This is a genomic window from Burkholderia sp. AcTa6-5 (assembly GCF_017815075.1).
Classification (GTDB): domain Bacteria; phylum Pseudomonadota; class Gammaproteobacteria; order Burkholderiales; family Burkholderiaceae; genus Burkholderia; species Burkholderia sola.
This window is the reverse complement of record NZ_JAGIQE010000016.1, coordinates 1-56,528: the sequence shown is the minus strand read 5'-3', so window position 1 is coordinate 56,528 and position 56,528 is coordinate 1. Positions and strand designations below refer to the sequence as shown.

Here is a 56,528-nt window from a genome sequence, read left to right as displayed (position 1 = left end):
TAGCGCTTGACCGGGTCGTACCAGTGGCGTGCGTTCGATGCGTTGATCGCGTATTCGCGCGTGTCGGCCGGGATCTGCATGTTGCTCTGCGTGAGCACCCACGAGCCGACTTCGCGGTCGAGCGTGAAGCAGTTCACGCCGTTGCCGGTCGTCAGCACGAACACCGTCTGCGGGCCGTACACCGCATAGCCGGCCGCGACCTGCTCGGTGCCGGGCTGCAGGAACGATTCCTCGGTCGCCTGCTTGCCGTCCGGGCAGCGCAGCACCGAGAAGATCGTGCCGATCGACACGTTCACGTCGATGTTCGACGAGCCGTCGAGCGGATCGAATACGAGCAGGTATTCGCCGCGCGGGTAGTTCGCCGGGATCGGGAAGAACGTCTCCATTTCTTCCGACGCCATCGCGGCGAGGTTGCCGCCCCATTCGTTCGCGTCGAGCAGGATTTCGTTCGACAGGATGTCGAGCTTCTTCTGCACTTCGCCCTGGACGTTCTCGCTGCCGGCGGTGCCGAGCGCTTCGCCGAGCGCGCCCTTCGACACGTTGTAGCTGATCGCCTTGCACGCGCGAGCGACGACTTCGATCAACAGGCGCAGGTCGGCGGGGAGGTTGTTGGTCTCACGTTGCTGTTCGATCAGGAACTTCGACAGCGTGGTGCGGCGGGCAATGGACATGACAGACTCCGAAAGGCCAAAGAATCCTTGAATGGCCGCAATTTTACCCGTCGCGCCTCCGCTGCCGCCGGCTTTTTTCGTCCGGTTACATGGGCGGGGCGCCGAATCGGCCCGGTATCGGGCGGCGATGACGGGGCGGGGCATGCATCACCGCGGAGACAGGCCGAGCGGTCCGACCCCGTGCGCGCGGTTTCGGCCGCGCGCGTGCAATAAAAAAGCCGGCGCCGCGTGAGGCGGCGCCGGCTCGATCGCGCGGACGCGACGGGACGATCGCGCGACTTACGCGAGCGCCTTCTCGACGATCTCGCGCACGTCGCGCGATTTCGCGCCGGCGGCGACCTGTTCGAGCGCTTCGCGCATCCGGTCGCGCAGCGCCGGCGTGAAGCGGCGCCACAGTTCGAGCGAGCGCGCGAGGCGCGCCGCGACCTGCGGGTTGATCGCGTCGAGCGCGAGCACCTGTTCGGCCCAGAACGCGTAGCCCGAACCGTCTGCCGCGTGGAATTGCGCGGGGTTCGCCGCGCAGAAGCTGAAGATCAGCGAGCGCGCGCGGTTCGGGTTCTTCAGGTTGAACGCGGGGTGCGCGAGCAGCTTGCGCACCTTCGCGAGCGTCGGCTGCGCGGGCGTACCGCGTTGCGCAGCCTGCATCGCGAACCACTTGTCGATCACGAGCGCTTCCTTCTCGAAGCGACGGTAGAAGTCGTCGAGCGCATGCTCGGCCGGCCCGTTCGCGCCTGCGGCCGCCGCGGACAGCAGCGCGCCGAGCGCCGCCGCGCGATCGGTCATGTTGTTCGCCGCGTCGTACTGGGCCGTGGCGATGCGTACGGCATCGGCCGGATCGTCGAGTTCGGCGAGATACGCGAGCGCGAGGTTCTTCAGCGCGCGGCGGCCCGACGCTTCCGGCGTCGGCTCGTAGGCGCCGGGCGTCTGGTGCTGCTCGTACGCGGCGAGCCACTCGGCGCGCAGCGCGGTCGCGAGCTGGCGGCGCACGAACTGGCGCGCGCGATGCACGGCGGCCGGGTCGGCCTCGGCCATCTGATCGGCGAGGTAGGTTTCCGACGGCAGCGTCAGCGCGAGTTCGCGGAACGCCGGCGACAGGCTTTCGTCGGTCAGCACGCGGCGGAACGCGGCGACGAAGTTCTCGCCGAGCGCGAGCGGCGCGTCGGCGGCGGCACGGGCGGCGAGCGTCAGCAGCGCGCGCGTCGCGAGGCGCTGGCCGGCTTCCCAGCGGTTGAACGGATCGCTGTCGTGCGCGAGCAGGAACGCGAGATCGTCGTCGCTGTAGTCGTACTCGACGATCACCGGCGACGAGAAGTTGCGCAGCAGCGACGGCAGCGGCGCTTCCGGCACGTCGACGAACGTGAAGGTCTGCTCGGTGTCGGTGAACACGAGCACGCGCGTCGTGCCCGATGCGGCGGCTTCGCCGTCCAGACGCAGCGGCAGGTCGCGGCCGTCGCGGCCGATCAGGCCGATCGCGAACGGGATCAGCAGCGGCCCTTGCTGCGTTTCGCGCGCGGCCGGCGACGCGTCGCCGTAGCCTTGCGCGAGGGTGACCGTATAGCGGCGCGCGGCTGCGTCGTACGCGGTGCGCACCGACACGCGCGGCGTACCGGCCTGGCTGTACCAGCGCTCGAACTGCGCGAGGTCGCGCCCGTTAGCGTCGGCCATCGCGTGACGGAAGTCGTCGCAGGTCACCGCGTGGCCGTCGTGGCGCTTGAAGTAGAGATCCATCCCCTTGCGGAAGCCGTCGCGGCCGAACAGCGTCTGGTACATCCGCACGACTTCCGAGCCTTTCTCGTAGACGGTCATCGTGTAGAAGTTGTTGATCTCGACGTAGCTTTCCGGGCGTACCGGGTGCGCCATCGGGCCGGCGTCCTCGGCGAACTGCAACTGGCGCAGCACGCGCACGTCCTCGATGCGCTTGACCGCGCGGGCCGCCGATTCGACGTCGTCGCCTGCGGCCATGTCGGCCGAGAATTCCTGGTCGCGGAATACCGTCAGCCCTTCCTTCAGGCTCAGCTGGAACCAGTCGCGGCAGGTCACGCGGTTGCCGGTCCAGTTGTGGAAGTACTCGTGGCCGACCACCGACTCGATGTTCGCGAAATCGGTGTCGGTCGCGGTCTCGGGGTTCGCCAGCACGTACTTCGTGTTGAAGATGTTGAGTCCCTTGTTCTCCATCGCGCCCATATTGAAGTCGCCGACCGCGACGATCATGAAGCGGTCGAGATCGAGCTCGAGGCCGAAGCGTTTTTCGTCCCAGCGGATCGAATGGATCAGCGAATCCATCGCGTGACGCGTCTTGTCGAGATCGGCCGGTTCGACCCATACCTGCAGCAGCTTTTCCTTGCCGGAGCCGGTCGTGATCGTTTCCTCGATCGCGACGAGCTTGCCCGCGACCAGCGCGAACAGGTAGCTCGGCTTGCGGAACGGGTCTTCCCACTTCGCGAAGTGGCGGCCGTCGGGCAGGTCGCCCGAATCGACGAGGTTGCCGTTCGACAGCAGCACCGGGTACGCGGCCTTGTCGGCGCGCAGCGTGACCGTGTACGACGCCATTACGTCGGGGCGGTCGAGGAAGTAGGTGATGCGGCGAAAGCCCTCGGCCTCGCACTGCGTGAAGAAGTTGCCGCTCGACACGTAGAGGCCCGACAGCGTCGTATTCTGGTCGGGCGCGCACGCGCTTTCGAGCGTCAGCTCGAACGCGTCGGGCACGTTCTCGACCGTCAGGCCGTGTTCGTGCGCGCGCACCGCGCCGTGCGGCGCGCCATCCAGCCGCGCGCCGAGGAAGTCGAGCGCCTCGCCCATCAGCTCCAGGTGCGGGGTGGGCGCGGCATCCGGATTGCGGCGCACGCGCATCGTGTTCCTGACGATCGTGCGGGCCGGCGCGAGATCGAATTCGAGTGCGACGGAGTCGATGAGGAAGGCCGGCGGCGTGTAGTCGGCGCGGCGGATCACGGTGGAGGAGGCGTTGTCGGACATGGTCGTCGAGATCGGGTGGAGTGGGGGACGGGCCCGTCGCGCGGGCCAGGCGAACCGGGCCATTGTACAAAGGCTTGCGGCGGTGTGCCGGGCGAACTTTTTACCGCTTCCGGGAGTCCGCGTATTATCGGCATCCCGTTGTGCTTCGCGCGGTGCGACGAACGGGTGACGGATCGACGAGGATCAACATGAAACGCGAATGGATTTTTCGCGGTGCGGGCTGGGCGGCGGCGCTGTGCGTCGCGCTGCTGACGGGCTGCACCAGCTACGTGACCACCCGGGTCACGGCCTTCTCCGACTGGAGCGGCAGCGACGCGACCCGCACCTATGCGTTCACGCGCACGGACGCGCAGAAGAACAGCATCGAGCAGTCGACCTACGAGCCGATCGTCGCGAACGAGCTGTCCGCGTATGCGTTCCGGCAGGTGCCGCAGTCGCAGGCCCGCTATCTGGTCGGGCTGACCTATTCGGTCGGCAGCGATCTCGTGACGGTGCCGCAACCGGTCTACTATGATCCGTGGTTCATGGGGCCGGGGCCGTACTGGCGAGGCGGGCCGTGGAGTCCCTGGGGCCCGTGGGGTCCCTGGGGGCCGATGCCGGCCGGCTATGTCGCGCAGACGTACCAGGTGTTCGACTACATGCTCGGCATCCGCATCACCGAGCGCGCGACGGGCAAGGAGGTCTACAACGTGTCCGCGCGCACGACCGGCGACAACGGTACGCTGCTGTACGCGATGCCGTTCCTCGCGCGCAGCGCGCTCGCCGATTTCCCGTTGTCGAACGGGGCGGTCCGCACGGTCCGGCTGCCGGTCGACAAGCGCGGCGGGCCGGCGGCGCCGGCCGCCAACGAGCGCGCGGTGCCGGCGGCGCCCGCGTCGGGCGCCGCCGTCGCGAAGTAACGCGGCATTCCACCCTGGCGCGGCCGCCCGGCCGTGCCGTCAGTTTCCTTTCCGTCAGACTCCGACACCCAGCAGCGCCAGCGCGCCGAGCACGACGAACAGCACGGCCGCGATCCCGTGCACGAGCTTCGTCGGCAGACGGTGTGCGAAGCGGTCGCCGAGCAAGATCGCCGGCACGTTCGCGAGCATCATCCCGAACGTCGTGCCGGCCACGACGCCGATGTAATCCTGGAAGCGGGCGGCCAGCGCGACGGTCGCGATTTGCGTCTTGTCGCCCATCTCCGCGAGGAAGAACGCGACGAGCGTCGTGCCGAACACGCCGAGCCGCGAGCGCGTCGTATTGGCTTCGTTCTCGTCGAGCTTGTCCGGCACGAGAATCCACAGCCCCATCGCGATGAACGAGAACGCGAGCGCCCAGCGCATGATCGACGGCGTGACGAGCACGCCCAGCCATTCGCCGAGCGCGCCGGCAAAACCGTGGTTGACGAGCGTCGCGACGAGCACGCCGAGAATGATCGGCACCGGCTTGCGATAGCGCGCGGCCAGAACGAGGGAAAGCAGTTGGGTCTTGTCGCCGATTTCAGCGAGGGCGACGGCGCCGGTGGAGATCAGGAAGGCTTGAGACACGAATGGGGTTCCACGGGCCGTTGTTGTGCGTGCGAGCGACGATCCACCGCGCGCCGGGCCCTGATGCGGCGCGCAATGAACCATCGGTCTCGCCAGGCCAACGTGGCTGCGTCCGCCATGGCCGAACGGCCAAGTCTGTTGACGGACGCCTCCGTCACGATGCGCGCCGGGAGCGCGGGACATCGAGCGGAGCGGCTACTCCCCAATGAGCGGCGAATTCTAGCACGGTGCATCGCGCGCGGGAAAGCGGCCGGGGCCGCCGTGCGGCGCGCTGGAGCGGCTTCGATGTCCGGCGCATGCACGACGGCGAAGCTGCCGCGCATGCCGGAACGGGGCCTCGCGGGGCGTTACGCGGCGGCCGGGGGGCGCGCGGTGCCGCGTTGGTGCACGAGTGCGCCGGCCGCATAGGTACGGTACACCGCGCGGTCGTCGCCGAGCAGCGCGAACGCGAACAGCAGTTCCTCGAGCGAATCCGCGCGCTGCGTGCGGCGCGCGAGCAGCGGCGTCGCCCGCGGATCGAGCACGACGAAGTCGGCCTCGGTGCGCGGCTTGAGCGTGCCGACCGTGTCGGCGAGGTCGAGCGCCTGCGCGGCGCCGGCCGTCGCGAGCCAGAACATCCGCGTGGCGGTCAGGTGATGGCCCGACAGCCGCGCGACCTTGTGCGCCTCATTCATCGTCTGCAGCATCGAGAACGACGTGCCGCCGCCGACGTCGGTCGCGAGCGTGACCGGCACGTCGTATTCGCCGGCCTTGTCGAAATCGAACAGCCCGCTGCCGAGGAAGAAGTTCGACGTCGGACAGTGCGCGACGACGGTGCGCGTCTCGGCCATCCGGCGGCGATCCTCGTCGTCGAGATGAATGCAGTGGCCGTACACCGCGCGCGGCCGCAGCAGCCCGTAGCGGTCGTAGATGTCGAGATAGCTGCGGTGGCCCGGGAACAGCTCCGCCACCCATTTCACCTCGTCGACGTTTTCCGCGACGTGGCTTTGCACGAACACGTCCGGATGGCGGCGCGCGAGTTCGCCGCATGCCTCGAGCTGCGCCTCGGTCGACGTCGGCGCGAAGCGCGGCGTGAGCGCGTACATCTGGCGGCCGTTGCCGTGCCAGCGGCCGATCAGCTCGGCGCTGTCGTCATAGCCCGACTGCGCGGTGTCGCGCAGGAATTCGGGGCAGTTGCGGTCCATCAGCACCTTGCCCGCGATCATCCGCAGGTCGCGCGCGTCGCTCGCCGCGAACAGCGCGTCGGCCGACTGCTTGTGCACCGTGCAGTAGACGAGCGCGCTCGTCGTGCCGCACGCGAGCAGTTCGTCGACGAAGAAGTCGGCGACTTCGCGCGCATGCTCGGGGTCGCCGAACTGGCGCTCGGTCGGGAACGTGTACTTGTCCAGCCACGGCAGCAGGCCGGGCGCCGGCGACGCGATCATGTCCGTCTGCGGATAGTGGATGTGCGTGTCGATGAAGCCGGGCACGATCAGCTTGTCGCGCAGATCGTGGACCACTGCATCGCGCGCGAGCGTCGCGGCGAGCGACGCATACGGGCCGGCCGTGACGACCTTGCCGTCGTCGACGATCAGGAGCCCGTCGGTCTCGTAGTTCGCGGCCTGGCTCGATTGCGCCGGGTCGCCGTTGAAGGTCAGCAGTTGGGAACGGAAAGCGGTTTGCGTCATGACGAAGGGTCCTGCATCAAGGTAAGGCGAACAGAAGAAAACGATCGGCGCCGCACGGGGCGGCACGGTGCTTCGCGAGCGGCGGCCGCACGTGATGTGCGGCACGGCCGCACGCGATGGCGCGGGCGAACGTGGCGGCCGAAGCCGCCCGCGAGTGGTTGCGGGCGCACCTCGCGGCCGTTGAGCGCTCAACCGATACGTCCGCAATCCATACGACGGCGAACGGCACGGCAAGCCGCGACGGCCGGTGCGTGCGAGCGACGTCGTACCGCGCGATCGCGCCGCATGCACGCACGCCACCAGCCCGGCGCAAGGCCGAACAGGGAATCGCGAAGCGGATGCCGTTGCCGTGTTTCATCTGTCTAGCGTGCCTCGATGCGGGCCGTCACGCGGCCTGCCAGTACGCGTCGAGGCGCGCGTACAGTGCGTCGCGCTGCGCCGGTTCGATGAACGACGCCTCGAAGCCGTTGCGGATCACCGCATGGACTTCGGCCTCCGTGAGTTGCAGCCCTTCGACCGTCGCGAAGTAGTTTTCGTTGACGTAGCCGCCGAAATAGGCCGGATCGTCGGAGTTGATCGTCACCGCCACGCCGCGGTCGAGCAGCGCCTTCAGCGTGTGCTTCGCCATGTCGTCGAACACGCACAGCTTCAGGTTCGACAGCGGGCACACGGTGAGCGCCGTGCGCGTTTTCGCGAGCCGCTCGACGAGCGCCGCATCCTCGATGCTGCGCACGCCGTGGTCGATCCGGTCGACCTTCAGCACGTCGAGCGCTTCGTAGATGTAGGCGGGCGGGCCTTCCTCGCCCGCGTGCGCGACGAGCTTCAGCCCGAGCGCGCGTGCCTTCTCGAACACGCGGGCGAACTTCGTCGGCGGATGGCCGAGCTCGGACGAATCGAGGCCCACGCCGATCAGCCGATGGCGATAGCGCTCGAACAGCGGCAACGCGGATTCGAACGTCGCGAGCGCGTCCTCTTCGGACAGATGGCGCAGGAAGCACAGGATCAATTTGCTCGACAGCCCGCGGGGCTCGGCATCGGCGAGCGCGCGCTCGATGCCCGCGACGACCGTCTCGATCGGCACGCCGCGCTCGGTGTGCGTCTGCGGGTCGAAGAACAGTTCGGAGTGGACGACGTTGTCGGCGAGCGCGCGCTCGCAGTACGCGGCCGTCATGTCGTAGAAATCCTGCTCGGTGAGCAGCACGCTCGCGCCGGCGTAGTAGATGTCGAGGAACGACTGCAGGTCGGTGAACGCGTACGCGGCGCGCAGCGCGTCGATCGAGTCGTACGCGAGCTTCACGCCGTTGCGCTGCGCGAGCGCGAAAATCAGTTCGGGCTCGAGCGAGCCTTCGATATGAATGTGCAGCTCCGCTTTCGGCGCGCGGGCGATCTTGTTCTTGAATGTCGGGGTCATGGCGTCGTTTTTGGTCGGTCAGTAGGTAGGGGAAGCCTGTGCGGATGCATTCGCCTCGACGGCCTGCAGCAACTGCGCGGCCACCGAGATCGCGATCACTTCGGGCGCCTTGTCGATGATGCCTTCGACGCCGATCGGGCAGCGCATCCGCGCGACCTGGGCCGGGTCGATGCCGATCGCGGCGAGGCGGTGATCGAACTGTGCGCGTTTCGTATGCGAGCCGGTCATCCCGAAGTACGCATAGTCGCCGCGTCGCAGGATGCGCTCGGCCAGCACGAAATCGAGTGCGTGGTCATGCGTCATCACGACGAAGTAGGACTGCGGCGGCGCCGCGTCGACCGCGTCCGCCGGGGAAGCGGCCGCGTCGATCGCGAGATTGCCGATGCCGGCGAGCGCGTCGGCCGGCGGGAACGCCGCATCGGGCCGGTCGATCCAGCGCACGTGGCACGGCAGCGTCGCCAGCACCTTCACGAGCGCGGTGCCGATGTGCCCCGCGCCGAACAGCATGACGGGGAACGCATACGGCGCGATCGTTTCGGTCATCAGCGATACGCCGCCGGTTTCCCACAGCAGGCAGTCGGCGCGCGCGGCTTCCGATTCGGGCTCGCTCAACAGCGGCGCGCCCGGCGAGGGGCCGAATGATACGCTACGCACGGTCGCGGCGCCGGCCGCGACGCGCTTCGCGAGCGACATGATCCAGCCGAGGTCGCCGACGTCGAGCCGCTCGAACGCGAGCACCACGGCGCCGCCGCAGCACTGGCCGAGGCTCGGGCCGAGCGCGAGCCGCTCGAGCCGGCGCGCGTGCGGCACGTGCGCGCCGTCCTTCAGCAGGTGCCGCGCGATCTCGATCGCCTTCCATTCCAGATGACCGCCGCCGATCGTATGGCGGGCCGTGTCGCGCGTGACGAGCATCTTGGTGCCGGCCTCGCGCGGCGCGGAGCCGTCGGTATGCGCGACCGTCACGAGCACGGCCGCTTCGCCGTGCGCGAGCAGTTGCTGCAGATCGCCGAGCCAGGCTTCCATCAGCACGCTCCGTTCGGGACGACGCGGCACGACGCGCGGCGCGCTCTGGCGGGCGCGGCGGCAACGAGGGCGGACAGGAGCGGGGCTGGCCGGCTGCACGGCCGATGCCGTGCGGCGGCCGCGGACCGACGGCGTGCGCGACCGGCGCCGCCGGACGCGTGGACGCCATGAGGGTGACGGATGCGGATGGTTTGCGTTGTCATGATGAATCCAGTCGACATTGCGGATCGGGCGCGCGTTACGCAGGCAGCGGTGAGACCGCCTGGCCTCGCGCACGTAGATCGCCATCCAGCCCCGAAGATAGCACCGCCACGCGGCGGGAACATGGCCGGGCGGTGATCCGGGCTATCAGGCGGCGATCATGTCGATCATAGGCCCGCCGCGCGGAATCGGGGGACCGATGCATGTACATCGGGCCGAAACGCATGTGGGGCGGGGCGGGGGCGCGGCGATCGCGCGACGCGCGCCAGCCCGGAACGCCGGGCGGCGGCGGGATAGGTGTTTATACGCGGCGACCGGGCAAGGCCGGCGCAGGCCGCAGCCGGGTGACGACTCGCCGGCGGCGCGCGGCCCATTCGGTCGGGCCGCGCATGCGATGGGCCGGCACCGCGGCCGGTGGGTCAACCCGCGAGCTTGCGGCGATGGCGCCAGAGGCTCGCGACGACTGCAATCAGGATCGCGGCGAAGCCGATCAGCGCCCAGCCGGGCAGCAGGATGCCCAGGATCGGCGGGTAGACGGTCTCGCACAGCCCGGCGACCTTGAACATGCCGGGGAACCACTGCGCGGGCGGCAGGCTGTCGACGATCGGCTGCAGCGTGTCGAAGCCGCAGCTGAAGCCCGGATTCATCTGGATCGACAGGTGCCGCGCGGCCGTGCCGACACCGCCGGCCGCGGCGATCGCGATCAGCAGTTCGAGCACCCAGACGCCGCGCCAGTTGCGGATCCCGGCAGCCAGGAACGCGAAGATCCCGATCGCGCAGAAGAAGTAGCGCTGGATGATGCACAGCGGGCACGGGTCTTCGTTCTTCACGTACTGCAGGTACAGCGCGCCGGCCAGCAGGGCGATGCACACCCATCCGAGCAGCATCAGCAGGCGGCGTTCGCGGCGGAGGGCAAGCGTGTAGTCGTTCATGTCGGCGGGATTCCTCGTCGGTCGGTCCGGAAAACAATCGCGCGATTTTAGCGCGAATGATCTGGCACGAAACTGACAGCGCGCGTGCGGCAACCTGCCGCACCGCGCGCGGGCCGCCGGCGATCGGCTCGCCATCGGCTTGCGATCGGCCGGCGCGGTCAGCGGATCGTGTTCAGTACGGCCTCGACCGACTGACCGATCGCAAGCAGCGCGTCGTCGCGATGCGGCGCCGCCGCGAGCATCAGGCCGACCGGCGCCGCGTCGCGCGGATGGCACGGCAGCGACAGCCCGCACGCGTCGAGGAAGTTGAACGCGCTCGGGTTGCGCAGGATCAGCGCGTTGGTGCGCGTGAACGCGTCGTCGTCCGTTTCGAGTTCGGCGATACGCGGCGGCACGACCGGCACCGTCGGCGCGACGAGCGCATCGAAGCGCGACCAGACCGTGTGCGCGGCTTCGTCGAGCATCGCGGCGCGCGCGGCCAGCAGGTCGAGATAGTCGGCCGCGCTCGCGGGTTCGCCCTTCAGGATCCGCGTCAGCACGCGCGGGTCGTACTGGTCGCGATGCTTCGCGAGCAGCGGACGGTGCCACGCGTACGCCTCGATCGGCGAGAAGCCGAAACGGTTGATCTCCGGCAGCCGGTCGAGCGCGGGGAAGCGCACGTCGGTGACGATCGCTCCGGCCGCTTCGAGATGCTTGAGCGCGGTGTCGAGCGCGGCCGCGACGTCGGCATCGACGCCGTCCGTCACGTAGTTCGTCAGCACGCCGAGCCGCACGCCTTCGAGCGGCCGCGCGGCCGGTACGTGCGGCTCGAGCCCCGCGAGCATCCGGTCGACCAGCGCGCAGCACGCGACCGTCAGGCCGATCGGGCCGAACGAGTCGAGCGTCGTCGACAGCGGCACGCCGCCTTGCGTCGGGATCCGGCTCGCGGTCGGCTTGAAGCCCGTCAGCCCGCATAGTGCGGCCGGAATGCGGATCGAGCCGCCGGTGTCGGTGCCGAGCGCGACGGCGGCCATCCCGTCGGCGACCGACGCGGCCGCCCCCGACGACGAGCCGCCCGAAATCCGCGCATCGCCCGGCACGTCGCGGTGGTACGGCGAGCGCGGGTGGCCGAAGTGCGGATTCAGCCCGAGCCCGGAAAACGCGAACTCGCTCATGTTGGTGCGGCCGACCAGCACCGCGCCCGCGCGCTTGAGCCGCGCGACGGCGACCGCATCGGTGTGCGCGGCCGGCGCGCCGTCGAGCACCCGCGAACCCGCGCGCGTGACCTGGCCCGCGACGTCGAACAGGTCCTTGACCGACACCGGAATGCCCGCGAGCGGCGACAGCACCGTGCCCGCGGCGCGCAGCCGGTCGTGCGCGTCGGCGGCCGCGCGGGCGTTGTCGGCATCGACTTCGGTGAAGACGACGGCGCCCTGGCCCGACGGATCGGCGATCCGGTCGAGCGCGGTGTCGACGAGCACGCGGCTCGTGGTCCGGCCGGCGGCGAGGTCGGCGGCGAGCTGGGCGAGCGGGGGGAAGGGCGTGAAAGTGGTCATGGCGGCTCAGGGGCGAAGATGTTGAAGAAGCGTGGAGCGGAACGAATCGATATGGCTTTCGACGGCCGCGCGCGCACCGGCGGCGTCGCGCGCGGACAGCCGGTCGAACAGCGCGCGGTGCTCGTGCTGGACGTCGGCGAGATGGTGCGGTTCGGACAGCGTGACGAACCAGAAGCGCAGCGAGCGCTCGTGCAGCGCGCGCAGGATGTCGGCGAGGACCGCATTGCGCGCGGCCGCGGCGATCGTCTGATGAAACGCGCGGTCGAGCTCCATCATGCCCTCGACGTCGTGCATGTCGACGCAGGCCTGCCCGTCGTCGAGCAGCGTGGCCAGGCGCGCGAGATCGTCGGGGGTCGCATGGCGCGCGGCGAGTTCGGCGCAGTGCGCTTCGTTGACGCGCCGCACGTCGATCACCGCGACGATGTCGTCGAGCGACAGCGGCTGCACCATCAGGCCCTTGCGCGGCATCACGGACAGCAGCCCTTCGAGCACGAGCCGATGCACGGCCTGATGCACCGGCGTGCGGCCGATGCCCGTGCGTGCGACGAGGTCGGCTTCGTTCAGCGCGGCGCCCGGCTTCAGGCGCATCGTGATGATGTCGCGCTGGATCAGCGCGTACGCGCGGTCGGCGAGGCTGGCTGGCGACGCGGCGGCCCGGTCGAGGGTGAGGTCGGTCACGGTACTCATGCCGGTGGCGGCGCGGCGGCCGGGAGGGGCGCGATCATGGCGCGGAGGCTCCGGAAGCGTGGACGATCGCTGGATATTATTGTGATATATCAGTAGTGTCCAGTGCCGGCGAGGCCGGGCAATCGGTGCCGACGCGCGAACGGCGTCGTTCTGCGGCGTGCGTGGCCGCCGACTTGCAACAATATCGACAGGATGTTGCAGGTTTGCCGCGCGATCGTGCACTGAAGCATAATGAATCCTCGTCTATCCCTACGCGCGAGCGACGCATCAGACTATCGTCATGAGCGAAAACACGCCTTCCCCGGCCGGTCTGCCCGGCACCTCTTCCGCTTCTTCCGATTCCCCCCGTCCCGATCCGGCGAAAACGCCCGATGCGCCGGCCACGCAGGCCGCCGCGGAGCATGTCGCCGATGACGGCGCGTCGCCCGTCACGGCTGCATCCGAACCCGGTGCGCCCGGTGCGGCAGGCGCCGTCGGCGACGGCGCGGCCGCGCCCGCGCCGCTGAAGCCAGGCGCACCGCCGCCCGGATTCGGCGCGCCGCCCGATTTCGACACGCCGCGGCCGCCGCCCGCGAGCGCGCAGAATGCGCCGCCCGCCTATCTGAAGCAGAGCGACACGCCGTGGTCGGTGTTCGGCCGGATCGTCGCGGCGCGCGCGCGGCGGCTGTTCGACCGCGCCGGCCAGCGCATCACGCAGCGCACGCTGCGCATCGGCGTGTCGGCGCGGATCTTCCATCCGGAGCCGGGCGCGAAGGGGCTGCGCGGCAAGACGCTGCAGTATCTCGAGGAATCGATCGCCCACTGGGTGATGTCGCGCGACGTGCTCGTGTTCATGATTCCGACCGTCGGTCATCAAGGCATGATCCATCCGAGCAACATCCGCCTGCGCGATTACGCGAAGCATCTCGACGGCCTGCTGCTGCAAGGCGGCGCCGACGTGTCGCCGCAAACCTATGCGGCGTCGGATGCGCGTCCCGAATGGCCGGGCGATCGCGTGCGCGACATGTACGAGCTCGAACTGCTGCACGAATTCGTCGAGTCCGGCAAACCCGTGCTCGGCGTATGTCGCGGCTGCCAGCTGATCAACGTCGCGTTCGGCGGCTCGCTGTACCAGGACATCGCGACCGACGTGCCGACCGCGCACGCGCACGTGAGCGAGCATTACGACCAGCATCGTCACGCGATCCGCTTTCCCGATTCGTCGACGCTCGCGAGCATGTTCCCGGGGCGCAGCGAAGCGATCGTCAACTCGATTCACCACCAGGCGATCCGCGATCTCGGCCGCGATCTGAACATCGAGGCCGTGTCGGCCGGCGACGGGATCATCGAAGGCATTCGCCATCGCCGTTCGCCGTTCGTCGTCGGCGTGCAGTGGCATCCGGAGTTCCATCGCGCGGGCGGTTCCGAACTGCTCGACTGCACGCCGCTGCTCGACGCGTTTCTGCGCGCGGCGCGCGAAACGCGTCTGTAGCACGCCGTATTTTCCGTGCTGAACGAAGGCCGGCCGCATCCCGATTAATTCGAGATGCGGCCGTTTCGTTTTGCACGATAATCGCCAGTTCCGATTCGTTCGCCGGAGTCTGACGTTGGCTTTCCGAAATTTCTCCCCTGCACGATGCGCAACGTGGATCGTTGCGCTGGCTGCCTGCGCGCAAGCGGGCACGGCCTGGTCTACCGACGCGACCGCACCCGTCGCCGGTACGCGTCCGGCGGTCACGAGCCTGAGCGGCAGCGCGGCGCCGGCGCCGGCGGCGTCGGCGTCGGCCGCGACGGAGGCCGCCGTGCAAGGCAACGTCGCCGAGCTGACGCAGATGCTGCACGACGGCCGGATCGTCGAGATGCGCACGACGTACAACGGCAGCTACGGTGCGAGCCTGATGTTCGATCCGCGCGAGATGACGTATTACGTCGCGCTGTTCCAGGACAAGAACCTGTGGCGCGTGATTCGTTCGCAGGAAAAGACGCGCGCGGAGATGGTGTACGCGAATTTCGTCCAGCAGACGGCGCAGCTCGCCGAGATCGAGATCCGCCGGACCGAGCTGCAGGCGCAGAAGGCATTTCTCGAACGCGTGATCGCGCTGCAGGCGAATCGTGCGCAGCAGTTGCAGGCCGATCTGAGCGTCGCGCGCAGCCAGCAGGCCGAAGTCGCGCAGCGGCAGAAATCGGCGCAGGAGCAGGCGCAGGCGCTGCAGGTCGAGAAGCGGGCGGCGCAGTTGCAGTTGCGCGATCTGCAGGAGCAGGTGCGGCAACTCGAGAAGCAGACCGAGACGGGGCTGCCCGTGCACAAGTAACGTGTCGTCGAGCGGACGAAACGAGACGAGCGAAAACCCGGCGAAGCGATCTTCGCCGGGTTTTTTATTGCGCGGGCGTCAATGCGCGAACGCGTCCGGCACGTCGGTCACGCGGCGGTGCGACAGGTGCGACGTCCAGTCGACGCCGGCCGGCGGGTGCGCCGGCCGGGCCGGCTGCGCGGCGCGCAGCGCGTTCGCCATGGCGATTAGCGCGGCCGGAGCGTCGAGCGAATCGCGCGTATCGCGCGTGCCTGCGATTTGCGGCGGCGGAGCGAGCCGGTCGCGTGTGCCGGTGTGGGTCGCTGCGCGCAGGAGCGGCGCACGCTGGAGCGGCTGATGTGCGGCGAGCCGCGGCACGACCGGCGTGCGGGTCGGGGCGTTTGCCGTGCGCTGGCCGGTTGCCCGACGTGGCGAAGCAGGGGCGGCATGCCGCACGTCGGCCGTCGCTTGCGGGCGAAGCGTTGCGGGTCGAAGCGCGACGCGATGCTTGGCTGGCGGCGATTCGACCGTGTTCGCGACAGGCGTCGCCACCTTGTGCTGCGGCATCGCATGCGTCGACGTATCCGGTTGCGCCGCCGCGATACGTATCGTGCCGGTCGATGTCGCGGCGTGATCGGGCGTACTGCCGGCCGCCTGGATCGCGTACGCGGGACCGGAACCCGCGGGCCGGTCGTACGTCCCGATCAGCCAGCCGATGATGCCGAGCGCGCCGATGCTCCAGCAGACGACGTACATCGCGCGCCGGTCGCGAGCGTGGCGCGCGGAATGGCGCAAGCGCCGGCCCGGGACAACTGCCGACGGGACAGGCAGCCCGGCCGAAGCCGGCAGCGACGCCGCCACGGATAGCGGCTGCCATCGGCACTCGCGGTGCGGTCGGTCGACATCGATGCAGGACGTCGTCAGCGTCGCGAGGCAGTTCCTGCCGGGCCCTGCGCCGGGTGCGCCGCGAAATCGCCATTCGCGGCCGAACGGCGGGACGTGGTCGAGCGGGGTGGCGCGAGGGCGGGCGAGCGCGCCTTCGACCGGGACGAGGGGCGATGGGATCATGGCAGGGGCGTCGTGCGACACGGGCATCCGTGCCGGCGCGGCGTGAAAATGTCGTCGCAAATCGTGACATTGTGGTCAGCCGGCGAAGGTCGGTCGATCAGATCGATCTGATTCTTGTGTCCGCTTCGGGGCGACTTGTACGAGGCGGACATCGCGACGTCGGTGACAGGGGCGCTACAAGGCAAATGTCGGGTTGCCGTGGCATGATTCGCGGATCATGCCGGCGGCGCGCCGTTACGCGCCGTGCCGCCGGCGGGCAGCGATGCCCGTGCGCGTCGGCCCGACCCGGCGCGGCGCGCGTCGCCGGATCCATGCGGCGCGGTATTCGCGCCATCCGAGCTGAGCGAGAAACCATGTCCACAGCGTCGCCTGCCATCGCGCAGGAATCGAAAGTCCGCACCGTCTTCCGGGTCGTCAGCGGCAACTTCCTGGAAATGTACGACTTCATGGTCTACGGGTATTACGCGTCGGCCATCGCGAAAACGTACTTTCCGAGCGGCAACGCGTTCGCGTCGCTGATGCTGTCGCTGTCGGTATTCGGCGCGGGCTTCCTGATGCGACCGGTCGGCGCGATCGTGCTCGGCGCGTATATCGACCATCACGGCCGCCGCAAGGGGCTGATCCTGACGCTCGGGCTGATGGCGATCGGCACGCTCGCGGTGGCCGCGATACCGGGCTATGCGACGATCGGCGTGCTCGCGCCGGTGCTCGTGCTGCTCGGCCGGTTGTTGCAGGGCTTCTCGGCGGGCGTCGAACTCGGCGGCGTGTCGGTCTACCTGTCGGAGATCGCGACGAAGGGCCACAAGGGGTTTTATACGTCGTGGCAGTCGGGCAGCCAGCAGGTGGCCGTCGTGTTCGCCGCGTTCGTCGGCGTCGTGCTGAACCGCGCGCTGCCGGTCGAGGAAATGACCACCTGGGGCTGGCGCATTCCGTTCCTGATCGGCTGCCTGATCGTGCCGTTCCTGTTCCTGATCCGCCGTTCGCTGAAGGAGACCGACGAATTCCTCGCGAAGCGCCACCGCCCGACGATGGGCGAGATCATGCGCTCGATGCTCGACAACTGGGGTGTCGTGGTGGCAGGCATGGGGATGGTGATCATGACGACGGTGTCGTTCTACATGATTACCGCGTACACGCCGACGTTCGGCAAGGAAGTGCTGCATCTGTCGTCGCTCGATGCACTCGTCGTGACCGTCTGCGTCGGGATCTCGAATCTCGTGTGGCTGCCGCTGTCCGGTGCGCTGTCCGACCGTATCGGCCGCCGCCCGGTGCTGATCGCGTTCACCGTGCTGACGCTGCTGTCGGCTTACCCGGCCGTGCGCTGGCTCGTCGGCGATCCGTCGTTCCTGCGGCTGCTCGCGGTCGAGCTGTGGCTGTCGTTCCTGTACGCGTCGTACAACGGGGCGATGGTCGTCGCGCTCACCGAAGTGATGCCGGCCGACGTGCGGACGGCCGGTTTCTCGCTCGCGTACAGCCTGGCCACGACGATCGGCGGCTTCACGCCGGCGATCTCGACGCTGCTGATCCACCAGACCGGCAACAAGGCGGCGCCGGGGCTGTGGCTGAGTGTGGCCGCGATCTGCGGCTTGATCGCGACGCTCGTGCTGTACCGCACGTCCGACGCGCGCAACCAGTACAAGTCGGCCTGACGGCGGCCGGCATAGCGCGCGACGTCGGCCGCGGATCACCTTGAACAAGGGAGCGCAATGCGCTCCCTTGTTCGTTTGCGGTCATGCTTCGCGCAGCATGTCGGCCACCGTGGCCGCCACGTGGGGCCACGCGCCCGGCGCAGGCTGGCGCGCGATGCTGGCGCGCGCATACCACGGACAGTCGTCGCCGGTGAACCAGCGCCAGTCGGGAGCGAACGGCAGCATGACCCACAGCGGCTTGCCGAGCGCGCCCGCGAGGTGTGCGACCGCCGTGTCGATCGTGACGACGCCGTCGAGGCGCTCGACCAGCGCGGCCGTATCGGCAAAGTCGTTCAGCCGGCCGTCGAGACGATGCACGCGCGGATGCGCGTCGACGCGCGCGCGTTCGTCGTCGTCGAGCGCGGGCTGCAGCACGATCCAGTCGATGTCCGGCAGCGCGAGCAGCGGCGCGAGCGCATCGAACGGCATCGAGCGGTTTTCCTGCGCCTGTCGGCGCCCCGACCACGCGAGGCCGAACTTGCGCTTCGACTGCCCGCCGAGCGAGCCGCGAAAGCGCCGCCGGGCGCCGTCGGGTGCATCGAGGTAGCGCGAGCCGACGATGTCTTCCGGCTGAAGCCCGAGCAGGAACGGCAGGCTCATCAGCGTGCAGGCGACGTCCGCGGCCGGCGGCTTCGCGGCGCCTTGCGGGACGAGCGTCACGCGCCAGCGCGCGGCGGCCGGCGTCAGCAGCGCGACGAGTTCCGGCTGGACTTCGAGCACGACGCGCGCGCAGCGTGCGCGCACCTGCGGCACGAAGCGGACGAACTGCAGCGTGTCGCCGAACCCCTGTTCCGCGCGGATCAGCAGCGTGCGCGACGTAATCGGCTCGCCTTGCCAGCGCGGCAGCGCGCCGAGCGGCGTCGCGCCGGGCGTCTCGTGACGCGCTTCGTACGCGGGCAGGCCGCGCGTGAAGTCGCGCAGCGTCAGCAGCGTGACCGCGCGATGCAGCCGCGCGAGCGTGAGATCGGGCGCGACGCGCAGCGCCTGGTCGAATGCGCGCAGCGCCATCTCGTGCGCGCCGAGCGCGTGATGTGCGTTGCCGAGATTCAGCCACGCGAGCCCGAACGACGGATCGAGCCCGACGGCGCGCTCGTAGTAGGGCAGCGCGTCGCGGTGGCGCGCCTGCGCGCAGAGTGCGTTCGCGAGCCCGAACAGCGCGAGCGGAAACGGCGGGTGCAGTGCGAGCGCGGCTTCGAACGCCGCGGCCGCCTCGGCATGCCGGCCGACCGCATCGAACGTGTTGCCGAGATTGAAATGCGCGGCGACGAACCGCGGCTGCGCGGCGATCGCAGCCTGGAAGTGCGCGATCGCATCGTCGGCGCGACCCATCGCGCTCAGCGCCATCGCGAGGTTGTTGTGCGCGCCCGCATGGCCGGGCCGTAGCTCGAGCGCGCGACCGAACGCGGCGAGCGCGTCGTCGTGGCGGCCGAGCGCGTTCAGCGCGTTGCCGAGATTGTTGTGGATCGATGCGTCGTCGGGCGTGAGCCGCAGCGCACGGCCGAACGCGTCGATCGCATCGTCGTGACGCTGCAGCGCCGCATACGCGTTGCCGAGGTTGTAGTGCGCGAGCGGGAATTCGGGCGCGAGCGTCAGCGCGTTGCGGAAGCGGTCGATCGCTTCGTCGAGCCGGCCCAGCGCTTTCAGCGCGTTGCCGAGATTGAGCTGCAGCGCGGCATCGTCCGGACGCAGCGCGACGGCGCGGCCGACGAGGTCGGCTGCCTCGGCATGCTGGCCCTGCTGGTGCCGCAGCACGCCGAACAGGTGCAGCGCGTCGGCGTTGGCGGGGTTGGAGGCGAGTGCGTGGCGATAGCCGTGCTCGGCCTCGGCGAGGCGGCCCGCGCGATGTGCGGCGTACGCCCGGTCGAATGCGGAATCCATGACGCGAAAAGGGGCGGAAAGCGCGTATTTTCCCACACCGCGCGGCGAGGCCGCGCATCGGCCGGTCGGCATATGGCCCCGTCACGCGGAGCGGCGTAGACTGGCAGGGTCGCGTGTCATCGAGGTCTCCATGGCTGACACACTATCCGATATCCCGCCCGTGCTGATCGTCGGCGCGGGGCCGACCGGCCTTGCCGCGGCGATGAGCCTCGCGCGGACTCGCGTGCCGGTGCGCATCATCGATCGTCTCGCCGCACCGGCGCCATTTTCGCGTGCGATCGGCATCCAGGCGCGCACGCTCGAACTGCTGGAGCAGCATCGCGCGGTCGAACCGTTTCTCGCGCTCGGCCATCGCGCGCATGCGGCCGAGCTGCATGCCGACGGCCGCGTGATCGCGCGACTCGATTTCGATCCGCTGCAAACGCGCTATCCGTATCTGATGTTTCTCGACCAGAGCGTCACCGAGCGGCTGCTCGCCGAGCACCTGGCCGGAATGGGCGTGACCGTCGAACGCGGTACGGCGCTGACCGCGTGCGACACGGGCGCTACGTCGCTCGACGTGATGCTGCGCCGCGCCGACGGCCGCGACGAGTCGTTCGCGCCGTCATACCTGATCGCCGCCGACGGCGCGCACAGCACGGTCAGGCACCTGCTCGGCCTGGGCTTTACCGGACATGCATTCGAACAGACTTTCCTGCTGGCCGATTTCGCGGCGATACCCGACTGGTCCGACGAGGAGATCCACCTGTTCACGACGCCCGCGGGCATCGCGGGCCTGTTTCCGATGGGCGGCGGCCGTTACCGGCTCGTCGCGGACCGGCCGCCTGGCAGCGGCGCGTCGCCCGACTCGACGCCGTCGCTCGACGAATGCGACGCGATCATCCGCGCGCGCGTCGGCGCATCGATCTCGCCAAGCGATCTCGCGTGGTCGTCGTATTTCCATCTCCACAGCCGGATGGTCGACCGGCTGCGTCACGGCCGCGTGTTTTTCGCGGGCGACGCCGCGCACGTTCACAGCCCGGCCGGCGCGCAGGGCATGAACACAGGCATCCAGGAGGCGTTCAACCTCGGCTGGAAGCTCGCGCGCGTGCTGCGCGCCGGTGCGCCCGAGCGGTTGCTCGACACGTATCACGCGGAGCGCCATCCGATCGAGCGCGACGTGTTGCGGCAGACCGGTTTCGTCACGCAGGTGGTCGAAGCCGAGCGCGGCGCGATGAAGCTGCTGCGCGATCACGTCGTGCCGCTGCTGGCATCGTTCGGGCCGATGCGCGACGCGCTCAGGCGCACGGTCAGCGAGCTCGGCGTGCAGTACCGGAAGAGTCCGCTCACGCTCGAGCGTGTGCTCGACGGCGGTCCGCGCGCGGGCGAGCGCGCACCCGACGCGCTCGTGCACGTGCTCGACGGGCCGCTCGGTCGCGCGCCCGGCACGGCGCGGCTATACGATCTTCACGATCCGGCGAGTTTCACGCTGTTGCTGCTGGAAGAGCCGGCGAATACCGACGCCGGCGAGGTGCCGCCGATCCCGGCCGATGCGCAGGCGCTCGTGCAGGGGCTCGAACGGATCATGCCGGAAGCGGTGCGCGTGTGGCGCGTCGCCGATGCCGAAGGCGACGGCGCCGCGGGGCTCGCGCAGGAATACGGCCGCTCGCGGCCGTCGTTCTATCTGCTGCGGCCGGACGGCTATGTCGCCGCGCGCGGGCGCACGGCGACCGACGCGAACGCGCTGCTGCGCCACTGCGAAAGCTGGTTCGCGGGCATGCCGGTATCCGCGTAGCCGCGCGCTCAGGCGGGCGCCGCGGCAGGGACGAGCGACGCGCGATGCGCGGCGATCGCATCGCGCACGATCGGCGCCGCGCGCTGTCCGGCTTCACTCGACGGATCGTCGAGCGCGGCGAGCAATGCGCGACGCATCCGCGGCTCCCAGAAGCGCCGGATATGCTCGGCGATGCCGGCCAGCGCTTCGTCGCGATCGGGCATCGATTCGAAGAACGCGCCGATCTGGTTGGCCATGTCGATCAGGTGGTCGTGGTCCATGGTTGCCTCACTTGCCCGTCGTCGCGGCGGCCGGCTCGGCGGCGCGGCGCTCGAGCAAATCGAGCTGCTCCGAGTTGAAGCGCGCATACGCTTGTTGCCAGTCGGACGGTTGCGCCACCGGCAGCACCTGCACGGCCGTCACCTTGTATTCCGGGCAGTTCGTCGCCCAGTCGGAGCTGTCCGTCGTGATCACGTTCGCCCCCGATTCGGGGAAGTGGAACGTCGTGTACACGACGCCCGGCTGCATGCGCTCGGACACCAGCGCGCGCAGCACCGTCTGCCCCGCGCGCGATTCGATGCCGACCCAGTCGTCGGTGCGGATCCCGCGATCCTCCGCGTCGTGCGGATGGATCTCGAGGCGATCCTCTTCGTGCCACCGGACGTTTTCGGTCCGGCGCGTCTGCGCGCCGACGTTGTATTGCGACAGGATGCGGCCCGTCGTCAGGATCAGCGGATAGCGCTGTGTGACCTTCTCCGGCGTCGGAATGAACTTGGTGATCACGAACCGCCCCTTGCCGCGCACGAACGTGTCGATGTGCATGGTCGGCGTGCCTTCCGGCGCGTGTTCGTTGCACGGCCATTGGATGCTGCCGAGCGCGTCGAGCTTCTCGTACGACACGCCCGAGAAGGTCGGCGTGAGTCGCGCGATCTCGTCCATGATTTCCGACGGATGCGTGTAGTGCATGTCGTAGCCGAGCGCCTGCGACAGCAGCAGCGTGACTTCCCAGTCCGCGTAGCCCGCGAGCGGCGGCATCACCTTGCGCACGCGCGAGATCCGGCGCTCCGCGTTCGTGAACGTGCCGTCCTTTTCGAGGAACGTCGAGCCCGGCAGCAGCACGTGCGCGTATTTCGCGGTTTCGTTCAGGAAGATGTCCTGCACGACGATGCATTCCATCGCCGACAGCGCGGCCGCGACGTGCTGCGTGTTCGGGTCCGACTGGACGATGTCCTCGCCCTGGCAGTAAAGCCCCTTGAAGCTGCCGTCGAGCGCCGCGTCGAACATGTTCGGGATGCGCAGCCCCGGCTCCGGCTGCAGCGTGGCCGACCACGCCTGTTCGAACTGCGTGCGCACGACCTCGTCGCTGATGTGCCGGTAGCCGGGCAGTTCGTGCGGGAACGAGCCCATGTCGCACGAACCTTGCACGTTGTTCTGGCCGCGCAGCGGATTGACGCCGACGCCTTCGCGGCCGACGTTGCCGGTCGCCATCGCGAGGTTCGCGATGCCCATCACCGTCGTCGAGCCCTGCGCGTGTTCGGTCACGCCCAGGCCGTAATAGATCGCGGCGTTGCCGCCCGTCGCGTACAGGCGTGCGGCCTCGCGCACCAGCTCGGCCGGCACGCCCGTCACGTCCGCGGTCGCCTCGGGCGAATTGTCCGCCTGCGCGACGAAGTCGCGCCATTGCTCGAACGCGCGCGTGTCGCAGCGCTCGGCGACGAAGGCGTCGGCCACCAGCCCTTCGGTAACGATCACGTGCGCCAGTGCGTTGACGATCGCGACGTTGGTGCCGGGGCGCAGCTGCAGATGATGCGTGGCCTTCACGTGCGGGCCGTCGACGACGTCGATGCGGCGCGGGTCGATCACGATCAGCTTCGCGCCTTCGCGCACGCGCCGCTTCAGCCGCGAGCCGAACACCGGATGGCCGTCGGTCGGGTTCGCGCCCATCACGACGATCACGTCGGCCTGGCCGACCGATGCGAACGTCTGCGTGCCGGCCGATTCTCCGAGCGTCGTCTTGAGGCCATAGCCGGTCGGCGAGTGGCACACGCGGGCGCAGGTATCGACGTTGTTGTTGCCGAACGCCGCACGCACGAGCTTCTGCACGAGATAGGTTTCCTCGTTCGTGCAGCGCGACGACGTGATCCCGCCGATCGAATCGCGGCCGTACTTCTGCTGCAGCTTGCGGAATTGCGTCGCCGCGTAGGTGAGGGCCTCGTCCCAGCTCACTTCGCGCCACGGGTCGGTGATCTTCTCGCGGATCATCGGCTTCGTGATGCGGTCCTTGTGCGTCGCATAGCCCCACGCGAAGCGTCCCTTCACGCACGCGTGGCCTTCGTTCGCGAGACCGTTCTTGTGCGGCGTCATGCGCACGACCTGCGTGCCCTTCATCTCGGCCTTGAACGAGCAGCCGACGCCGCAATACGCGCAGGTCGTGACGACCGAGTGCTCGGCCTGCCCGAGCTGCACGACGGATTTTTCCTGCAGCGTGGCCGTCGGGCAGGCGGCCACGCACGCGCCGCACGACACGCATTCCGACGCCATGAACGATTCGCTTTCGCCGGCGGCGACGCGCGATTCGAAGCCGCGCGCGGCGATCGTCAGCGCGAACGTGCCCTGCGTTTCCTCGCACGCGCGTACGCAGCGGTTGCAGACGATGCACTTCGACGGATCGTACGTGAAGTACGGATTCGATTCGTCCTTCGTGTCCTTCAGGTGATTGGCGCCATCGAAGCCGTAGCGCACTTCGCGCAGCCCGACCACGCCGGCCATGTCCTGCAGCTCGCAGTCGCCGTTGGCCGGGCAGGTGAGGCAGTCGAGCGGGTGATCGGAGATGTACAGCTCCATCACGTTGCGGCGCAGGAACTGCAGCCGGTCCGACTGCGTGCGCACCTTCATGCCGGCTTCGGCCGGCGTCGTGCACGACGCCGGATAGCCGCGCCGGCCTTCGATCTCGACGAGGCACAGCCGGCACGAGCCGAACGGCTCGAGCGAATCGGTCGCGCACAGCTTCGGGACGTTGACGCCGGCTTCGATCGCCGCGCGCATCACCGATGTGCCGGCCGGCACCGTGACCGGCTGGCCGTCGATTTCGAGCGTGACGTCGGTATCGGCGTACCGTTGCGGCGTGCCGTAGTCGGTCTCGTCGTGCGGATCGCGTGCGTGCGCCTGGGCGGCGCTCTTGCACGCGCATTGGCCCGAGCCGCAGCCGCCTTGGCGGACGTTGTTCGTGTCGAGGGACATGCAGGGCTCCTTCTGGGTCAGGCCGCAGCCTTGACCGGGCCCGACGCGGCATCCTTGCCGGCAGCGAGCCCGAAATCTTCGGGGAAATGGTCGAGCGCGGACAGCACCGGGTACGGCGTCATGCCGCCCATCGCGCACAGCGAACCGGCGAGCATCGTGTCGCACAGGTCGCGCAACAGCGTGATTTGCCGCTCCGACGTGTCGCCGTCGCGGATCCGCGCGATCGTCTCGACGCCGCGCGTCGAACCGATCCGGCACGGCGTGCACTTGCCGCACGATTCGATCGCGCAGAACTTCATCGCGTATTCGGCCAGCTCGGCGAGATTCGACGTGTCGTCGTGCAGCACGATGCCGCCGTGGCCGACCACCGCGCCGATCGCCGTGTACGCCTCGTAGTCGAGCGGCACGTCCCACTGGTGATCGGGCAGGTAGGTGCCGAGCGGGCCGCCGACCTGCGCGGCGCGGGCCGGCCGGCCGCTGGCCGTGCCGCCGCCGAAGTCGAACAGCAGCTCGCGCAGCGTGACGCCGAACGCGAGCTCGACGAGGCCGCCGTGACGGATGTTGCCCGCCAGCTGGAACGGCAGCGTGCCGCGCGAGCGGCCCATCCCGTAGTCGCGATAGAACGCGGCGCCGCGCGCGAAGATCACGGGCGCCGTCGCGAGCGTGATCACGTTGTTGATCACGGTCGGCTGGCCGAACAGGCCCGCGAGCGCGGGCAGCGGCGGCTTCGCGCGCACGACGCCGCGCTTGCCCTCGAGCGATTCGAGCAGCGCCGTTTCCTCGCCGCACACGTACGAGCCCGCGCCTTTCGCGACGTGCAGCTCGAACGCATGCGCGGAGCCCAGCACGTGCTCGCCGAGCCAGCCGGCTTCGCGTGCGCGGACGATCGCGGCTTCGAGCGTCGCGATCGCGTGCGGGTATTCGCTGCGCACGTAGATGTAGCCGACCGTCGCGCCGGTGGCGACGCCCGCGATGATCATCCCTTCGATCAGGCAGTACGGATCGCATTCCATCAGCAGGCGGTCGGAGAACGTGCCCGAGTCGCCTTCGTCCGCGTTGCAGACGATGTATTTTTGCGCGGCGCGGGCTTGCCGCACGGTACGCCACTTGATGCCGGCCGGGAACGCCGCGCCGCCGCGGCCGCGCAGCCCCGACTCGATCAGCGTTTCGCATGCGGCGTCACCGTCGAGCGCCAGTGCGTTCTTCAGGCCGGCGAGGCCTTCGTGTTTCAGGTAGTCGTCGATCGATAGCGGATCGGTCAGGCCGATCCGCGCAAACGTGAGTCGTTGCTGGCGGGCGAGATACGGCAGCGCGTCGACGAGGCCGACACCGCTCGGATGCGCGCCGCCATCGAGCCAGTCGGCGTCGAACAGGGCCGGCACGTCGGCGGCCGACAGGTTCGCATAGCCGACGCGGCCCGCGGCCGTCCCGACCTCGACGAGCGGCTCGAGCCACAGCAGCCCGCGCGAGCCGTTGCGGACCAGTTCGATCGCGACGCCGCGCCGTTCGGCTTCGGCCGCGATCGCGGCGGCCAGTGCGTCGGCACCGAGCGCGAGCGCGGACGAATCGCGCGGAACATAGATGCGGGTCGTCATGCGGCCTCCGGCGTGTGGGCGACCGCGTCGGCCAGCAGCGCGTCGAACTTCTCCGGCGTGACCTTGGCGTGGAGCACGCCGTTGACCGTCATCGACGGCGATTGCGCGCACAGTCCGAGGCAGTAGACCGATTCGAGCGCGACGTCGTCCGGCGTGTGGCCCGCGGCCCCGTCGCCGTGCGGGGCGTCGAACCGGCAGCCCGTGCGGGCTTCCGCGTGGGCAGCGAGCGTTTCGCAGCCCATGCTGCGGCACGCTTCGGCGCGGCACATCTGGATCGTCACGCGCGCGGGCGGCGCGGTGCGGAAATGGTGGTAGTAGGTCAGGACGCCGTGCACTTCCGCGCGCGACAGGTTCAGCGCTTTGGCGAGCGGTGCGACGCAGCCCGAAGGCACGTAGCCCGCGTCGTCCTGGATCGCGTGCAGGATCGCGACGAGCGACCGGCCGGCGCGCGCATGGCGCTCGACGAGCGCGTCGGGCGCAGGGGAATTCGGGGACATCGGTTATGCTCCTCCAAAGTCTCATATGCGCTCGGAATTCATATAGTGCGCAGCGTGACTTCGTTCTGATTGATTTTCACCAACGATAAGCGGAAGATTTCGCGGTCGCAATAGGAAATCGGAGTGCATAATTGATTCGGATCGAATGCGACGCGTATCTGACCGTGCGCGACACCGAAGGCCGGTCGGCCAGCCTGTCCGACGTCGCGCCGCTGCTGGAACTCGTGGCCGGGACAGGCAGCATCGCTCAGGCTGCGCAAGCCAAGGGGCTGTCGTACCGGCACGCGTGGGGCATGCTGCGCGCGCTGGAGTTGTGCGTCGGCGGCGCGCTGATCGAGACCGCGCGCGGCAAGGGGTCGACGCTGTCGGCGCTCGGGCAGGCGGTCGTCGATGCGCAGCGCCTCGCGCGCAGCCGCCTCGACGGGAACCTGCGCACGCTGGCGGCCGAGGTGGCCAGCGAGCTGAACCGCCGGCTCGCGCAGCGCGGCGGGGCCGTGCGCATTCATGCGTCGCACGGGTACGCGGTGGCGACGCTCGTCTCCGCGCTCGTCGATGCGCAGGCGGCCGTCGACATCAAATACCGCGAGAGCGTCGAGGCCGTGCAGGCGCTCGCGCGCGGCGAATGCGACCTCGCCGGCTTCCATTTGCCGCGCGGCGCGTTTCGCGCGCAGTGCGCGCAAATCTACCGGCCGTGGCTCGACGACACGCGCCACGTGCTGATTCACCTGACGCGCCGCCAGCAGGGATTGTTCGTTCCCCGCGGCAACCCGAAGCAGGTCCGCGGGCTCGCGGATCTGGCACGCAACGACATCCGCTTCGTCAACCGGCAGCCGGGATCTGGCACGCGCATGCTGCTCGATCTCGCGTTGCGCGCGATCGGCATCGATCCGGAGCGCATCGACGGCTATGCGTCGGCCGAACTCACGCATTCGGCGATCGCGGCGTTCGTCGCGAGCGGCATGGCCGATCTCGGTTTCGGCGTCGAGCCGGCCGCCCGTCATTTCGGGCTCGACTTCATCCCGGTCGTCGACGAGGACTATTACTTCGCCTGCGAACGCGCGCGGCTCGATGTGCGGCCGCTGGCCGATGTGCTGGCGCTGCTGCGCGACGCACGCTTCGTCGAGCGCGTCGCGCATCTCGACGGCTACGATCCGGCCGCGTGCGGCGCGCTGGAGCACATCGCGACCGGGCTGGCCGGCGGCGACGGCGCGCGCGCGCCGGACGGCAATTCCCGGTAACGCGGCGGCGATCGAATCGCGCTGCAGCAGCGGGGGATTTGCGCTACGCTTGCCGCTCGATCAACGTTCCAACAAGCACGCCGTTCAGGCGTCATCCCGACATGAAATTTTCCGTTCCCCTTGCCGCGGCAGCGTTGACCGCGGGGCTGCTGGTCGTCGCTTCGCCGTTTGCGTTCGCGCAGAATTCCCCGGGTGTGCCCGGCGGCATCCTGAGCGAACAGTTCCGCCTGAACGAACACCCGCAGATGCCGTTCGCGGCGTCGGCGCCGTCGGAGAAATATCAGAGCGGCAAGAAGTCGGCATTGCGCCGCAAGGGTGACCTGGGCGACCCGAACGGCTGCAACCTGAAGTGCCCGATGGATACCCGGTAACGGGCAGGCAGCGTGTCGGCGCCCGAGCGGGGCGCCTCTTCTGCGCCGCAGCGTGATCCACTGACGGACGCTGCGTACGTTCCCCCCCGATCTCGCTTGATTCGAGCCCCGCGAAGCCCGTCGCTTCGCGGGGCTCACGCTTTCTGGCGAGCGTTCATGTAATGCGGGATGGACGAAGCGGCCGTTCGCCCGCATGGGCCGCGCCGACGGTGATTAAGGGTTAACCCGTAAATCAGGAAGGATGTCTTCCTCAAACCTGCCTTATTCTTAAGCATCCACCTACATAAACTTCGGTTTGTCGGCGCTGATCAAGGTGTTCACCGCCGAATCAGACAAATCTGGAGGTAGGTCATCATGAAGTCGCTCGTTCAAGCCGTTGTCGTTGCCGCTGCTCTCGTTGCTCCGGTCGTGTCGTTCGCCCAGTCGGGTTCGACGATCACCCGTGCGCAGGTCCGTGCCGAACTGGTTCAACTCCAGCAGGCCGGTTACAACACCGCCCGCGGCGAGGACCCGCATTATCCGGAAGCGATCCAGGCCGCAACGGCGCGTGTCGCGGAGCAGCAGCGCAGTGCGCTCGCACAGGCTCGAGGCGCCGACGCCGGCGGCTACGGTGCGCAGGCGCAGGGCGCATCGGCGTCGGGTTCGCGCGCAATGGGTGTGCGCCCGGCCAGCGCGGAGGAAATGAAGTCGCTGTATCGCGGCAGCTAAGCGGCACCTCGCCCGGTATGGGCGGCGCGGGCCCCGGCGCGGCGATGCGTCGCGCGCTGCCCGAAGCCTGACCACCGGGCCGGCCGCCACCCGGCGCAATCGACGATGGCGCGGGCGCGGCAGAAACATCCGTCACCTCCGGCCGCCGAACACCGGCGGCATTCCGCCCGGCCCGTCCGTGGCTGGGCGCTTTTTCGGAAGGGAAGGGAAGGCGTGGGGCGTGCGCGTTACGCCGGCAACAAAAAACCCCGCAGACTGGCGTCATGCGGGGTTCGTGCGACGAGCGCGGAATTTGGTGGAGGCGGCGGGAATCGAACCCGCGTCCAGAAGCGCTCCACGACTAGTTCTACATGTTTAGTCCAGTCTTTTGATTTAACCGCAGCGACGCGGACGAACACGCTGCACTACGGCGATTCGCTAGATTTTCGACCCTGGCGTCGCGACGCCGACAGGGCTTAACTGACGTAAATGACCTCTGGCGGTATTGCTACCGGTCTTGCGACACTAGCCCGTCAGTGAACTAGGCAGAGGACGGCGGCCCTTAGGCTGCCAGTGCGAACGTATCGTCGTTTGCAGTTACGATTTTCCCATTGATTAACGAGGTGACGGGTCCTCGACATGCCCTAGCCGCTTCACAACCCCTGTCGAAACCAGGTCGCCCCCGCGGATAAGATCAATCATTATAGCCCAACATCGCGCAGCAGGTCCCGCAGTTCCTGCGTCGTATCGACGAGGTGCTGGGCCTGCCAGTCGGTCGGCGCGACGCCGTCGCCGCAATAGCCGTATGCGGCTGCGACGGTGGCCATGCCGGCGGCGCTGCCAGCCTGAATGTCGCGCAGGTCGTCGCCGACGTAGACGATACGCTCGGGCGCGAGCGTCAACTGGTCGGCCGCATGCAGCAGCGGGGCCGGATGCGGTTTCGGGTGCGGCGTAGTGTCGCCCCCGACGATGCAGGCGGCGCGCGGCGCGAGGCCGAGCAGCTCGACGAGCGGCGCGGTGAGCCGCATCGCCTTGTTCGTGACGATGCCCCAGCGTACGCCGCGCGCATCGAGTTCGTCGAGCACGTCGCCGATGCCGGGGAACAGCGTCGTATGCACGCAGAGGTCGGCTGCGTAGTTGGCCAGGAACTCGTCGCGCATCGCTTCGTAGCCGGCCGTGTGCGGATCGATGCCGAACGCGCCGCCGAGCAGGCCGCGTGCGCCGGCCGAGGCCAGCGGCCGCAGCACGTCGAGCGACGTTTCGGGCAGGCCGCGCGCGCGCTGCATCTTGTTGACGGCTGCCGCGAGATCGGGCGCCGTGTCGGCGAGCGTGCCGTCCAGATCGAACAGGACCGCATCGCAGTGCAGCAGGCGCGGTTCGTCTGCGATCCGCGCGGTCGAAAGGGGAGTCGTCATGCCGGTCAAAAGGTCATGCGCCGCGTCGGCATGCGACGAGGTAGTTGATGTCGGTGTCGTTCGACAGCGCGAAGCGCTTGCCGATCGGGTGATACGTGATGCCCTTGATCTCGGCGATGTGCAGATCCGTCGCGCGCACGAAGCCGGCCAGTTCCGACGGGCGGATGAAGCGCGCGTAATCGTGCGTGCCCTTCGGCAGCATTTGTGCGATGTATTCCGCGCCGATCACCGCGAACAGGTAGGACTTCAGGTTGCGGTTCAGCGTCGAGAAGAACACCCAGCCGCCCGGCTTCACGAGCGTCGCGCACGCGGCCACGATATCGGCGGGCGACGGCACGTGCTCGAGCATCTCCATGCACGTGACGACGTCGTAGCTGCTCGGTTCGCGCGCGGCGATCGCTTCGGCGGCGATCGCCTCGTAATCGACCGAAATACCGCTTTCGAGACTGTGCAGATCGGCCACGCCAAGCGCTTCGGTCGACAGGTCGATGCCTTTCACCTGTGCGCCGAGTCCGGCCATCGATTCGGACAGGATGCCGCCGCCGCAGCCGATGTCGAGCACGCGCTTGCCGGCCAGGTGCGCATGCGCGTCGATCCAGCCGAGCCGTACCGGGTTCAGGTCGTGCAGCGGTTTGAATTCGGCATTCGGGTCCCACCACCGATGGGCGAGGTCGCTGAATTTCTGGAGTTCGTGCGGATCGGCGTTGGTCATGTCGGCAAACGGGCTACGAGGGGGGGGCGGTGCGTCGGTGCGTCAGCCCCGAGTATATAAGCGGGCGGACGGCGAGGCCAGCGAGCGCCTGGACGGGCGTCAATGAAAAAGCCCCGCCGGAGCGGGGCTTTGAAGCAGTCGAAAACCGCGGCTTAGTTTGCCGGAACGGTCGTCTTCTGGACTTCTTGCGTACCGACCACTTCGACTTCCACGCGGCGGTCCGGTGCGAGGCAGGCGATGAGTTGCTTGCGGTTCTTCTGGTTGCAGCCGGTCGTAACCGGGTTGCGCTTGCCCTTGCCTTCCGTGTAGATCTTGTTGGCCGGCACACCCTTGCTGACCAGGTACGACTTCACGGCTTGCGCGCGGCGCAGCGACAGACGGTCGTTGTACTTGTCCGAACCGATGCGGTCCGTGTAGCCCGTTGCGACGACCACTTCCGTGTTCATGCCCTGGATCTTCGACGACAGTTCGTCCAGCTTTTGCTTGCCCAGCGGCTTGAGCGTTGCCTTGTCGAAGTCGAACAGTGCGTCAGCTTGATACGTGATCTTCTGGCTCGTGATGGCCGGAGCGACCGGAGCGACCGGCGGCTGCGGTGCCTGGGCGACCAGTGCGCCATCGCACTTCGCGTTGGCGGTGGCCGGCGTCCAGAACGCATCGCGCCAGCAGAGCTCGTTCGTGCCGTTCATCCACACCCATTCGCCCGTGCCGTTCACCCAGTTGTCATTGACGGCTTGACGCGACGCCGGCACCGACTGTGCCGAAGCGGATGCAGCCATAACTGCGGTAGCTGCAATGAACGCGAGCTTTGAAAGTTTATTCATATTTCTCCTCTCGAAATTGAGATTACCGCAGGTTTACTGCGAGCCTGTTGACGGTGACAAGTCATACATTGCTCGAAGTATAACATTGGTGCGGCACAAAAAACGCGGCACCGCTCTGTGTAGACTTCGAGCAGCGTCTAACTTTCAGTGCGTTGGCATTTTGCCATATCGTTCCCTTCCTACGAAAAAAAATCCTCCCCACCCCAAGATCGCTTCAACTTTGTGGTGCATGCGCAACACCCGCCTGCCGTAACTTTTAGAGATTGTCAAGAGCGGGGCGGCGAAATTGCGCGATTGCATGCGGTTGTTTACTCGCGCGCAGGAAACGCGGCGGATGCGATCGCCTGCGACGTCGCGTCGCGTCCCCGCGTACCCTTTCGTCGGCCCGATTTCGACCGAGGATTTCGGCCGATTCGCCGCGGCCGCGATTTTTGCTGTTTACATATAGTGGGGGAGGCGGATTGGCGGCCGATGGGCGCATGTTAGAATCTCGCGTTGCGTTGCGCATGCAGCGCCCACGCGAAAGGCGTTCGCCGTCTTCGCTCCGAAACGATACGGATACATGGATCAATTCGCCAAAGAGACCCTGCCCACCTCCCTAGAGGAGGAAATGCGCCGTTCGTATCTCGATTACGCGATGAGCGTGATCGTCGGACGTGCCCTCCCGGATGTCCGCGATGGCCTCAAGCCCGTGCACCGGCGCGTGTTGTTCGCGATGCACGAACTGAACAACGACTGGAACCGCGCGTACAAGAAGTCGGCGCGTATCGTCGGTGACGTGATCGGTAAATACCACCCTCACGGCGATACCGCGGTCTACGACACGATCGTGCGGATGGCGCAGGATTTCTCGCTGCGCTACATGCTGATCGACGGGCAGGGCAACTTCGGCTCGATCGACGGCGACAATGCCGCGGCGATGCGTTACACCGAAATTCGCATGGCGAAGATCGGCCACGAGCTGCTCGCCGACATCGACAAGGAAACCGTCGATTTCGAGCCGAACTACGACGGCAACGAAATGCAGCCGTCGGTCCTGCCGTCGCGCATTCCGAACCTGCTGATCAACGGCTCGTCGGGCATCGCGGTCGGCATGGCGACCAACATCCCGCCGCACAACCTGAACGAAGTCGTCGACGCGTGCCAGCACCTGCTCGGCAACCCGGAAGCGACGATCGACGAGCTGATCGAGATCATCCCGGCGCCGGACTTCCCGACGGCCGGCATCATCTACGGCGTCGCCGGCGTGCGCGACGGCTACCGCACCGGGCGCGGCCGCGTCGTGATGCGTGCGGCCACGCACTTCGAGGAGATCGACCGCGGCCAGCGGATGGCGATCATCGTCGACGAGCTGCCGTATCAGGTGAACAAGCGCTCGCTGCTCGAGCGGATCGCCGAGCTCGTCAACGAGAAGAAGCTCGAAGGCATTTCCGACATCCGCGACGAGTCCGACAAGAGCGGCATGCGCGTCGTGATCGAGCTCAAGCGCGGCGAAGTGCCGGAAGTGGTGCTGAACAACCTGTACAAGGCGACGCAGCTGCAGGACACGTTCGGCATGAACATGGTCGCGCTCGTCGACGGCCAGCCGAAGCTGCTGAACCTGAAGGAAATCCTGCAGTGCTTCCTGTCGCACCGGCGCGAAGTGCTGACGCGCCGCACCATCTACGAACTGCGCAAGGCTCGCGAACGCGGCCACGTGCTCGAAGGTCTCGCGGTCGCGCTCGCGAACATCGACGAATTCATCGCGATCATCAAGGCCGCGCCGACGCCGCCGATCGCGAAGCAGGAACTGATGGCGAAGCCGTGGGATTCGTCGCTCGTGCGCGAGATGCTGACGCGCGCCGAGAGCGAGAACGCGGCGGCCGGCGGCCGTTCCGCGTACCGTCCGGAAGGCCTGAACCCGGCGTTCGGGATGCAGACCGACGGGCTGTACCGCCTGTCCGACACGCAGGCGCAGGAAATCCTGCAGATGCGTCTGCAGCGCCTGACCGGCCTCGAGCAGGACAAGATCATCGGCGAGTACCGCGACGTGATGGCGCAGATCGCCGACCTGCTGGACATCCTCGCGCGCCCCGAGCGGATCACGACGATGATCGGCGAGGAACTGACCTCGGTGAAGGCCGAATTCGGCGACGCGCGCCGCTCGAAGATCGAGCTGAACGCGACCGAGCTGAACACCGAGGATCTGATCACGCCGCAGGACATGGTCGTCACGATGTCGCACGCGGGCTACGTGAAGTCGCAGCCGTTGTCCGAGTACCGCGCGCAGAAGCGCGGCGGTCGCGGCAAGCAGGCGACGCAGATGAAGGAAGACGACTGGATCGAGACGCTCTTCATCGCGAACACGCACGACTACATCCTGTGCTTCTCGAACCGCGGCCGCGTGTACTGGGTCAAGGTCTATGAAGTGCCGCAGGGCTCGCGCAATTCGCGCGGCCGCCCGATCGTCAACATGTTCCCGCTGCAGGAAGGCGAGAAGATCAACGTCGTGCTGCCGGTCAAGGAATTCTCGGCCGACAAGTTCATCTTCATGGCGACGTCGCTCGGGACCGTGAAGAAGACGCCGCTCGAAGCGTTCAGCCGCCCGATGAAGAAGGGCATCATCGCAGTCGGCCTCGACGACGGCGACTACCTGATCGGTGCGTCGATCACCGACGGCGCGCACGACGTGATGCTGTTCTCGGACTCCGGCAAGGCCGTGCGTTTCGACGAGAACGACGTGCGTCCAATGGGGCGCGAGGCGCGCGGCGTGCGCGGCATGCAGCTCGAGGACGGGCAGCAGGTCATCGCGATGCTCGTCGCGGGCAGCGAGGAGCAGACCGTGCTCACCGCGACCGAAAACGGCTACGGCAAGCGCACGCCGATCACCGAGTACACGCGCCATGGCCGCGGCACGAAGGGTATGATCGCGATCCAGACGTCCGAGCGCAACGGCAAGGTCGTGGCTGCCACGCTCGTCGACGCCGAGGATCAGATCATGCTGATCACGACGGCCGGCGTGTTGATTCGCACCCGCGTGTCCGAGATTCGCGAGATGGGGCGCGCCACGCAAGGTGTTACACTCATCAGTCTCGATGAGGGTACGAAGCTCTCTGGCCTCCAGCAGATCGCCGAGGCCGAAGAGGGAGAGGGCGAAGCCGACGAGGCGTCGGACGGCGAAGCCTGAAGAACGGATGAGACTCTGGCCGCCGCGGGCGAAAAGCGCCGCGGCCGGCGAGCAACCATTCATATTTCCAAAAGGGAGTGATGATGCAAAAGCAATTCAAGCAACTGGTTCTGCTGGCTGCACTGGTGCCGACTTTCGCGATGGCGCAGGCGCTGTCGAATTCCGCACCGGCTGCTCCGGCGGCAGCTGCGCCGATCGACGCCGACAAGAAGGCAGCGATCAAGGATCTGCTCGACGCGATCGACGCGCCGAAGCTCGTGTCGGCAATCGGCAACAGCGCCGAAATGCAGGCCAAGCAGCTCGTGCCGGCCATCCTGTCGGACGCGCTGTCGGAAAACAAGACGCTGAACGACAAGCAGAAGCAGGCTGCCGTTCCGACGCTGCAGAAGAACGCGGTGCCGAAGCTGGTCGACGGCGCGGGCAAGGTGTTCGGCACGCAACAGTTCCAGAGCGACGCGATGTCGGCTCAGTACGACGCGTACGCGAAGTACTACAGCACGTCGGAGATCAAGGATCTGACGACGTTCTACAAGAGCCCGACGGGCCGCAAGTTCATCCAGGTTCAGGATCAGGTCGGTCGCGACGTGGTCAACGGCCTGATGCAGAAGTACATGCCGCAAGCGATCCAGGCAACGCGTACGCAGGCTGACAAGGAAGTCGCAGCAGTCAAGCCGGGCAAGTAAGCTGTCCGGGCGCGCGCCCCCGGCCGTTCGGCCGGGTTTGGCGGGAGCCTGACGACAGTGCGATAATGGCCGTTTGCGCGCGAGCGCAAGCGGCCATTTCTTTTCTGGCGCGTTTTGCCGGCGACAAGCCGGTCGCGTCCCTCCCGAGGTTTTCACGATGCGCGTCTTTAATTTCTCCGCCGGCCCTGCGGCGATGCCCGAGGAAGTGCTGCGGCAGGCCGCCGACGAAATGCTCGACTGGCACGGCAGCGGCATGAGCGTGATGGAGATGAGCCATCGCGGCAAGGAATTCATGTCGATCCACGAGGCCGCGCTGACCGACCTGCGCGACCTGCTAGGCGTGCCGGCGAGCCACCGGATCCTGTTTCTGCAGGGCGGCGGCATCGCGGAAAACGCGATCGTGCCGATGAACCTGCTGGGCGCGCGCAAGACGGCCGACTTCGTCGTGACGGGTTCGTGGTCGCAGAAATCGTTCGGCGAGGCGAACAAGTTCTGCACGCCGCATCTGGCCGCGAGCGGCAAGACGGAAGACGGCTTCACGCGTGCGCCCGTGCGCGCGGAATGGCAACTATCGGACGATCCGGCCTACGTGCATCTGTGCACCAACGAGACGATCGACGGCGTCGAGACGTTCGAGATCCCCGATCTCGGCGACGTGCCGCTGGTCGCGGATGTCTCGTCGCACATCCTGTCGCGTCCGATGGACGTCGCGAAGTACGGCGTGCTGTTTGGCGGCGCGCAGAAGAACATCGGGATGGCCGGCGTGACGGTCGTGATCGTGCGCGAGGATCTGCTCGATCGCGCGCTGTCGATCTGCCCGTCCGCGTTCGAATGGAAGACCATCGCCGCGAACAACTCGCTGTACAACACGCCGCCCACCTACGCGATCTACATCGCGGGCCTCGTGTTCCAGTGGCTGAAGCGGCAGGGCGGCCTCGAAGCGATCGAGGCCCGCAATATCGAAAAATCGAAGCTGCTCTACGACACGATCGACGCGAGCAGCTTCTATCTGAACAAGGTCGAGCCGGCAGCACGTTCGCGGATGAACGTGCCGTTTTTCCTGGCCGACGAAACGCGCAACGAAGACTTCCTTGCCGGCGCAAAGGCGCGCGGGCTGCTGCAGCTGAAGGGCCACAAGTCCGTCGGCGGCATGCGGGCGTCGATCTACAACGCGGTGCCGCTCGAGGGCGTGAAGGCGCTCGTCGAGTACATGAAGGACTTCGAGCAGCGCGGCGCCTGACGGCGGCGCGGTTCAAACAGCACGGCAAAACGCATGGACGACGAACTGAATTCCCGCCTGAAACCGCTGCGCGACCGCATCGACGCGCTCGACGCGCAGCTGATCGCGCTCCTGAACCAGCGCGCCGCGGTGGCGCTCGAGGTGGGCGAGGTCAAGAAGCATTTCAACGCGCCGGTGTTCCGGCCCGAGCGCGAGCTGCAGGTGATCGCGCGGCTGCAGGACATGAGCGCCGGGCCGCTCGCGAGCGAGCACATCAGCGCGATCTGGCGCGAGATCATGGCGGCGAGTCGTGCGCTCGAGCAGACGATCCACGTCGCGTTCCTCGGGCCGGTCGGCACGTATAGCGAGCAGGCGATGCTCGAGTATTTCGGCCAGTCGATCGAAGGGCTGCCGTGCCCGTCGATCGACGAGGTGTTCCGCTCGGTCGAGGCCGGTGCGTCCGCGTTCGGCATCGCGCCGGTCGAGAATTCGACCGAAGGCGCGGTATCGCGCACGCTCGACCTGCTGCTGCAGACCCAGCTCGTGATCAGCGGCGAACTCGCGCTGCCGATCCATCACAACCTGCTCACGCAGAGCGGCACGCTCGACGGCGTGACGCGCGTCTGCGCGCATGCGCAGGCGCTCGCGCAATGCCAGCAGTGGCTCGCGGCGAATGCGCCGCAGCTCGAGCGGCAGGCCGTGGCGAGCAACGCGGAGGCCGCGCGCCTCGCGGCGGCCGATCCGACCGTCGCGGCGATTGCCGGCGACCGCGCGGCCGCACACTATGGATTGCAGATCGCGTTCTCGCTGATCCAGGACGATCCGCACAACCGCACGCGCTTCGTGATCGTCGGCAAGCAGCCGGCCAGGCAGAGCGGTCACGACCAGACGTCGCTGATCGTGTCCGTGAAGAACGAGCCGGGCGCCGTGTTCAAGTTGCTCGAGCCGCTCGCACGGCACGGCGTGTCGATGACGCGCTTCGAGTCGCGTCCGGCGCGCGTCGGCACGTGGGAGTACTACTTCTATATCGACATCGAAGGGCACCGTGACGATGCGGCGGTGGCGGCCGCGCTCGCGGAACTCGGCCAGAAGGCCGCGTTCCTGAAGATACTCGGTTCGTATCCGCGCGCACGCTGACGCGCGGCGGCCGTCGCGTGCTTGGCGCAGGCGGGGCGGGCAGGGCAGGCCGGTCGGCGCTGCCGAAGGCGGGTTCGGGCGGTATCCGGCGCAGGTGGCGCCGGGTGCGGGCCCGTTGCCCGGAATCTGGAATTCCGCGTGCGGGGCGTCGTTTCGCGCGCGTAACTTGGCTCTTGTCGTGTCAGGCTTTGCATTCAACAAACTGGTCATCTTCGGCGTCGGCCTGATCGGCGGATCGCTGGCCCGCGCGCTGCGCGAGCGCGCGCCGGGCGGCGCGGGCGAGATCGTCGGCGTCGGCCGTTCGCGCGCGTCGGTCGAACGTGCGTGCTCGCTCGGCGTGATCGACCGCGCGGCGGCGCTCGACGACGACGCGCAATTGCGCGACGCGCTTGCCGGCGCCGATCTCGTCCTGCTGGCCGCGCCCGTCGCGCAGACGGGCCCGTTGCTCGCGCGCATCGCGCCGTGGCTCGACGGTGCGACGATCGTCACCGATGCCGGCAGCACCAAGTCCGACGTCGTCGCGGCTGCGCGCGACGTACTCGGCGCGCGGATCGCGCAGTTCGTGCCCGGTCATCCGATCGCGGGGCGCGAATCGAGCGGCGTCGAGGCGGCGTTGCCGGACCTCTACGTCGGCCGCAACGTCGTGCTGTGCCCGCTGCGGGAGAACGCGCCCGACGCGGTGGCCCGGATCGACGCGATGTGGCGCGCGACCGGCGCCGACGTGCGCATGATGAGCACCGAGCAGCACGATCGCGTATTCGCGTCGATCAGCCATCTGCCGCACGTGCTGTCGTTCGCGCTCGTCGAGCAGATTCTCGGCGAGGCCGACGCGGAACTGAAATTCTCGTACGCGGCCGGCGGTTTCCGCGATTTCACGCGTATCGCGGCGTCGAACCCGGAAATGTGGCGCGACGTGTGCGTTGCGAACCGCGCGGCGCTGCTCGACGAACTCGACGGCTACACGCGCGTGCTCACGCGGTTGCGTGCGGCGATCGACGCCGGCGACGGCGCGGCGCTCGAAGCCGTATTCACGCGCTCGCGCGCCGCACGCAAGGCATGGCAGGAGCGCGGCGGCGCGCCCGCTGCCGAACCGGTCAAGAAATAACAGGACGATTCCCATGGACTACCTCGATCTCGGCCCGTACTCCAGCGCTTCGGGTACCGTGCGCCTGCCCGGCTCGAAGAGCATTTCGAACCGCGTGCTGCTGCTCGCGGCGCTCGCCGAAGGCGAAACGACGATCACCAACCTGCTCGACTCCGACGACACGCGCGTGATGCTCGACGCACTCGGCAAGCTCGGCGTGAAGCTCGCGCGCGACGGCGACACCTGCGTGGTCACCGGCACGCGCGGCGCGTTCACCGCGAAGACGGCCGACCTGTTCCTCGGCAACGCGGGCACGGCCGTCCGGCCGCTGACCGCCGCGCTCGCGGTAAACGGCGGCGACTATCGCGTGCACGGCGTGCCGCGCATGCACGAACGGCCGATCGGCGATCTCGTCGACGGCTTGCGCCAGATCGGCGCGCAGATCGACTACGAGCTGAACGAAGGCTACCCGCCGCTGCGGATCAAGCCCGCGACGATTGCGGTCGATGCGCCGATCCGCGTGCGCGGCGACGTGTCGAGCCAGTTCCTCACCGCGCTGCTGATGACGCTGCCGCTCGTGAAGACGAAGGACGGCACGACCGTCGTCGAAGTCGACGGCGAACTGATCTCGAAGCCGTACATCGACATCACGATCCGGCTGATGGCGCGCTTCGGCGTGACCGTCGAGCGCGACGGCTGGCAGCGCTTCGTCGTGCCGGCCGGCGTTCGCTACAAGTCGCCGGGACGGATCATGGTCGAGGGCGATGCGTCGTCCGCGTCGTACTTCCTCGCGGCCGGTGCGCTGGGCGGCGGCCCGCTGCGGGTCGAGGGCGTGGGGCGCGCGAGCATCCAGGGCGACGTCGGTTTCGCGAACGCGCTGATGCAGATGGGCGCGAACGTGACGATGGGCGACGACTGGATCGACGTGCGCGGCATCGGCCACGATCACGGCAAGCTCGAGCCGATCGACATGGACTTCAACCTGATTCCCGACGCGGCGATGACCATCGCGGTTGCGGCGTTGTTCGCGAGCGGCACGAGCACGCTGCGCAACATCGCGAGCTGGCGCGTGAAGGAGACGGACCGCATCGCCGCGATGGCGACCGAGCTGCGCAAGGTCGGCGCGATCGTCGAGGAAGGCCCCGACTATCTCGTCGTCACGCCGCCGGAAAAGCTCACCCCGAACGCGGCGATCGATACGTACGACGATCACCGGATGGCGATGTGCTTCTCGCTCGTCAGCCTGGGCGGCGTGCCCGTGCGGATCAACGATCCGAAGTGCGTCGGCAAGACGTTCCCCGACTATTTCGACCGCTTCGCCGCGCTCGCCAAGGCCTGACCCACTGTTCCGATGAAATCGACCCGACCCTTTCACCCGACTCCCGTCATCACGATCGACGGCCCGACCGCTTCCGGCAAGGGCACCGTCGCAGCGCTCGTCGCCGCGCACCTCGGCTTCCACCTGCTCGACAGCGGCGCGCTGTACCGGCTCGCCGCGCTCGCGAGCGTGCGCTACGGGATCGCCGCGGAGGACATCGACGCGCTGGTGAAGCTGATCGACGATCTGCACATCACGTTCCGTGAAGGGTGCGCGCAGCTCGACGGCGTCGACGTGTCGAACGACATTCGTGCCGAAGCGGTCGGCAACCGCGCGTCGGCCATTGCCGTGCACGGCCCCGTGCGCACCGCGCTCGTCGCGCGCCAGCGCGCATTCCGCAAGACGCCCGGCCTCGTCGCGGACGGGCGCGACATGGGCACGGTGATCTTCCCGGACGCCGTGCTGAAGGTGTTCCTGACGGCCAGCGCCGAGGCGCGCGCGACCAGGCGGCATAAGCAATTGATGCAAAAAGGTTTTTCTGCTAATATAGATGACTTGCTCCGGGATCTTCGTGAACGTGACGCGCGCGACAGCAATCGCGCAGCCGCGCCGCTGAAGCCTGCGGCAGATGCCAAGCTGCTCGATACGTCGGCGCTTTCGGTCGATGAAGCGGTCGATCAGGTGCTGCAGTGGTACCGGGCGCTCGGCCAGCCCGCCTGAGAAGGCGGGCAGCGGTAGGTGCTCCGCGTCGCAAGCACGGAGCGTGTTTCGAACCCTTAACCCCGTGTGGTCCTCGATCTGGCCCTTTCAGCCTGCCATTCCGGCCGGCGTGGCACAGCGAGCCATGCACAATCAGATTTTTATGTCCGACCTGCAAACCTCCACCCCGAATACCGAATCCTTTGCGGCTCTGTTCGAAGAGTCGCTGACCCGCCAAGACATGCGCGCCGGCGAAGTGATTTCCGCCGAAGTCGTGCGCGTCGACCACAACTTCGTGGTCGTCAATGCAGGCCTGAAGTCCGAGGCTTACATTCCGATCGAGGAATTCCTGAACGATCAGGGCGAGGTTGAGGTGCAGTCGGGCGATTTCGTGTCCGTCGCGATCGACGCACTCGAAAACGGCTACGGCGACACGATCCTGTCGCGCGACAAGGCGAAGCGCCTTGCATCGTGGCTGTCGCTGGAAAAGGCCCTCGACAACAACGAACTCGTCACCGGCACGATCACCGGCAAGGTGAAGGGCGGCATGACCGTGATGGTCAACGGCATCCGCGCGTTCCTGCCGGGTTCGCTGGTCGACACGCGTCCGGTCAAGGACACGACCCCGTACGAAGGCAAGACGCTCGAGTTCCGCGTGATCAAGCTCGATCGCAAGCGTAACAACGTCGTGCTGTCGCGTCGTGCAGTGATCGAAGCAACCCAAGGCGAAGAGCGCGCGAAGCTGCTCGAGACGCTGAAGGAAGGCGCGATCGTCAACGGCGTGGTCAAGAACATCACCGACTACGGCGCATTCGTCGACCTCGGCGGCATCGACGGCCTGCTGCACATCACCGACATCGCATGGCGTCGCGTGCGTCACCCGAGCGAAGTCCTGTCGGTTGGCCAGGAAGTCACCGCGAAGATCCTCAAGTTCGACCAAGAGAAGAACCGCGTCTCGCTGGGCATCAAGCAACTGGGCGACGATCCGTGGGAAGGCATCTCGCGCCGTTACCCGTCGGGCACTCGCCTGTTCGGCAAGGTCACGAACATCACCGACTACGGCGCATTCGTCGAAGTGGAATCGGGCATCGAAGGCCTCGTCCACGTGTCGGAAATGGACTGGACCAACAAGAACGTCGCGCCGTCGAAGGTTGTCCAGCTGGGCGACGAAGTCGAAGTCATGGTCCTCGAGATCGACGAAGACCGTCGTCGTATCAGCCTCGGCATGAAGCAGTGCAAGCCGAATCCGTGGGATGACTTCAGCCGCAACTTCAAGAAGGGCGACAAGATCACGGGCGCAATCAAGTCGATCACCGACTTCGGCGTGTTCATCGGTCTGCCGGGCGGCATCGACGGCCTGGTCCACCTGTCGGACCTGTCGTGGAGCGAAGCCGGCGAAGAAGCCGTTCGCAAGTACAAGAAGGGCGACGAAGTCGAAGCAATCGTGCTCGGTATCGACGTCGAGAAGGAGCGCATTTCGCTCGGCATCAAGCAGCTCGAAGGCGACCCGTTCAGCAACTACGTTGCAATGAACGACAAGGGCTCGATCGTCGACGGCGTCGTGAAGACGGTCGATGCGAAGGGTGCGGTCGTCACGCTGACGGGCGACATCGAAGGCTACCTGCGTGCGTCGGAAATCTCGCAGGATCGCGTCGAAGATGCACGCAACGTGCTGAAGGAAGGCGACAAGGTCAACGCGATGGTGATCAACATCGATCGCAAGTCGCGCGGCATCAACCTGTCGATCAAGGCGAAGGATTCGGCTGAACAACAGGAAGCGATCCGCGGCCTGCAGTCGGACTCCAGCGCTGCTGCGACCGGTACGACCAACCTCGGCGCGCTGCTGAAGGCGAAGCTCGACGGCCAGAACCAGTAAGCCTTACGAGGTCTGCTGAAGTATGACCAAATCCGAGTTGGTCGCGCAGCTGGCATCGCGATTTCCGCAACTTGTCCTCAAGGATGCGGATTTCGCGGTGAAAACGATGCTCGATGCGATGTCCGACGCCCTGGCGAAAGGGCATCGCATTGAAATTCGGGGTTTCGGCAGCTTCGGCCTCAATCGTCGCCCGGCGCGCGTCGGACGCAACCCGAAGTCGGGGGAGAAAGTGCAGGTGCCCGAGAAGTTCGTGCCGCACTTCAAACCTGGCAAGGAATTGCGTGAACGCGTCGACGGCCGCGCCGGTGAACCGCTGAAGGCTGACGATCCGGACGACGAGCGTTGAGCGTCGTTCGGTGAGCCCGGAACCTGTCCGGCGAAGGCTGAAAAGAAAAGCGCCCCTTGTGGGCGCTTTTTTCATTTCCGGCGGCATGTCCGGCAACCGACCCGCAACGCCGCGCACAGGATCTGCGCAGCCGCGGAAACGCTTCCTTTACAATACGGGTCGATTCGGTGCGACGAAGGGGAGTCGCGCGCCGCGGCAAACCTCAACAAAGAGAGGGCTTCATGAAGTTTATCGTCTGGCTGATCCGGGTATTGGTGTTCGTCCTGCTGCTGGTGCTTGCGCTGGCCAATACACAAACCGCGACGCTGAATTTCGTTGCCGGCTATGCATGGCAAGCGCCGCTGATCCTGATCGGCCTGGCATTCTTCGCCGTGGGGCTGCTGGCCGGCCTGCTGTCCGCGCTGCCTTCGATCTTCCGGCTGCGTCTCGAGAACGGGCGCCTCAAGCGCGATCTGCGTGCGGCGCGCGAAACGCCTGCCGTCATCGACCAGCCGCCGATGCCGCCCGTCATTTAACCCCGGACGCCGCGCGATTCCTCGCGCGGTTTTCGTCTCTGCTTCGATATTTCGCATGGATCTGGATTTCTGGTGGTTGCTCGCGATTCCGGTCGCGTTCGCGCTCGGTTGGGCGGCGTCACGCTATGACCTGAAGAATCTCCTGTCGGAGAGCGCCAACCTGCCGCGCTCGTATTTTCGCGGCCTGAATTTTCTGTTGAACGAACAACCCGACAAGGCGATCGATGCGTTCATCGAGGTGGCCAAGCTCGACCCCGAAACGGTCGAGCTGCACTTCGCGCTCGGCAACCTGTTTCGCCGTCGCGGCGAGACCGACCGCGCGATCCGCGTGCACCAGAACCTGCTGAGCCGCACCGACCTGCCGGTCAACGAGCGCGACCACGCGCTGTACGAACTGGGTCAGGATTTCCTGAAGGCCGGCCTGCTGGATCGCGCCGAAGAGGCGTTCCACAAGCTCGCGGACGGCGACTACGCGCTCGGCGCACAGCGGGCGCTGCTGACGATCTACGAGATCGAGAAGGACTGGAACAAGTCGATCGATACGGCGAAACGTATCGAATCGATGAGCGACAAGCCGCTCGGCATCGAAATTGCGCAGTTTCACTGCGAACTCGCGCAGGACGCGCTGCAGCGCAAGCAGGCCGACGTGGCGGCCGAACAGTTGCGCCGTGCGCTGACCGTGAATCCGCAGAACGTCCGTGCGACGATCCTGTCCGGCGACGCGGCGCAAGCGGCGGGCGACCACGCGGCCGCGATCGAGCACTGGAAGCGCGTCGAAGCGCAGAACCCGGCGTATCTGCCGCTCGTCGCCGACAAGCTGATGAAGGCGTACGTCGCGCTCGGCAAGAACGTCGAAGGCGCCGAGCTGCTGATGGGGTACGTCGATCGCTATCCGTCGAACGACCTGCTCGACATCGCCTATCAGCATATCGCCGGGTTGCGCGGCCAGGATGAGGCGCACACGCTCGCGCGCACGCAGATGGAAAAGTCGCCGAACCTGTCGGGGATGCTGCACCTGCTCGATGCGCAGATCGCGGCGGCCGACGAACCGCGTCGTAAGGAACTTGAAATGATGCGTGCGCTGATCAAGCAGCGTACGAAAAATCTGCCGCGGTATACGTGCCAGAATTGCGGTTTCCGGGCACGGCTCTTCTACTGGCAGTGCCCCGGATGCAGCGGCTGGGAAACCTATGCGCCGCGCCGCGTCGAACCCGCGATGCCGGGCTGATCCCGGCACGCGGAGCCAACGCGCTGCGGCCAAGTTAGTCTATTACCGGGAAGTACCGGAACATCTATGAAAATCACCATCATCGGCACCGGCTATGTCGGCCTCGTCACGGGCGCGTGCCTCGCGGAGATCGGTCACGACGTCTTCTGTCTCGACGTCGATCCGCGCAAGATCGACATCCTGAACAACGGCGGGATGCCGATTCACGAACCGGGGCTGCTGGACATCATCGCGCGCAACCGCACGGCGGGGCGCCTGCGCTTCTCGACCGACATCGAGGCGAGCGTCGCGCACGGCGAGATCCAGTTCATCGCGGTCGGCACGCCGCCCGACGAGGACGGCTCGGCCGACCTGCAATACGTGCTCGAGGCCGCGCGCAACATCGGCCGCCACATGACGGGCTTCAAGGTGATCGTCGACAAGTCGACGGTGCCGGTCGGCACCGCGCGGCGCGTGCACGGCGTGGTCGACGAGGCGCTGGCCGCACGCGGGCTCGCGGGCAGCGTCGCGCATCGCTTCTCGGTCGTGTCGAACCCGGAATTCCTGAAGGAAGGCGCCGCGGTCGAGGACTTCATGCGCCCGGACCGGATCATCATCGGCGTCGACGACGACGAAACCGGCACGATCGCACGCGAGAAGATGAAGAAGCTCTACGCGCCGTTCAACCGCAATCACGAGCGCACGATCTACATGGACGTGCGTTCGGCCGAATTCGCGAAGTACGCGGCGAACGCGATGCTCGCGACGCGCATCTCGTTCATGAACGAGATGTCGAATCTCGCCGACAAGGTCGGCGCCGACATCGAGGCCGTGCGCCGCGGGATCGGCTCCGATCCGCGCATCGGCTATCACTTCCTGTACGCCGGCGTCGGCTACGGCGGCTCGTGCTTCCCGAAGGACGTGCAGGCGCTGATCCGCACCGCGGGTGAGAACGGCCAGCCGCTGCGTATCCTGGAGGCCGTCGAGGCCGCCAACCATGCGCAGAAGGACGTGCTGATCGGCAAGATCGAGCAGCGTTTCGGCGCCGACCTGACGGGCCGCGAGTTCGCGGTCTGGGGCCTGGCGTTCAAGCCGAACACCGACGACATGCGTGAGGCGCCAAGCCGCCGCCTGATCGCCGCGCTGCTCGAGCGCGGCGCGACCGTGCGCGCCTACGATCCGGTTGCCGTCGACGAAGCGCGGCGCGTGTTCGCGCTGGATTTCGGCGACGATGCCGACGTGCTGGCGCGATTGCACCTCGTCGACACGCAGGACGCCGCGGTCACGGGCGCGGACGCACTCGTGATCGTGACCGAGTGGAAGGAATTCCGCAGCCCCGATTTCACGCGCCTGAAGGCCGAGCTGAAAGCGCCGGTGATCTTCGATGGGCGCAACCTGTACGAGCCGGATGCGATGGCCGAACTCGGCATCGACTACTACGCGATCGGTCGGCCGTACGTCGATCCCCAGTCGTTTTCCCGTGGCTGAAGGTACGATGAATACTCTTCGTGAAGTCGTTCCGGTGCCGCGCGAGCAACTCGCGCGCTCGCGTGTGCTCGTCGTCGGCGACGTGATGCTCGACCGCTACTGGTTCGGCAACGTCGATCGCATTTCGCCTGAAGCGCCGGTGCCGGTCGTGCACGTGCAACGTCAGGAAGAGCGGCTCGGCGGTGCGGCCAACGTGGCGCGCAATGCGGTGACGCTCGGCGGCCAGGCCGGGCTGCTGTGCGTCGTCGGTTGCGACGAACCCGGCGAGCGGATCGTCGAGCTGCTCGGCAGCAGCGGCGTGACGCCGCATCTCGAGCGCGATCCCGCGTTGCCGACCACGATCAAGCTGCGCGTGCTCGCGCGCCAGCAGCAACTGCTGCGCGTCGACTTCGAGGCGATGCCGACGCACGAGGTGCTGCTCGCGGGGCTCGCGCGCTTCGATGCGCTGCTGCCGCAGCACGACGTCGTGCTGATGTCGGATTACGCGAAAGGCGGCCTCACGCACGTCACGACGATGATCGAGAAGGCGCGTGCGGCCGGCAAGGCGGTGCTGGTCGACCCGAAGGGCGACGACTGGGCACGCTATCGCGGCGCATCGCTGATCACGCCGAATCGCGCGGAACTGCGCGAGGTGGTCGGGCAGTGGAAATCGGAAGACGACCTGCGCGCGCGCGTCGCGACCCTGCGTGCGGAGCTCGGCATCGACGCGCTGCTGCTCACGCGTTCGGAAGAGGGCATGACGCTCTTTTCCGCGGGCGGCGAACTGCATGCGCCGGCGCTCGCACGCGAAGTGTTCGACGTGTCGGGCGCGGGCGACACCGTGATCGCGACGGTCGCGACGATGCTCGGCGCCGGTGTGCCGCTCGTCGATGCCGTGGTGCTCGCGAATCGAGCGGCAGGCATCGTGGTCGGCAAGCTCGGCACGGCCACGGTCGACTACGACGAACTGTTTCACTGAGCGCATTCGGCGGCGCGACGAGCGCGCCGCACGAATGGCTCGCACTTTTCAGGCAGGACGATCATGACCCTCATCGTCACCGGCGCAGCCGGTTTTATCGGCGCGAACATCGTCAACGCGCTCAACGCGCGCGGCGAGACGCGCATCATCGCGGTCGACAACCTGACGCGCGCGGACAAGTTCCGCAATCTCGTCGACTGCGAGATTGACGACTATCTCGACAAGACCGAATTCGTCGAACGCTTCGCGCGCGGCGATTTCGGCAAGGTACGCGCGGTATTTCATGAAGGCGCCTGTTCGGACACGATGGAAACCGACGGCCGCTACATGATGGACAACAATTTCCGCTACAGCCGCGCGGTGCTCGATACCTGCCTCGCGCAGGGCACGCAGTTCCTGTATGCATCGTCGGCCGCGATCTACGGCGGCTCGACGCGCTTCGTCGAGGCGCGCGACGTCGAGGCGCCGCTGAACGTGTACGGCTATTCGAAGTTCCTGTTCGACCAGGTGATCCGTCGCGTGCTGCCGAGCGCGAAGAGCCAGATCGCGGGCTTCCGCTATTTCAACGTGTACGGCCCGCGCGAGACGCACAAGGGCCGCATGGCGTCGGTCGCGTTCCACAACTTCAACCAGTTCCGCGCGGAAGGCAAGGTGAAGCTGTTCGGCGAGTACAACGGTTATGCGCCGGGCGAGCAGACGCGCGATTTCGTGTCGGTCGAGGACGTGACCAAGGTGAACCTGTTCTTCTTCGATCATCCGGAGAAGTCGGGCATCTTCAACCTCGGCACGGGCCGCGCGCAGCCGTTCAACGATATCGCGTCGACGGTCGTCAATACGCTGCGCGCGCTCGACAACCAGCCGCCGCTGACGCTCGCGCAGCAGGTCGAGCAGGGATTGATCGAATACGTGCCGTTCCCCGATGCGCTGCGCGGCAAGTACCAGTGCTTCACGCAGGCCGATCAGACGAAACTGCGCGCGGCCGGCTACGACGCACCGTTCCTGACCGTGCAGGAAGGCGTCGACCGCTACGTGCGTTGGCTATCCGGCCAGGTTTAAACCGGCGCGTTGCATCGATAGACTGGGTCTCACGGTCGGCAGCCGCCGGCCGTTTTTCTTCGGAGATCCAGCACATGATCAGGAAATGGTTTGCCGCAGCGGTCATGCTCGGCGCAGTGGCGTCGGCCTGGGCGGCCGTCGACGTCAACACCGCGAACGAGGATGCGCTCGTCGGCATCAAGGGCATCGGCCCGGCGCGGGCGAAGGCGATTCTCGACGAGCGCGGCGCACGCGGTCCGTTCAGGAATGCGGACGATCTCGCCGCACGCGTGAAGGGCATGGGCGGGCATACCGTCGAGCGGCTTCAGCAGGAAGGGTTGACGGTCGGTACGGCGGCGGGCGCGGGCACGACGCCGACGGCCGCGGGCAAGCCGGCGGCAGCGAAGCCCGCCGCCGTGCCGGCCCGCACCGCGCAGAAATAACGGGTCGCGCGTACCCGACACAGGGCTCCTTCAGTCGCCGTCGTTGCGACGGCTTCCCGCGGCATGCCGCGGGTTTTTTGCGTGGGTCCGCGCGCGCGGCGAAACGCGAACCGCGCGGTACGCGTATTCCATCGTCGCAAAGGGGTTGCCGGCGCGCGTGCCGGTGCTGGTTTACAATCGATCGATTGATCGGCCTCGCACTCACGGTATATCCATGGCTTACAAAACTATCGAAGACACGATCGGCAATACGCCGCTCGTGCAACTGGTCCGCCTGCCGGACGACGAGATTCGCGCGCGCAACAACGTGCTGCTCGCGAAGCTCGAGGGCAATAATCCGGCCGGTTCCGTGAAGGATCGCCCGGCGCTGTCGATGATCAGCAAGGCCGAGGCGCGCGGTCGCATCAAGCCGGGCGATACGCTGATCGAGGCGACGAGCGGCAACACGGGCATCGCGCTCGCGATGGCCGCGGCGATCCGCGGCTACAAGATGGTGCTGATCATGCCGGAGGATCTGTCGGTCGAGCGCCGCCAGAGCATGGCGGCCTACGGCGCCGAAATCATCCTGACGCCGGTGAAGGGCGGGATGGAGCTGGCGCGCGACCTCGCGGAGCAGATGCAGCGCGAGGGCAAGGGCGTGATCCTCGACCAGTTCGGCAACCCCGACAATCCCGTCGCGCACTACGAAGGCACGGGGCCGGAGATCTGGCGCGATACCGAAGGGCGCATCACGCACTTCGTGTCCGCGATGGGCACGACGGGCACGATCATGGGCACGTCGCGCTATCTGAAGGAACAGAATCCGGCGATCGAGATCGTCGGTGCGCAGCCGGAAGACGGCTCGCGTATCCCGGGCATCCGCAAGTGGCCGGAAGCGTACATGCCGACCATCTTCGATCGCAGCCGCGTCGATCGCGTCGAGAGCGTGAGTCAGGCTGCGTCGGAAACGATGACGCGCCGGCTGGCGGCGGTCGAGGGCATCTTCGCGGGCATTTCGTCGGGCGGCGCATGCGAAGTCGCGATGCGCATCGCGCGTCAGGTCGAGAACGCGACGATCGTGTTCATCATCTGCGATCGTGGCGACCGCTACCTGTCCACGGGCGTGTTTCCAGCGTGAGCCCGGGCGGCACGCACTGCCGCCACACGCGAAAAAAACGCCGCATATGCGGCGTTTTTGTTTTGTGCGGGCGTGCTTATTGTGCAGGTGCTTCCGTGTCCGCCGCAGGCAACGGGAGTGCGCCGCTCGCTTGCATCTGCGCTTTCACGGCTTCGCCGAGCTGGTACACGGTGAGTGCGTAGAAGAAACTGCGGTTGTAGCGCGTCAGCACGTAGAAGTTCTTCAGGCCGAGCATGTATTCGGTCGCGCGCCCCGGCGTCGGCAGGTCGACCACGGTCACCGGCGTGCCGGCTTCGGTCGTGATGTTGACCGTCGGCTCGTTCAGCGTCATGCCTGCGCGCAGCAGTTGCGACAGCGCCCAGTGCGGTTCGGGCTGGCCGTCGGCGGCGGCCTGTGCGATGCCCAGGCTGCCCGTATCGGGCGTGATTTGCCAGACCACCGGGCGGTCGGTTTCCCAGCCGTGCTGTTTCAGGTAGTTCGCGACGCTGCCGATCGCATCGACAGGACTGCTGCGCAGATCGACGTGGCCCGTGCCGTCGAAGTCGACTGCATATTCGCGGATGCTGCTCGGCAGGAACTGCGGAATCCCGATCGCGCCGGTGTACGAGCCGAGCACGGTGGTGGGGTCGAGCTGGTTGTCGCGGGTCCAGACCAGGAAGTCTTCGAGGTTCTTGCGGAACGTGGCCTGGCGGCTGTCGCGATTCGGCGTGTCCGGGTAGTCGAACGTCAGTGTGGTCAGCGCGTCGAGCACGCGGAAATTGCCCATGTAGCGGCCATAGATCGTCTCGACGCCGATGATGCCGACGATCACCTCGGGCGGCACGCCGAACTGCTCGGACGCGCGCTGCAGCGTCGCCTGGTTCGCCTTCCAGAACTTCACGCCCGCATTGATGCGGATCGGCTCGATGAAGCGCGAACGATAGACGCGCCAGTTCTTCACCGAAGGCGTCGGTGCGGGCCTCACGAGCTTGACGGCCGTGGCCGAGTAGCTGACGCGCGAGAACAGCGCATGCAGGCTCGCCGAATCGAAGCCGTTGCGGCTCACCATCTCGTCGATGAACGCGTCGACCTTCGCGTTGCTCGCGTAACGCTGCGGAACGATTTCCTCTTCGAACGTCTGGCCTTGCGGCATCGGCTGCTGTGGCTGGGCCTGGGCGACGAGCGTGCCGGCGGGCTTCGCCGGCTGCGTCTGCGCGACGGCGGGCGCGGTGCCGAGGGCCGCCGCGACGGCAGCGACGACGAGCGGAGCGCGAACACGGAACAGCGCGGAGAGAAGGGCGGCGGGCTTGCTGGAATTCATGTCGAAGCGGGCGGACAGGGCGATTGTGTTCGGCGCAGTATACCCGACGCATCCGGCGCGCCGGGCCGAAGCCGGCCGCCGTTGTGGTAAGTTAGCGGCGAATTCGCGGCAGACGATGGACATCATTGACGGAGACCTGCGACGCACCGCGCGCCGCGGACGACAGCTTATGGCAACCGCTTTCTATACGCACCCCGACTGCATGCTGCACGAGATGGGGGAATGGCATCCGGAATGTCCGGCCCGCCTGTCGGCGATCCAGGATCAACTGATCGCGAGCCGCATCGACGACCTGATCGTGCACGAAACCGCGCCGTTCGCGAGCGAGGTCGCGCTCGGCCGCGTGCATACGCAGGCGCACATCGACTACATCCGCAGCATGACGCCGGTCGACGGTTACGTCGAGATCGATCCCGATACGCTGATGAATCGCGACACGTGGCGCGCGGCACTGCGCGCGGCCGGCGCCGCGGTCGCGGCGACCGATGCGGTGATCGAAGGCCGCTACGCGAATGCGTTCTGCGGCGTCCGGCCGCCCGGTCATCATGCGGAGCCGGCGCGCGCGATGGGCTTCTGCTTCTTCAACAACGTCGCGATCGCCGCGCGGCACGCGCTCGACGTACACGGCATCGAGCGTGTCGCCATCATCGATTTCGACGTGCACCACGGCAACGGCACCGAGGCGGCGTTTGCGAACGACGAGCGCGTGCTGATGTGCAGTTTCTTCCAGCATCCGCTGTATCCGTTCTCGGGCGTCGATCACCAGGCGCCGAACATGGTCAACCTGCCGATGCCCGCACGCAGCAACGGGATGGCGATCCGCGAAGCCGTCGACATGCTGTGGCTGCCGCGCCTCGACGCATTCAAGCCGCAGATGCTGTTCGTGTCGGCCGGGTTCGATGCGCATCGCGAGGACGACATCGGCAATCTCGGTCTCGTCGAGGCCGACTTCGAATGGCTGACCGCGCGGATCGTCGACGTCGCGCGCCGGCATGCGCAGGGCCGTATCGTCAGTTGCCTCGAGGGCGGTTACAACCTGTCCGCGCTCGGCCGCAGCGTCGTCGCGCACCTGCGCGTGCTCGCCGGGATCTGATTCCCGCTCGACCGGCCGGTCAGGGCGCGCTCAGCGCGCCGGCACGCGCGCGTGAATCCACGCGATCAGCGCGTCGATCACGCGGTCGCGTTCGAGATCGTTCATCGTTTCGTGGAAGCCGCCCTCGTACAGCGTCAGCGTACGATCGGGCGAGCCGACGCGTGCGCCGAACGCACGGCTGCCGTCCGGTTCGGTCAGCTTGTCCTCGGTGCCGTGATAGACGAGCACCGGGACGCGCAGCGCGCCGCGGCCGGCTTCGATGCGCGCCATCGCGTCGAGAATCTCCGCGCCGGTGCGGGCGGGCACTGCGCCGTGATGCACGAGCGGATCGGCGCGATTGGCCGCGACGATGGCCGGATCGCGCGACAGCAGGGCCGCGTCGATCCTGATCGCGGGGAAGGTGGGCCACACACGGCTGATGACGCGGCTGACCGCGAGCATCCAGCGCGGCACGTCGCGCCCTGGCGCAAGCGCCGGGCTCGACAGCACGAGGCCCGCCAGCGCGTGGCCGCGGGCGGATGCGCGTTCGATCGCGTAGAGCGCCGCGACCGCGCCGCCCATGCTGTGCCCCATCAGGAACAGCGGCGCATCGCCGCGTGCGGCTTCGGCGACCAGCGCATCCGCGTCGTTCAGGTAGCCGTCGAAACGGTCGACCCACACGCGCGTGCCGGGCGATTGGCCATGCCCGCGCAGATCGATCGCCAGCACGTCGATGCCCGCTGCGTTCAGTCGGCCGGCGAGCGCGGCATAGCGGCCCGCGTGTTCGGCGAGGCCGTGCACCAGCGCGATCGTCGCGTGCGGCGGCGCGGCGCCGTCGCCGGCCGGCCAGCGGTACGACGCCAGTTCGAGCCCGTCCGCGGTACGCAGGCGGCCCATGCGCGGCGCGGGCGCCGAAGGTACCGACCCGGCGGTGGCGGGCGCGGCGGCCCGCGGGGTGGTGGTGCTCATCGGGCGTGTCTCCTGGTCGTTGGCATGTGCGTTTCGCGATCATAGTCGCGGCCCTCCGGCGCGGGCCCAGCAGCGCCCCTCTAATTTCGTCTGGTTATGAAAAGATCGAAATCGATTATTAAGTGGAATGAGGGGTTTGCGGTAAAATCGCCGGCTATTCCAGATGCATCGGCGGCCGACTGGCGGGCCAACTCGCCGGCCGGCCGCCATTTTGTTTACATGATCGAATTACGCAATCTTTCGCAGCGTTTCCCCGGCCCGGGCGGCTGGGTCGAAGCGTTGCACAACGTCAACCTGACGATCCCGCAAGGCGAGGTGTTCGGCATCATCGGCCGAAGCGGCGCCGGCAAGAGCACGCTCGTGCGCACCATCAACCTGCTGACGCGGCCGACCGAAGGCAATGTCGTCGTCGGCGGGCGCGATCTCACGCTGCTGTCGGCCGGCGCGCTGCGCGAAGCGCGCCGCGAGATCGGCATGATCTTCCAGCACTTCAACCTGCTGTCGTCGCGCACGGTGTTCGACAACGTCGCGCTGCCGCTCGAGCTGGCCGGCGCGAGTCGTGCCGACATCGAGGCCGCCGTGCTGCCGCTGCTCGACCTGGTCGGGCTGTCCGCGCAGAAGGATCGCTATCCGGCGCAGATCAGCGGCGGGCAGAAGCAGCGCGTCGGTATCGCCCGCGCGCTGGCGAGCCAGCCGAAGGTGCTGCTGTCGGACGAAGCGACGTCCGCGCTCGACCCCGAAACCACGCGCTCGATCCTCGATCTGCTGAAGCGCATCAACCGCGAGCTCGGCCTGACCATCGTGCTGATCACGCACCAGATGGAAGTGATCAAGCAGGTCTGCGATCGCGTCGCGGTGCTCGATGCGGGTCGCGTGGTCGAGGAAGGCCGCGTGATCGACGTGTTTCTGCAGCCGCACCACGAAGTGACGCGCGCGCTGATCGGCGACGTGATCGCGCAGGAACTGCCGCCCGCGCTGAAGGCGCGCGTGGCCGAGCGGCTGAAGACGGGCCGCGGGCATCTGCTGCGGCTCGCGTTCACGGGCTCGGGGGTCGACCAGCCGATCCTGTCGGAGACGATCCGCCGGTACGAACTCGATTTCAACATCCTGCACGGCCAGATCGACGAGATCCAGGGGCAGGCATTCGGTTCGCTCGCGGTGCTCGCGGGCGGCGAGCCGGGCAAGGTCGGGCAGGCGCTCGCGTTCCTGCGCGAGCAAGGTGTGGTGGTAGAGGAGCTTTCGTATGTTGAGTGAGATGTTCGATATGTTCGTGCAGTCGTTCTGGGAGACGCTGATCATGGTCGGCATCTCCGGGGCGGTCGGCGCGCTCGTCGGCCTGCCGCTCGGCGTGCTGCTCTACCTGACCGACCGCCAGGGCGTGCTGCAGAACCTCGCGGTGAATCGCGTGCTCGGCGGCATCGTGAATGCCGTCCGCTCGACGCCGTTCATCATCCTGCTGGTCGCGGTGATTCCGTTCACGCGGCTCGTCACGGGTTCGTCGATCGGCACGGCCGCGGCGGTCGTGCCGCTGACGCTCGCGTCCGCGCCGTTCATCGCGCGTCTCGTCGAAACGGCGCTGCGCGAAGTCGACCGCGGGCTGATCGAGGCCGCGCAATCGATGGGCGCGACCACGTCGCAGATCGTCTTCAAGGTGCTGCTGCCCGAATCGCTGCCGGGCATCGTCGCGGGCCTGACGATCACGTTCGTGTCGCTGGTCGGCTATTCGGCGATGGCGGGCGCGATCGGCGGCGGCGGGCTCGGCGATCTGGGGATCCGCTACGGTTACCAGCGCTATCTGCCCGAAGTGATGTGGACGGTCGTCGCAATCCTGATCGTGTTCGTGCAGATCGTGCAATCGTTCGGCGACTGGCTGGTGCGCCGGCTCAGCCACAAATAAAACCAAACCGATCCGATAGGGGAGAAACGATGCAACGACGCTTCATGCTCAAGTTCGCGGCGGCGCTGGGCGCGGCCGCACTGTTCGCGGGCGCGCATGCGCAGGCCGAAACCATCAAGGTCGGCGTGACGGGCGGCCCGCACGCGCAGATCATGGAAGTGGTGAAGAAGGTCGCGGCGAAGGACGGCCTGGAGATCCGCATCGTCGAATTCTCCGATTACGTGCAGCCGAACGCCGCGCTCGCGTCGGGCGACCTCGACGCGAACAGCTACCAGCACGATCCGTATCTGCAGGCGCAGGTGAAGGATCGCGGCTACAAGCTGCTCAAGGTCGCGGACACCGTCACGTTCCCGATGGGCATCTATTCGAAGCGCGTGAAGTCGCTGGCCGAACTGAAGCCGGGCGCGCGCGTCGCGGTGCCGAACGATCCGACCAACGGCGGCCGCGCGCTGCTGTTGCTGCAGAAGCAGGGGCTGCTGAAGCTGCGCGCGGATGCGGGGCTGAAGGCGACGCCGCTCGATATCGTCGACAATCCGCGCAAGCTGAAGATCGTCGAACTCGACGCCGCGCAGATTCCGCGTTCGCTCGGCGACGTCGACGCGGCCGCAATCAACACCAACTACGCGATGGAAGCGGGGTTGAAACCGAAACAGGACGCGGTCGCAATCGAGGGTCCGAACGGCCCGTACGCGAACATCCTCGCGATCCGCGAGGCGGACCGGAACAAGCCGTGGGTCGCGAAGCTGATCGCCGCGTATCACTCGGCCGACGTGAAGCAGTTCATCGAAGGCAAGTTCGGCGGCGCGGTCATTGCCGCCTGGTAACCGGCAGCGCACGGACGCCCGGCGGGATTAGAGTCGATGATCGAAAACCCGGGCTTTGCGTCCGGGTTTTTTCTCTTTTAAAATAGAACGACCGTTCGCTATCATTGGCGCGTCGCCAAGAAGCGGTATCCTCGACAACCATCATGGTTGGGTCCGCCTGGCCGCGCAGTCATGAGGCCGCGCTATAAAATGGCCTCTGGTCGTATTCGTAACTTTGGAGCGTGTGCATGAAAATCCTGGTGCCAGTGAAAAGAGTGGTCGATTACAACGTGAAGGTCCGCGTGAAGTCGGACAACACGGGCGTCGACATCGCGAA

The 56,528-nt window shown here is 67.4% G+C and carries 49 protein-coding genes, 1 other RNA gene, 1 pseudogene and 1 riboswitch (1 of these 52 running past the window's edge); of the genes and pseudogenes, 29 read left to right on the top strand and 22 right to left on the bottom strand.

Annotated elements, in window-relative coordinates; genetic code table 11:
* Positions 1–671, bottom strand: the 5' portion of a protein-coding gene (locus tag J8I33_RS21375; protein WP_050011574.1) for a class 1 fructose-bisphosphatase. Its footprint begins 343 nt before the window's first position; 671 of the gene's 1,014 nt are visible here — the first part of the coding sequence; it begins with the start codon at positions 669–671; the stop codon falls past the left edge of the window.
* Positions 672–950: 279 nt separating this feature from the next.
* A complete protein-coding gene (gene pepN / locus J8I33_RS21370; protein WP_209939036.1) occupies positions 951–3,644 on the bottom strand; it encodes an aminopeptidase N in 2,694 nt (897 codons plus the stop codon).
* A gap of 188 nt (positions 3,645–3,832) precedes the next feature.
* Between pepN and J8I33_RS21365 the strand changes: the two genes are divergently transcribed.
* On the top strand, positions 3,833–4,543 hold the full coding sequence (locus J8I33_RS21365) for a DUF4136 domain-containing protein (protein ID WP_050011572.1): 711 nt from the start codon (positions 3,833–3,835) through the stop codon (positions 4,541–4,543).
* Positions 4,544–4,597: 54 nt separating this feature from the next.
* Here J8I33_RS21365 and J8I33_RS21360 read toward each other — a convergent pair whose 3' ends face one another.
* From J8I33_RS21360 to J8I33_RS21325, 8 genes are all read right to left on the bottom strand, one after another.
* A complete protein-coding gene (locus tag J8I33_RS21360; protein ID WP_089488251.1) occupies positions 4,598–5,170 on the bottom strand; it encodes a TMEM165/GDT1 family protein in 573 nt (190 codons plus the stop codon).
* A 78-nt stretch (positions 5,171–5,248) separates the two neighbouring features.
* Positions 5,249–5,386: riboswitch (yybP-ykoY riboswitch) on the bottom strand.
* Between the two features lie 131 nt (positions 5,387–5,517).
* Positions 5,518–6,837, bottom strand: a complete 1,320-nt coding sequence (gene guaD / locus J8I33_RS21355) for a guanine deaminase (RefSeq protein WP_209926475.1) — start codon at positions 6,835–6,837, stop codon at positions 5,518–5,520.
* A gap of 16 nt (positions 6,838–6,853) precedes the next feature.
* Entirely contained in the window at positions 6,854–7,195 is a 342-nt protein-coding gene (locus tag J8I33_RS21350; RefSeq protein ID WP_245172278.1) for a hypothetical protein, read from the bottom strand.
* A 27-nt stretch (positions 7,196–7,222) separates the two neighbouring features.
* Positions 7,223–8,248: an adenosine deaminase gene (locus J8I33_RS21345; RefSeq protein WP_209939035.1), complete on the bottom strand. Its 1,026-nt coding sequence runs from the start codon at positions 8,246–8,248 to the stop codon at positions 7,223–7,225.
* Positions 8,249–8,266: 18 nt separating this feature from the next.
* The gene (gene xdhC, locus J8I33_RS21340) at positions 8,267–9,271 is read right to left on the bottom strand and encodes a xanthine dehydrogenase accessory protein XdhC (protein WP_124556046.1); all 1,005 of its coding nucleotides are present in this window, start codon (positions 9,269–9,271) and stop codon (positions 8,267–8,269) included.
* Between the two features lie 620 nt (positions 9,272–9,891).
* Entirely contained in the window at positions 9,892–10,404 is a 513-nt protein-coding gene (locus J8I33_RS21335; protein WP_050011565.1) for a disulfide bond formation protein B, read from the bottom strand.
* Positions 10,405–10,562: 158 nt separating this feature from the next.
* Positions 10,563–11,939, bottom strand: a complete 1,377-nt coding sequence (locus tag J8I33_RS21330; protein ID WP_050011564.1) for an amidase — start codon at positions 11,937–11,939, stop codon at positions 10,563–10,565.
* Positions 11,940–11,945: 6 nt separating this feature from the next.
* Positions 11,946–12,626 (bottom strand): GntR family transcriptional regulator, encoded by a 681-nt coding sequence (locus tag J8I33_RS21325; RefSeq protein ID WP_209926473.1) that lies wholly within the window; start codon positions 12,624–12,626, stop codon positions 11,946–11,948.
* A 280-nt stretch (positions 12,627–12,906) separates the two neighbouring features.
* Between J8I33_RS21325 and J8I33_RS21320 the strand changes: the two genes are divergently transcribed.
* Both J8I33_RS21320 and J8I33_RS21315 read left to right on the top strand, forming a co-directional pair.
* Positions 12,907–14,097, top strand: a complete 1,191-nt coding sequence (locus tag J8I33_RS21320; RefSeq protein ID WP_050011561.1) for a type 1 glutamine amidotransferase — start codon at positions 12,907–12,909, stop codon at positions 14,095–14,097.
* A 115-nt stretch (positions 14,098–14,212) separates the two neighbouring features.
* Positions 14,213–14,917, top strand: a complete 705-nt coding sequence (locus J8I33_RS21315; RefSeq protein WP_209939034.1) for a DUF2968 domain-containing protein — start codon at positions 14,213–14,215, stop codon at positions 14,915–14,917.
* 78 nt (positions 14,918–14,995) lie between these two features.
* On the opposite strand, the gene J8I33_RS21310 is transcribed toward J8I33_RS21315, so the two are convergent.
* Positions 14,996–15,964 carry a hypothetical protein gene (locus J8I33_RS21310; protein ID WP_209939033.1) on the bottom strand — a complete coding sequence of 323 codons (969 nt, stop codon included), beginning with the start codon at positions 15,962–15,964 and terminating at the stop codon, positions 14,996–14,998.
* A gap of 353 nt (positions 15,965–16,317) precedes the next feature.
* On the opposite strand from J8I33_RS21310, the gene J8I33_RS21305 reads away from it, so the two are divergent.
* A complete protein-coding gene (locus tag J8I33_RS21305) occupies positions 16,318–17,613 on the top strand; it encodes an MFS transporter (protein WP_209939032.1) in 1,296 nt (431 codons plus the stop codon).
* An 81-nt stretch (positions 17,614–17,694) separates the two neighbouring features.
* On the opposite strand, the gene J8I33_RS21300 is transcribed toward J8I33_RS21305, so the two are convergent.
* Positions 17,695–19,602, bottom strand: coding sequence for a tetratricopeptide repeat protein (locus tag J8I33_RS21300; RefSeq protein ID WP_209939031.1), 1,908 nt, complete (start codon positions 19,600–19,602; stop codon positions 17,695–17,697).
* A 58-nt stretch (positions 19,603–19,660) separates the two neighbouring features.
* Here J8I33_RS21300 and J8I33_RS21295 point away from each other — a divergent pair, with 58 nt between their 5' ends.
* A complete protein-coding gene (locus J8I33_RS21295) occupies positions 19,661–21,304 on the top strand; it encodes an FAD-dependent monooxygenase (protein WP_209939030.1) in 1,644 nt (547 codons plus the stop codon).
* Between the two features lie 8 nt (positions 21,305–21,312).
* On the opposite strand, the gene J8I33_RS21290 is transcribed toward J8I33_RS21295, so the two are convergent.
* From J8I33_RS21290 to J8I33_RS21275, 4 genes are read right to left on the bottom strand one after another with little or no spacing between them, the layout of a single operon-like run.
* Positions 21,313–21,564, bottom strand: a complete 252-nt coding sequence (locus tag J8I33_RS21290; RefSeq protein ID WP_050011555.1) for a formate dehydrogenase subunit delta — start codon at positions 21,562–21,564, stop codon at positions 21,313–21,315.
* A gap of 7 nt (positions 21,565–21,571) precedes the next feature.
* Positions 21,572–24,523, bottom strand: coding sequence for a formate dehydrogenase subunit alpha (gene fdhF / locus J8I33_RS21285; RefSeq protein ID WP_209939029.1), 2,952 nt, complete (start codon positions 24,521–24,523; stop codon positions 21,572–21,574).
* Positions 24,524–24,540: 17 nt separating this feature from the next.
* The gene (locus tag J8I33_RS21280; RefSeq protein ID WP_124595023.1) at positions 24,541–26,118 is read right to left on the bottom strand and encodes a formate dehydrogenase beta subunit; all 1,578 of its coding nucleotides are present in this window, start codon (positions 26,116–26,118) and stop codon (positions 24,541–24,543) included.
* Positions 26,115–26,615 carry an NAD(P)H-dependent oxidoreductase subunit E gene (locus J8I33_RS21275; protein WP_050011552.1) on the bottom strand — a complete coding sequence of 167 codons (501 nt, stop codon included), beginning with the start codon at positions 26,613–26,615 and terminating at the stop codon, positions 26,115–26,117. The genes J8I33_RS21280 and J8I33_RS21275 overlap by 4 nt, the downstream gene beginning before the upstream one ends.
* Positions 26,616–26,746: 131 nt before the next feature.
* On the opposite strand from J8I33_RS21275, the gene J8I33_RS21270 reads away from it, so the two are divergent.
* The 3 genes from J8I33_RS21270 to J8I33_RS21260 all read left to right on the top strand — a co-directional run bounded on the left by J8I33_RS21270 (position 26,747) and on the right by J8I33_RS21260 (position 28,932).
* On the top strand, positions 26,747–27,853 hold the full coding sequence (locus tag J8I33_RS21270) for a substrate-binding domain-containing protein (protein ID WP_209939028.1): 1,107 nt from the start codon (positions 26,747–26,749) through the stop codon (positions 27,851–27,853).
* 101 nt (positions 27,854–27,954) lie between these two features.
* Positions 27,955–28,224: a hypothetical protein gene (locus tag J8I33_RS21265; RefSeq protein ID WP_050011550.1), complete on the top strand. Its 270-nt coding sequence runs from the start codon at positions 27,955–27,957 to the stop codon at positions 28,222–28,224.
* 354 nt (positions 28,225–28,578) lie between these two features.
* The gene (locus tag J8I33_RS21260; protein ID WP_050011549.1) at positions 28,579–28,932 is read left to right on the top strand and encodes a DUF4148 domain-containing protein; all 354 of its coding nucleotides are present in this window, start codon (positions 28,579–28,581) and stop codon (positions 28,930–28,932) included.
* A gap of 293 nt (positions 28,933–29,225) precedes the next feature.
* Here the strand turns inward: J8I33_RS21260 and ssrA are convergent.
* The 4 genes from ssrA to ompA all read right to left on the bottom strand — a co-directional run bounded on the left by ssrA (position 29,226) and on the right by ompA (position 31,859).
* Positions 29,226–29,595: a transfer-messenger RNA gene (gene ssrA / locus J8I33_RS21255) on the bottom strand.
* A 17-nt stretch (positions 29,596–29,612) separates the two neighbouring features.
* Complete coding sequence (gene gph / locus J8I33_RS21250; protein ID WP_089488627.1) at positions 29,613–30,326, bottom strand: phosphoglycolate phosphatase; 714 nt, start codon at positions 30,324–30,326, stop codon at positions 29,613–29,615.
* 13 nt (positions 30,327–30,339) lie between these two features.
* Entirely contained in the window at positions 30,340–31,038 is a 699-nt protein-coding gene (gene ubiG, locus J8I33_RS21245) for a bifunctional 2-polyprenyl-6-hydroxyphenol methylase/3-demethylubiquinol 3-O-methyltransferase UbiG (RefSeq protein WP_050011547.1), read from the bottom strand.
* Between the two features lie 152 nt (positions 31,039–31,190).
* Positions 31,191–31,859 carry an outer membrane protein OmpA gene (gene ompA / locus J8I33_RS21240; protein WP_050011546.1) on the bottom strand — a complete coding sequence of 223 codons (669 nt, stop codon included), beginning with the start codon at positions 31,857–31,859 and terminating at the stop codon, positions 31,191–31,193.
* A gap of 562 nt (positions 31,860–32,421) precedes the next feature.
* On the opposite strand from ompA, the gene gyrA reads away from it, so the two are divergent.
* The 16 genes from gyrA to cysM all read left to right on the top strand — a co-directional run bounded on the left by gyrA (position 32,422) and on the right by cysM (position 50,150).
* Entirely contained in the window at positions 32,422–35,025 is a 2,604-nt protein-coding gene (gene gyrA, locus J8I33_RS21235) for a DNA gyrase subunit A (RefSeq protein ID WP_050011545.1), read from the top strand.
* An 83-nt stretch (positions 35,026–35,108) separates the two neighbouring features.
* Positions 35,109–35,708 carry a DUF2059 domain-containing protein gene (locus J8I33_RS21230; protein ID WP_006486966.1) on the top strand — a complete coding sequence of 200 codons (600 nt, stop codon included), beginning with the start codon at positions 35,109–35,111 and terminating at the stop codon, positions 35,706–35,708.
* A gap of 157 nt (positions 35,709–35,865) precedes the next feature.
* On the top strand, positions 35,866–36,948 hold the full coding sequence (serC, locus tag J8I33_RS21225; RefSeq protein ID WP_050011544.1) for a 3-phosphoserine/phosphohydroxythreonine transaminase: 1,083 nt from the start codon (positions 35,866–35,868) through the stop codon (positions 36,946–36,948).
* Between the two features lie 33 nt (positions 36,949–36,981).
* Positions 36,982–38,064 (top strand): prephenate dehydratase, encoded by a 1,083-nt coding sequence (gene pheA / locus J8I33_RS21220; RefSeq protein WP_209939027.1) that lies wholly within the window; start codon positions 36,982–36,984, stop codon positions 38,062–38,064.
* 178 nt (positions 38,065–38,242) lie between these two features.
* The gene (locus tag J8I33_RS21215) at positions 38,243–39,169 is read left to right on the top strand and encodes a prephenate dehydrogenase/arogenate dehydrogenase family protein (protein WP_209939026.1); all 927 of its coding nucleotides are present in this window, start codon (positions 38,243–38,245) and stop codon (positions 39,167–39,169) included.
* 13 nt (positions 39,170–39,182) lie between these two features.
* The gene (aroA, locus tag J8I33_RS21210) at positions 39,183–40,487 is read left to right on the top strand and encodes a 3-phosphoshikimate 1-carboxyvinyltransferase (RefSeq protein WP_124637824.1); all 1,305 of its coding nucleotides are present in this window, start codon (positions 39,183–39,185) and stop codon (positions 40,485–40,487) included.
* A gap of 12 nt (positions 40,488–40,499) precedes the next feature.
* Positions 40,500–41,186 (top strand): (d)CMP kinase, encoded by a 687-nt coding sequence (gene cmk, locus J8I33_RS21205; protein WP_006476573.1) that lies wholly within the window; start codon positions 40,500–40,502, stop codon positions 41,184–41,186.
* Between the two features lie 124 nt (positions 41,187–41,310).
* Positions 41,311–43,041 (top strand): 30S ribosomal protein S1, encoded by a 1,731-nt coding sequence (gene rpsA, locus J8I33_RS21200; RefSeq protein WP_011694214.1) that lies wholly within the window; start codon positions 41,311–41,313, stop codon positions 43,039–43,041.
* Between the two features lie 22 nt (positions 43,042–43,063).
* Positions 43,064–43,387 carry an integration host factor subunit beta gene (locus tag J8I33_RS21195; protein WP_006486894.1) on the top strand — a complete coding sequence of 108 codons (324 nt, stop codon included), beginning with the start codon at positions 43,064–43,066 and terminating at the stop codon, positions 43,385–43,387.
* Positions 43,388–43,608: 221 nt separating this feature from the next.
* Positions 43,609–43,902: a LapA family protein gene (locus J8I33_RS21190; protein WP_012328123.1), complete on the top strand. Its 294-nt coding sequence runs from the start codon at positions 43,609–43,611 to the stop codon at positions 43,900–43,902.
* Between the two features lie 55 nt (positions 43,903–43,957).
* Positions 43,958–45,130 carry a lipopolysaccharide assembly protein LapB gene (gene lapB, locus J8I33_RS21185; RefSeq protein ID WP_050011540.1) on the top strand — a complete coding sequence of 391 codons (1,173 nt, stop codon included), beginning with the start codon at positions 43,958–43,960 and terminating at the stop codon, positions 45,128–45,130.
* 66 nt (positions 45,131–45,196) lie between these two features.
* Entirely contained in the window at positions 45,197–46,597 is a 1,401-nt protein-coding gene (locus tag J8I33_RS21180; RefSeq protein ID WP_050011539.1) for a UDP-glucose/GDP-mannose dehydrogenase family protein, read from the top strand.
* Between the two features lie 7 nt (positions 46,598–46,604).
* Positions 46,605–47,555, top strand: coding sequence for a D-glycero-beta-D-manno-heptose-7-phosphate kinase (rfaE1, locus tag J8I33_RS21175; protein WP_124557718.1), 951 nt, complete (start codon positions 46,605–46,607; stop codon positions 47,553–47,555).
* A 63-nt stretch (positions 47,556–47,618) separates the two neighbouring features.
* Positions 47,619–48,611 (top strand): ADP-glyceromanno-heptose 6-epimerase, encoded by a 993-nt coding sequence (gene rfaD, locus J8I33_RS21170; RefSeq protein WP_050011537.1) that lies wholly within the window; start codon positions 47,619–47,621, stop codon positions 48,609–48,611.
* Positions 48,612–48,685: 74 nt separating this feature from the next.
* Positions 48,686–49,033 (top strand): helix-hairpin-helix domain-containing protein, encoded by a 348-nt coding sequence (locus J8I33_RS21165; RefSeq protein WP_124595022.1) that lies wholly within the window; start codon positions 48,686–48,688, stop codon positions 49,031–49,033.
* 214 nt (positions 49,034–49,247) lie between these two features.
* On the top strand, positions 49,248–50,150 hold the full coding sequence (gene cysM / locus J8I33_RS21160) for a cysteine synthase CysM (protein WP_050011535.1): 903 nt from the start codon (positions 49,248–49,250) through the stop codon (positions 50,148–50,150).
* A gap of 76 nt (positions 50,151–50,226) precedes the next feature.
* On the opposite strand, the gene mltB is transcribed toward cysM, so the two are convergent.
* Entirely contained in the window at positions 50,227–51,576 is a 1,350-nt protein-coding gene (gene mltB, locus J8I33_RS21155; RefSeq protein ID WP_209929374.1) for a lytic murein transglycosylase B, read from the bottom strand.
* A gap of 43 nt (positions 51,577–51,619) precedes the next feature.
* Between mltB and J8I33_RS21150 the strand changes: the two genes are divergently transcribed.
* Complete coding sequence (locus tag J8I33_RS21150) at positions 51,620–52,543, top strand: histone deacetylase family protein (protein WP_050011533.1); 924 nt, start codon at positions 51,620–51,622, stop codon at positions 52,541–52,543.
* A 30-nt stretch (positions 52,544–52,573) separates the two neighbouring features.
* On the opposite strand, the gene J8I33_RS21145 is transcribed toward J8I33_RS21150, so the two are convergent.
* Positions 52,574–53,491 carry an alpha/beta hydrolase gene (locus tag J8I33_RS21145; RefSeq protein WP_209939025.1) on the bottom strand — a complete coding sequence of 306 codons (918 nt, stop codon included), beginning with the start codon at positions 53,489–53,491 and terminating at the stop codon, positions 52,574–52,576.
* Positions 53,492–53,710: 219 nt separating this feature from the next.
* Between J8I33_RS21145 and J8I33_RS21140 the strand changes: the two genes are divergently transcribed.
* The 4 genes and pseudogenes from J8I33_RS21140 to J8I33_RS21125 all read left to right on the top strand — a co-directional run.
* Positions 53,711–54,745 (top strand): methionine ABC transporter ATP-binding protein, encoded by a 1,035-nt coding sequence (locus J8I33_RS21140; protein WP_050011531.1) that lies wholly within the window; start codon positions 53,711–53,713, stop codon positions 54,743–54,745.
* Positions 54,735–55,388: a methionine ABC transporter permease gene (locus tag J8I33_RS21135; RefSeq protein ID WP_006476559.1), complete on the top strand. Its 654-nt coding sequence runs from the start codon at positions 54,735–54,737 to the stop codon at positions 55,386–55,388. Before J8I33_RS21140 ends, J8I33_RS21135 begins: the two co-directional genes overlap by 11 nt.
* Before the next feature lie 29 nt (positions 55,389–55,417).
* Complete coding sequence (locus tag J8I33_RS21130; RefSeq protein WP_209929371.1) at positions 55,418–56,212, top strand: MetQ/NlpA family ABC transporter substrate-binding protein; 795 nt, start codon at positions 55,418–55,420, stop codon at positions 56,210–56,212.
* 227 nt (positions 56,213–56,439) lie between these two features.
* Positions 56,440–56,528 (top strand): annotated as a pseudogene (locus J8I33_RS21125) (electron transfer flavoprotein subunit beta/FixA family protein); the annotation flags it as partial.

What these genes read in the sequence shown, in the direction of transcription:
- pepN (WP_209939036.1), bottom strand. Translation starts at nt 3,644, where the DNA reads ATGTCCGACAACGCCTCCTCCACCGTGATCCGCCGCGCCGACTACACG.
- J8I33_RS21365 (WP_050011572.1), top strand. Translation starts at nt 3,833, where the DNA reads ATGAAACGCGAATGGATTTTTCGCGGTGCGGGCTGGGCGGCGGCGCTG.
- guaD (WP_209926475.1), bottom strand. Translation starts at nt 6,837, where the DNA reads ATGACGCAAACCGCTTTCCGTTCCCAACTGCTGACCTTCAACGGCGAC.
- J8I33_RS21350 (WP_245172278.1), bottom strand. Translation starts at nt 7,195, where the DNA reads ATGAAACACGGCAACGGCATCCGCTTCGCGATTCCCTGTTCGGCCTTG.
- J8I33_RS21345 (WP_209939035.1), bottom strand. Translation starts at nt 8,248, where the DNA reads ATGACCCCGACATTCAAGAACAAGATCGCCCGCGCGCCGAAAGCGGAG.
- xdhC (WP_124556046.1), bottom strand. Translation starts at nt 9,271, where the DNA reads ATGGAAGCCTGGCTCGGCGATCTGCAGCAACTGCTCGCGCACGGCGAA.
- J8I33_RS21335 (WP_050011565.1), bottom strand. Translation starts at nt 10,404, where the DNA reads ATGAACGACTACACGCTTGCCCTCCGCCGCGAACGCCGCCTGCTGATG.
- J8I33_RS21330 (WP_050011564.1), bottom strand. Translation starts at nt 11,939, where the DNA reads ATGACCACTTTCACGCCCTTCCCCCCGCTCGCCCAGCTCGCCGCCGAC.
- J8I33_RS21325 (WP_209926473.1), bottom strand. Translation starts at nt 12,626, where the DNA reads ATGAGTACCGTGACCGACCTCACCCTCGACCGGGCCGCCGCGTCGCCA.
- J8I33_RS21320 (WP_050011561.1), top strand. Translation starts at nt 12,907, where the DNA reads ATGAGCGAAAACACGCCTTCCCCGGCCGGTCTGCCCGGCACCTCTTCC.
- J8I33_RS21310 (WP_209939033.1), bottom strand. Translation starts at nt 15,964, where the DNA reads ATGATCCCATCGCCCCTCGTCCCGGTCGAAGGCGCGCTCGCCCGCCCT.
- J8I33_RS21305 (WP_209939032.1), top strand. Translation starts at nt 16,318, where the DNA reads ATGTCCACAGCGTCGCCTGCCATCGCGCAGGAATCGAAAGTCCGCACC.
- J8I33_RS21300 (WP_209939031.1), bottom strand. Translation starts at nt 19,602, where the DNA reads ATGCCGACCGGCCGATGCGCGGCCTCGCCGCGCGGTGTGGGAAAATAC.
- J8I33_RS21295 (WP_209939030.1), top strand. Translation starts at nt 19,661, where the DNA reads ATGGCTGACACACTATCCGATATCCCGCCCGTGCTGATCGTCGGCGCG.
- J8I33_RS21290 (WP_050011555.1), bottom strand. Translation starts at nt 21,564, where the DNA reads ATGGACCACGACCACCTGATCGACATGGCCAACCAGATCGGCGCGTTC.
- fdhF (WP_209939029.1), bottom strand. Translation starts at nt 24,523, where the DNA reads ATGTCCCTCGACACGAACAACGTCCGCCAAGGCGGCTGCGGCTCGGGC.
- J8I33_RS21280 (WP_124595023.1), bottom strand. Translation starts at nt 26,118, where the DNA reads ATGACGACCCGCATCTATGTTCCGCGCGATTCGTCCGCGCTCGCGCTC.
- J8I33_RS21275 (WP_050011552.1), bottom strand. Translation starts at nt 26,615, where the DNA reads ATGTCCCCGAATTCCCCTGCGCCCGACGCGCTCGTCGAGCGCCATGCG.
- J8I33_RS21265 (WP_050011550.1), top strand. Translation starts at nt 27,955, where the DNA reads ATGAAATTTTCCGTTCCCCTTGCCGCGGCAGCGTTGACCGCGGGGCTG.
- J8I33_RS21260 (WP_050011549.1), top strand. Translation starts at nt 28,579, where the DNA reads ATGAAGTCGCTCGTTCAAGCCGTTGTCGTTGCCGCTGCTCTCGTTGCT.
- gph (WP_089488627.1), bottom strand. Translation starts at nt 30,326, where the DNA reads ATGACGACTCCCCTTTCGACCGCGCGGATCGCAGACGAACCGCGCCTG.
- ubiG (WP_050011547.1), bottom strand. Translation starts at nt 31,038, where the DNA reads ATGACCAACGCCGATCCGCACGAACTCCAGAAATTCAGCGACCTCGCC.
- ompA (WP_050011546.1), bottom strand. Translation starts at nt 31,859, where the DNA reads ATGAATAAACTTTCAAAGCTCGCGTTCATTGCAGCTACCGCAGTTATG.
- gyrA (WP_050011545.1), top strand. Translation starts at nt 32,422, where the DNA reads ATGGATCAATTCGCCAAAGAGACCCTGCCCACCTCCCTAGAGGAGGAA.
- J8I33_RS21230 (WP_006486966.1), top strand. Translation starts at nt 35,109, where the DNA reads ATGCAAAAGCAATTCAAGCAACTGGTTCTGCTGGCTGCACTGGTGCCG.
- serC (WP_050011544.1), top strand. Translation starts at nt 35,866, where the DNA reads ATGCGCGTCTTTAATTTCTCCGCCGGCCCTGCGGCGATGCCCGAGGAA.
- pheA (WP_209939027.1), top strand. Translation starts at nt 36,982, where the DNA reads ATGGACGACGAACTGAATTCCCGCCTGAAACCGCTGCGCGACCGCATC.
- aroA (WP_124637824.1), top strand. Translation starts at nt 39,183, where the DNA reads ATGGACTACCTCGATCTCGGCCCGTACTCCAGCGCTTCGGGTACCGTG.
- cmk (WP_006476573.1), top strand. Translation starts at nt 40,500, where the DNA reads ATGAAATCGACCCGACCCTTTCACCCGACTCCCGTCATCACGATCGAC.
- rpsA (WP_011694214.1), top strand. Translation starts at nt 41,311, where the DNA reads ATGCACAATCAGATTTTTATGTCCGACCTGCAAACCTCCACCCCGAAT.
- J8I33_RS21195 (WP_006486894.1), top strand. Translation starts at nt 43,064, where the DNA reads ATGACCAAATCCGAGTTGGTCGCGCAGCTGGCATCGCGATTTCCGCAA.
- J8I33_RS21190 (WP_012328123.1), top strand. Translation starts at nt 43,609, where the DNA reads ATGAAGTTTATCGTCTGGCTGATCCGGGTATTGGTGTTCGTCCTGCTG.
- lapB (WP_050011540.1), top strand. Translation starts at nt 43,958, where the DNA reads ATGGATCTGGATTTCTGGTGGTTGCTCGCGATTCCGGTCGCGTTCGCG.
- J8I33_RS21180 (WP_050011539.1), top strand. Translation starts at nt 45,197, where the DNA reads ATGAAAATCACCATCATCGGCACCGGCTATGTCGGCCTCGTCACGGGC.
- rfaE1 (WP_124557718.1), top strand. Translation starts at nt 46,605, where the DNA reads ATGAATACTCTTCGTGAAGTCGTTCCGGTGCCGCGCGAGCAACTCGCG.
- rfaD (WP_050011537.1), top strand. Translation starts at nt 47,619, where the DNA reads ATGACCCTCATCGTCACCGGCGCAGCCGGTTTTATCGGCGCGAACATC.
- J8I33_RS21165 (WP_124595022.1), top strand. Translation starts at nt 48,686, where the DNA reads ATGATCAGGAAATGGTTTGCCGCAGCGGTCATGCTCGGCGCAGTGGCG.
- cysM (WP_050011535.1), top strand. Translation starts at nt 49,248, where the DNA reads ATGGCTTACAAAACTATCGAAGACACGATCGGCAATACGCCGCTCGTG.
- mltB (WP_209929374.1), bottom strand. Translation starts at nt 51,576, where the DNA reads ATGATGTCCATCGTCTGCCGCGAATTCGCCGCTAACTTACCACAACGG.
- J8I33_RS21150 (WP_050011533.1), top strand. Translation starts at nt 51,620, where the DNA reads ATGGCAACCGCTTTCTATACGCACCCCGACTGCATGCTGCACGAGATG.
- J8I33_RS21145 (WP_209939025.1), bottom strand. Translation starts at nt 53,491, where the DNA reads ATGAGCACCACCACCCCGCGGGCCGCCGCGCCCGCCACCGCCGGGTCG.
- J8I33_RS21140 (WP_050011531.1), top strand. Translation starts at nt 53,711, where the DNA reads ATGATCGAATTACGCAATCTTTCGCAGCGTTTCCCCGGCCCGGGCGGC.
- J8I33_RS21135 (WP_006476559.1), top strand. Translation starts at nt 54,735, where the DNA reads ATGTTGAGTGAGATGTTCGATATGTTCGTGCAGTCGTTCTGGGAGACG.
- J8I33_RS21130 (WP_209929371.1), top strand. Translation starts at nt 55,418, where the DNA reads ATGCAACGACGCTTCATGCTCAAGTTCGCGGCGGCGCTGGGCGCGGCC.